Origin of the sequence: Arenibacter troitsensis (genome assembly GCF_900177645.1) — a bacterium.
Lineage (GTDB): Bacteria > Bacteroidota > Bacteroidia > Flavobacteriales > Flavobacteriaceae > Arenibacter > Arenibacter troitsensis.
This window is the reverse complement of sequence record NZ_FXAO01000001.1, coordinates 642,383-700,053: the sequence shown is the minus strand read 5'-3', so window position 1 is coordinate 700,053 and position 57,671 is coordinate 642,383. Positions and strand designations below refer to the sequence as shown.

Below are 57,671 nucleotides of genomic sequence, written 5' to 3'. Positions count from 1 at the left end.
GCTTTTCCCCAATAACTGGATACGTTCCTTTATTTCATTGGTAATATGGGGTACTACCTGAACCGTTTTTCCCAAAAATTCACCTCTGCGTTCTTTTTCTATTACGCTTTGATAAATTCGTCCAGTGGTAACATTATTGGCCTGTGAGGTCCTAACATTTAAAAAACGCTCATAATGGCCTAAATCCAAGTCGGTCTCGGCACCATCATCGGTAACATAACATTCACCATGTTCATAGGGATTTAAAGTTCCCGGATCAACATTGATATAAGGATCTAATTTTTGGATGGTAGTTCTGTAACCTCGAGCCTGTAATAATTTGGCAAGAGAGGCTGCTATTATCCCTTTTCCGAGGGATGAAGTAACCCCACCGGTTACAAAAATATATTTAGTCTGCGACATGAAGCGTTAGGTTGAATTCGTAACGCGAGCAAAAATACGAATTGCTATCACAATTCACGGGTATTATTGGGGAAAATCTTTTTGAATTTTTCGAATTAACCCCTCAAGTCCATTAATTTTAATTTCAAGCATGGCCCTTAACAAATTTCCCAGCTTTCCCTCAGGAAAACCGCTTTGTTGAAACCATACCAAATATGGTTCGGGCAGTTCCACCAAATATCTTCCCTTAAATTTACCAAACGGCATCCTATAATGTGCCAATTCTATTAATTGTCTCTTGTCCGGAACTACATTCATATTAAAGAATCTTCCCAAAGATACCATCTTCAAAAATGCCTCCCAAGGATTTAATTGAAATCTATTTCCAAAAATACACCTATCACCTTTTGAACATTCCAAATCTAAATTTCGTATTTTTAAGACAAATCCACTATCTTTATACGCGTACAATTTACATTTAAAACGGATTGCCGCTACATATCTTGCCATTGCGATATTCTGGGCATTAAAAAGGGTAGATTTTGGCTAATTTCAGGCCAGGTAAATATTCCTGGTGAATATGAAAGCAACCCACCTAGTACCATCAATAATAAACTAAAGTAGAACAGATGAAACGAAGAACATTTATAGGAACCTCAGCAGCGGCGTCGGTTGGCATGCTGGCTTACAAAACTGGAAATGCAATGGAGCCAAACAAAAAAGAAGAATCTAAATTAAAAAACAACATTAATCACAGTGTTTGCTATTGGTGCTATGGAAGCATTCCACTTGAAGATTTTTTAAAGTCGCTTAACGAACTTGGCATAAAAAGCGTTGACCTAATTGGACCTAAGGATTGGCCATTACTTAAAAAATACAATATCAATTCCTCCATGTGCAACGGGGCCGAAATAAGCCTTACCGAAGGATGGAACGACCCCAAATACCATGAAACTTTGATCAAAAATTATACGGAAATGATTCCAAAAGTGGCAGCAGCCGGCTATACCAATCTTATTTGTTTTAGCGGCAATCGCAGGGGAATGGATGACGCTGTTGGACTGCAGAACTGTGTGGACGGATTAAAGAAGATTATGCCACTGGCAGAAAAACACGGAGTGATCATACAAATGGAGTTATTGAACTCTAAAGTGAACCACGAAGATTATATGTGCGACCACACCGAATGGGGCGTGGAATTGTGCAAAAAATTGGGATCCAACAATTTTAAACTGCTGTATGACATTTACCATATGCAGATAATGGAGGGCGATATTATACGCAACATACAAGACTACCATTCGTACTTTGGACATTACCATACGGGCGGAAATCCTGGACGAAATGAAATAAACGAAACTCAGGAATTGTATTATCCTGCAATAATGAAGGCTATTTTGGCCACAGGCTTTAAAGGACATGTGGCGCAAGAATTTATACCTACTTGGAACGATAAAATAGCCGCCCTTAAAGAAGGGGTTACTATCTGCGACGTATAAATTATAAATTAAGTGATAGATCCATTTAAAAGGAGATTTTAAAAAAGTCTCCTTTTAATTGTTTAAGGCCTTTTTAATCTTCTTATTCCAGATGAACTGCTGAACGGTATCCCTAGAAAAATTAGTTTCGGAATCATATTGGTTCTGATAGTCGTTAAGCTCACGGAGTATATTCCTATATATCGCCTTTACCTCAGACTTTGCATTGCTAGTAAATTTAGTCTTGGCCAAAATTCGTCTCATTTTTTGGGCATACACTTCGGATATATCAAAATGCAATTGCTCATGGCTCAATATGATGGGGTTTGCCAACTTAGGCTTGTACCACGATTTATCCGGATAAAAATGGGTCTCCACCTTAAAATCAAGCTCCATTCTATCCTTGGTTCCCTGAGCAGAAAAATTGTAGGTTATACCGCTAGCCGTGATAGCCGCCGCACCGGAAATATTGGATGGTTTGCCCTTGAAATCGGACCACGATAGTTTTCTTGCAGGGGTCCATTTAATCACCTCATCCTCCTGGCCATAGCCCCATTGGAACATAAGCCAAATAAAAAGCCAACCTATTTTCACTATAGATCCCACTGGAAAGTGATATTCCTTATTATGTCCGGGTGCAAACTAAGATGGACGGGGCAGGTACGTGCCGTATGCTCCAAAATTATTCTGTGTTTATCAGAATTTTTCTTAGGCATATTAAATGTAACATCAATTCTGCTAATCCGCCTCGAATCGGTCTCCATATGTTTTATGACTTCGGCAGTGGATTTCTCCAGATCCAATTCCAATCCCCTGGCCATTATTCCCATAACGGAAAACACACAACTGGCCAAACCTGTGACAACCGTATCGTTAGGGAAACAGGCCTGTCCCAAGCCATGATTATCCAATAGTGCATCTCTCATAAACGAATTGCCCGATCTTACATGATCACAATTTGTCCCAAGTCCACCGGTAGAGGTAACTATCGCAGTCATGGGATTTAGTCTTTAAGTTCTACAATATTCATATTCTCATATCCCAGAATATAGGAGGCCCTATTGAAATATCCGGAGGAAATGTCTTTATTGAAATTGAATTTATTCCCCACATATTCGGTCTCCCCAACTAGCTTGGAAGCACTGACCAAATCATTTTTATAGGCCAATTTTAGAAGTAGATCATAAGTAAGATCAAAACCACGCACCGCATAAGTATCCGGATCCGCCCCATATTTCTTTCTATATAATTTCGTAAAACTGTTCTCTCCTACTTCTCTGGAAGCTGAAGGATAGGTAAACCTTAAGTTGGAAAGATGGGAATAGGAAACGACTTCACTATCGAAAGCCTTGTTCTTATCCGTTGTAAAAAGACGTATGCTAATTTCCTTACTAATCAATGAATTCAATAACGAACCTACATGATACACCACATTGGCCTGATCAGTCTCCAAAAATACCCAGTTCTCGGTATCCTGGGACAGTATCTTGGAGATTTTATCTATATCCACCGTTCTATCCTCCTTTAAAGCCACTATTTTGGCACCGGGAAACTTCATTAACAAAGTAGATTCCGTAGGCTTGTTCTTTTGATCCGCTATGATGATTACATTTTCCTTTGTCCTCAATCCTTCAACATAGGTCATCATATGTTCTTCCATCACCTTTTCTGAAGGAAGGGCAAAAAATACATTGTTCAAACTTAAATCGCTTTTATCCGTTAAGGGTGCCACCACGGGTACTCCATACTCCGAGGCTTGCAACGCTACCTCTTTTAGGGATTGGGCCTCCAAAGGACCAAAAATTGCCGATACTCCGATTAAATTTTCCTTTTGCAATATCCCCTTGGTGCGATTCATATCCAATTGGGTATCATATGTTTTAACATCTACGGAAATCCCCAGTTTGGCTATGGAATCCAAGGCAACCATTGCCCCCGAATAGAGTCCCAGACTGTATTTCACGTCCTTTCTATTCTCAATGGCACTCTTGGTGGCAGCGTTATCGTTTAAATCCAATCTATCCAATCTAAACGGCAAGAGAAAAACCAACTTTGGGCGGTTCAAGGTATTGATACTGTCCCTTAGATTGATCTTATCTAGGATCAGGGCATTTTTTACGTCAAAATTTCCTGTCTGGGCCTTGGGTAGTTTAAGTACCATTCCCGCCTTTAAGCCATCTTTTAATTCCGGATTCAGCTCCAATAATTCCTTATAGGTAACACCAAATTTACGCGTAAGTGAAAACTCGGTCTGTTTTGGTTTCACCTCGTAAAAATTGTAATTCTCAATATTGACCTCGCCGGTCTCCACCTTCTTGGCCGGAATCCTTAATACCATACCTTCCTTTAATCCTCCCCTTTCCTTTATTTCAGGATTCAAGGCTATGATTTCGTTGGCCGTTAGTCCAAATTTTTTCTCCAAACTATAAAATGTCTGCTTGGCCGGAACGGTATATGAATTGTACAATTGAGTTTCCTGATCCTCAATGGAACTCCCCAACATCTTTGGCAATAGTAGCTCCTGTCCAGAGGAAAGATAATCGGTTATTTTGGACAAATTAGGGTTTAACACCAATAAACTATCTATAGTTATCCCATATTTATTGGCAATACTCCAACGTGTTTCCTTGGGCTGTACCGTGTAGATTTCATAATTTTCTTCAATGTATTCCTTTTCGGACGGGTCTACCCTTTTATATTTAGGTATCTTAAGAATCATGCCCTTTTTCAATTGAACGGAGTACAACTCTTTGTTGTACCGTTTAATTTCATCCTCCGAGATATTGTATTGTTTGGAAATACCAAACAAGGTTTCCTTTCTTTTTGTCTTGTGTGAGGTATAGCCTATTGGCTCCCGAGGCTGAGGCCCAGACCCGTCACCTTGTAACGACTGCAATAATGCATCTACTTTTGAAACACTATCACTTTTTACAGTCGCGCCATTGGTAGATGGTATCACCAAGATAGTATTGGCCCTTAAGGCCTGGCCATTTTTTAGCTCCTTGTTGTAATTTAATATCGCTTGCTCTGATACCTGATATCTTTTTGCGATACTTTCCAAACTTTCCCCTGCCTTAACGGAATGTGTTGTGAATTTTTGTGCTATTGCATTGATGCTCACCAACATTAATAATAATGTTGTCAATATTACTTTTCTATATATTTTCACAAGTATAGATTTTATTTGTTCTATTTAGATTAAGCCAAGTACAAAATTGAGAACGAACATAAACACAACAATGTTATAATAAAAATTAAAAAATAATGCGCAGTTGGAAATTTAAAATTCCGTCGCGGATGTTTATAACCTACTCCCATTCGATCGTTGCAGGTGGCTTGGAACTTATATCATAAACCACTCTATTTACTCCCCTAACCTTGTTTATAATGTCGTTGGAAGTTTTTTGCAAAAACTCATAGGGTAAATTTACCCAATCCGCCGTCATACCATCCGTACTTTCCACAGCTCTCAATGCTACACATTTCTCATATGTCCGTTCATCCCCCATCACACCTACACTATTGACGGGCAAAAGCATAGCTCCCGCTTGCCAAACCTTATCATATAGGCCCCATTCCTTTAATCCGTTGATAAAAATGGCATCTACTTCCTGTAAAATAGCCACTTTCTCCCTAGTAATATCGCCTAGGATGCGGATGGCCAAACCTGGTCCAGGGAAAGGATGTCTACCCAACAATTCCTTATCTATACCCAAACTGGCACCTACACGCCTAACCTCATCCTTAAACAACATTCGCAAGGGCTCTACAACCTTCAATTTCATATAATCCGGCAATCCACCTACATTATGATGACTCTTAATGGTTGCTGAGGGACCTCCAGTGGCAGAGACAGACTCTATAACATCTGGATATATCGTTCCCTGCGCCAACCATTTTGCATCTTCCACCAAGTGTGATTCATCATCAAAGACCTCTACAAATACCCGTCCTATGGCTTTTCTTTTCTTTTCTGGATCGCTTTCTCCTTCCAAGCTATCCAAAAAACGTGCCGAAGCGTCAACTCCCTTCACATTTAGGCCCATTCCTTCATATTGGTCCAATACGGATTGGAACTCATTTTTCCGCAAAAGTCCATTATTTACGAAAATACAGTGTAAATGCTTTCCAATTGCTTTGTGCAATAAGACCGCTGCCACTGTAGAATCCACCCCCCCAGATAAGCCAAGTATCACCTTTTCATCACCAATTTTCGCCTTTAATTCCGCTACGGTGGTTTCCACAAAAGAATCCGGAGTCCATGTTTGGGCCACCCCTGCTATATGGACCAAAAAGTTTTCCAACAGTTTTTTCCCATCGGTAGTATGATATACTTCTGGGTGAAACTGTATGGCATAGGTATCTTCGTCTTTCAGCTTATAAGCCGCATTTTCCACATCATGGGTGCTTGCCAATTTAATAGCTCCTTCGGGCAATTTTTTTATAGTATCACTATGGCTCATCCAAACTTGGCTCCCTTCAGAGATCCCTTCGAAAAAGGATTCGCTGTGATCTATAAAGGATAATTTTGCCCTTCCGTATTCACGGGTGCTGGATGGAGCTACATTGCCACCGTTAAAATGCGCCAAATATTGGGCTCCGTAACAAACGGCCAATAGCGGTTTTTTTCCTTTTATTTGTGATAAATCAGGATGTGGCGCATCATCTCCCCTTACCGAAAATGGCGATCCAGAAAGAATCACTGCCTTGTATTCCGATAAATCTTCGGGCAAATGGTTGTACGGTTTAATTTCGCAGAAAATATTAAGTTCCCTGACCCTTCTAGCGATGAGCTGCGTATACTGGGAACCAAAATCTAATATGAGGACGTTATTTTGCATGGGCAAAAATAGTAATTTGAAATTTTTGAAAAAGTATCTTTAGGGGATAATAATCACAAAACTTATAAACAGAAAGATATTACCCAAGTTTTTTGCCGATATGGCCTTTTAAACAAGGGCTTCCTTACACTCGTAAAAAACACAATAATTATTAAAAATACACAGCAGTCAAAATCGAACAGGGTGAAAATTTGGCTCCATTGTTAAGATTTTTTCATTTTATGCACAAAAAAAGCCCGGCAACCAACCGGGCTTACTAATCAAAACCAACCTAAACCAATTAACTAATTATAACTACTCATAATTTCATTGGAAATTATTTTCAAGTTCATAGCAATTTATATCTATAACACCTGAGAAAAGAAATACCCTACTCCAACATTTATTTTTATCTTTAAAAAACTAAAATTAAGATTATCATGGCCACCGTTTATTTAGAGGAAATAAGGGAAGAGCTACAAAAAGTCCCCAAGGAAAAAGACCATCCTTTCAGATTTTTTACGCTTGCAACTGTAGGTCTGGATCAGGTTGCACGTTTGCGCACCGTTGTTTTAAGGGATGTTTCCGATAGTCTGAAACTAACTTTCTACACCGATAGGCGCTCAAAAAAAATCACACATATCAAAGAAAACAAAAGGGTTAGCCTACTCCTATACCACCCTGCCAAATTGCTTCAATTAAAGATTGAAGGTACGGCAATCTACAAAGATGATGACGCCACTAAAGAGAAATATTGGAGTAAACTGGACAGCTACGCAAAAAAGCAATATACTACAAGCAGGTCTCCTGGAAGTAATTTAATAAACCCCCAAAATCTTGAATATTTAAACGAAGAAAATCATTTCTGTCTTGTGGAGATTACGCCCTACAAAATTGAATATCTAAAATTAAGTCAACCCAATCATATAAGGGTCCGGTTCTCCAAAGTTGGTGTACAATGGGAAAGTGAATATCTGGTACCCTAAGACTGTTTTGGAAATTGCGATCACATTATACTAGGCCATGGAATCCAATATCATTGAAATATCCTTTTCCTTTGTATCCGGATTAATAAAACAGAAACGCGCTACAGTTTCATAAACGCCCTTTTGCTTATACTTGGTAGGAGTCACCAAGGCAAAACCCTCCCTGTGATTTTTATAGGTCCAGTGGGTATAATCTTGCGGCAACCACCCTTTTCTCCTAAACAGGACACATGAAAGACTGGGCTCCCTTACCAATTCTACCAAGGGATGCTTGTTTATAAGTTCCCCTGCCAAATTGGCCAACCCAATACCCTGATCAACGGCCCAAGAATATTTATCGGTCCCGTGCATGGCCAGTGAAAACCAAAGCGGCAACCCCCTTACCCTACGCGTTAATTGTATTTGATAGTCCGAAGGGTTAAAGCCATGAGCACCTTCGTCCTTAAATATTTCCAAATAGGAGCCTTCCTGAGAATGTGCTTCCTTGGCCAACTCCGGATTTTTATAAATTATGGCCCCGCAATCATAGGGAGAGAACAGCCATTTATGCGGATCAATGGTTATACTATCCGCTTTCTCTATACCATGAAAAAGCGGACGGGCCGATTTTGATGCCAACGCACCGCCACCGTAGGCAGCATCTACATGGAACCAAAGATTTTCTGCTTCACAAATTTCCGCAATGCCGAACAAATCATCTATTATACCGGCATTCGTGGTACCGCCCGTTGCCACCACCGCGAATAACCTATCCCTTTGTTGGGCATCCAAGGAATTTATGGTTTCACATAGGGCCTCTGCAGTCATCTGTTCCTCGGTTTCCACCAAAAGCACATCACAATCTATCACCTTGGCCATAGATTTTACCGATGAGTGGGCCCCTGAAGAGGTTATGATCAATCCTTTTCTATTAACATTTCCCGGATTCTTCCGCCAATTCTCCCTGGCAGTTACCATGGCCGATAAATTGGCAGCCGTTCCTCCACTGGTAAAAACCCCAAAAGACCCCTTTGGCAGGCCAGTTAAGGACACCAACCATTTCATGGCCTCGTTCTCGCAAAATATTCCGCCGGCTCCCTCCATCCAATACGCTCCGTGAATACTGGATGCCGAAGTTACCAGATCGAACATCACTGCAGCCCTTGTGGGCGAGGCAGGCACAAAAGCCAAATGTCTGGGATGATCAATAGGTATTGTAGCTTTTATTAGAACTTCTTTAAACAATTGAAAAGCCCTTTCCCCTCCAATTCCGTCTGGCGTTATTGTTTCCCCTACCAAGGCCTTTAGCTCTTCCTCCTTTTTGGGCTTGCCTAGTTCCGGGGCCGGATGGGTAATTCGACCAATGGCGTATTTCATGACATCCAATGTCATTTCCACCATTTCAAAGTCTACTTTGTGCATGGACATAGTCTGTTTTTAACAAATATAACCTTTTTGACTGTCTACAAACCCGTCAGGGATTGTACTAAATCGGTAGGGATCATTCCATTTTTACAATAGAAAACTCTCCGGAAAGTGGTTTGAGCGCTTTCATCAAATGTGGAATCAGCCGCTCTCCGTACTCTAGATAAAGCTCCGAAAAATTAAGGTTGCGCTCTTGAAGCGACTTATTGGGAAAAAGTTGATTCTGAATCTCCGTCATACGCACCACATGATCCTGCAACTTCCTTTTTTGGGCCTTCAGCAACCGCCCCTGTAAATTATCCAATCCCTTTAACTGTTTAACCTCTTGGGCCTTAACAGCCCCCAAAAAGGAGGCATCCGTTTTGGCGGCCAGTTCGTAAAGGTCCTTGAACTGCTCTTGTAAATGTTTCCTTTGTGGTGTAAAATCGATATCAATATTGGATATCTCCCGGATTTTCTTATTGATAAAACTACTTTGATTTAAAAATATATCGGCAAGCGAAATATTCATTCGTTTTAATTTTTCCATCTGCTTCCCGGTAATGACCAAAGCGGAATTACGGAGCAATAATATAGGAAATGGCACCTTCATTTCCATAAACATGGCTCTCAATTGCAACCAATATGCCAGTTCGCCTCCTCCTCCTATATAGCATAGATTGGGCAATATCACCTCTTGGTAGAGAGGTCTAGTAATTACGTTGGGCGAAAAACGTTCAGGGTAATTCTCCAGTTCTTTTAGAATTTCCTCCTGGCTAAATTCAATTTTGGTATCATTCACATAAAATCTGCCATCCTGCTCCACAATTCTTTCCCGGAAACCATCCAACAAATAAAAATAATTGATTTCCCTTGGATTGACCTGTATACCGTAATTTTCCGGTAGCTGTTGTAGTTGTTCTATAGTTTCAACAACCTTATTGTACGAAGCATTTTCCAATAAATCGCGCTTAACATAAGGCGCCAATAAACGCTTCAATGAGGAATCGTTCCCATCCAAAATAACCAAACCATGTTCACCAAAAAGTTGATTGGCCAAAAAACGGGTCGCATCGGTAAGGTTATCATGCTCCAAATACGCCTTAGCAAACCATTCCTTAAGTTTACTGGCATTTATACTATTGCCCATTTCATTGGAAAAAGCCTCCAGGATAGATTCCAGTCCATCCGTTGCCAATGGCCCCACCGCACCGGAGACATTTTTATTCCACTGTAATTTTTTACCTTTAAAATTGAAGTAATTTATTTCATCAAAATCATGATCCTCTGTGGCCATCCAATATATTGGCACAAAGTTGTTTTCCGGATTGGCCAGCTTCAGTTCCTTGGTCAAATTGATGGTAGAAATGATCTTGTACAAAAAATACAAAGGCCCTGTAAATAAATTTAATTGATGACCGGTTACAACTGTATAGGTTGAGGCTTCTTTAAGAAGCGATATATTTACCTTGGTATCCTCCGAAGTATCAACATCCCTATATTGATTTTTCAAAACCGAATACAGAACTTCACGATGGGAGCTGGGAAAATTTTGCTTCGCCTTTATCTGTTCGGCAAACTGATCTATTTGCGGAGGCCTGTCATAGAAAGGAGACAAAGTTTCCTTCCCATCCAGATAATCACATATTAAATTGGAAAAATAGCCAGTTTTTTTAAAGGGTATGCATTCGACTTCCATAGAAATGTTGGTAATAGCTGGTAAAGATAAAATTATCCCTTTTTTCAGTTCCTAAAAATACGTTAAGAAGTTGAATATTCACTTTTTTGATAATTTTTTGACACACTATTTGCCCAACCCAAATAATGGCAAGTATTTATGAAAGGCAACTAATATCGCGAATATTCCTTAGATTTGATTCTTAGCAAATCAATGGATTTAAATGAAAAAACTTCTACTAACCTTTTTTCTCCTTTCAACCACCTATGGCATTTCCCAAACATTGCTATCTCCTTCCGATTTTTTAGGTTATGAATTGGGATCCGAATTCACACGGCACCATCAGGTGGTAGACTACTATAAATATCTGGCCGAAAATGCTTCAGATCGCATTAAATTGATAGAATATGGAAAAACCAATGAGCGCAGGCCGCTGATCGTGGCTTATGTTTCCACCCAGGAAAACATAGTTGACTTGGAATCCATCAGATTGGAGCACCTTAAAAATACTACCGGCCAGGGGTCACCCACCAAGGCCATAGTCTGGCTAAGTTACAATGTTCACGGGAATGAAAGCGTCAGTACCGAGGCCTCCATGCAGACCATATATGAACTTTTGACTAGCAAATCCAGTTACCTGGAAAACACGGTGGTAATCATGGATCCGTGCATTAATCCGGATGGTCGCGATAGATATGTCAATTGGTACAACCAATTTAAGAACACCCCTAATAACATAGATCCCAATAGCAAGGAACACCATGAAGGATGGCTTAGTGGGCGCTCCAACCATTATATGTTCGACCTTAATCGGGATTGGGCATGGCTTACGCAGGTAGAGAGTCAACAACGGATAAAAGTTTTCAACCAGTGGTTGCCCCATGTACATGTTGATTTTCATGAACAAGGCGTAAATAACCCCTATTATTTTGCCCCGGCGGCAGAACCCTTTCATGAGGTGGTAACCGATTTTCAGCGCGATTTTCAAATTACCATAGGAAAGAACCACGCCAAGTACTTTGACGCCAATGGCTGGTTTTATTTTACAAAAGAAGTTTTCGACCTATTATATCCTAGTTATGGCGATACCTACCCCACATATAATGGCGGCATAGGTATGACCTATGAGCAGGGCGGTAGTGGGCGTGCCGGCCTGGGTGTTAGAACATTTATAGGCGATACCCTTACCCTAAACGATCGTATTGCCCATCATCTTACAACAGGCCTGTCTACTGTAGAAGTAGCTTCCAAAAACACGGAAAAATTAAACAGGGAATTCAAGAAGTTTTATCAGAATAAAAATTTCAAATACAAAAGTTATGTTTTGAATGGTGATCCCGATAAAATTGATGCCATTGCGACACTACTCAATGCCCATGAGATTAAATATGGTTGGGCCAAGGAAGGTACTGCCAAAGGCCATCTTTATAGTTCAGGAAAATTGGGCACCTTGAAGACCACTCCTGCCAATCTGGTAGTATCCACCAACCAGGCCAAAGGAACCTTGGCCCAAGTACTTATGGAGCCCAATACTAAGCTAAGTGATTCATTGACCTATGACATAACTGCATGGTCCTTACCCTACGCATATGGTTTGGAGGCTATTGCTTCCCAAGCGCTGGTAGAGTCCGACCCATCGGGGGGGCGTGAGGTTCAAACGTCCAAGGGCGCCAACATTGGCCTGGAAACCTATGCTTACATAAGTGATTGGTCCAGCATGAAGGATGCCCGTTTTTTAACGGCATTGGTTAAAGAAAACATTAGGGTGCGTTTTGCGAAAAATCCCTTTTGGGCAGAAGGCAAAAAATTTGATAGGGGCAGCCTCATCATTACCAAAGGGGACAATAGAAACCACAAGGACTTTGTAGAGACACTAAGCCGGATTGCACAACACAATAAAACTATTTTAACACCGACCAATACAGGATTTGTTGAGAAAGGAAATGATTTTGGTTCCAGTTATGTGCCTATGATTACGGACACCAAAATAGCCATGCTGTCTGGAGAACCTACCAGCACCCTCGAATTTGGAGAAATTTGGCACTTTTTTGAACAACAACTTCATTATCCACTGACTATTTTGGATACTGAATATTATGACGAGGTGGATTTATCCGAATACGATGTCCTTATTCTGCCCAACGGATGGTACAGCAAATTCTTCACGGAAAATAAACTGCAAGAACTGAAGGATTTTGTATCCAATGGAGGTAAGTTGATTGCCATGGAAGGAGCAATAAGAGCAATAAATGGCGAACATGGGTTTGCCATTAAGGAAAAGGAAATAAAAAAAGACAGCACAGAGAATATACTCCCATATGAAGAAGCGGAACGGGAAGACATTAAAAACGCCATTACCGGTGCCATTTTTAAAACCAAAGTCGACCAAACACATCCATTGGCCTACGGCTACGGAGATCATTATTTCACTCTTAAATTGAGCGACGACGCCTTTGAAAACTTAGAGACGGGGACCGTGGTCTATTTGGAAAATACCAATTCACCAATTGCGGGTTTTGCAGGAAGTGAAGCAAAGAAAAAAATTGCCAATACATTGGTATTCGGTGTGGAGGAAGTGGGCAAGGGACAGGTTATTTATATGGTAGACAACCCATTGTTTAGGGGATTTTGGGAAAATGGAAAGCTCTTCTTCGTCAATGCCCTGTTTATGGTAAAATAATTCCTATAGGATCCATTTAACAGATTTGCCGGCCAAGGTTTATGTATATAGGTATAGCTATGAAATTATGCCCAAACCCAAGGAAAAAATGGAAACCGAAAATCATTGTAGTGTTCAGATTTTAATTTCACCCAGATATCAAATAATATATGGTTATAGTTAAGCCAACCTATAGGCATAATTGATCCAAACCCGCAAACCATGCCATTCTTGGGTTTATTTAACAACAAAACCATACCTCCTGAACAGGAAACAGTAACACCCAAAAATACCAGAAGATGAAAAACATTTTTGAAAAAAAAGTAGTAGACGAGCTAATAGAAAGAATCAATAAATTAACCCCAAAAAGTACCGGAATCTGGGGTAAAATGAATGTTGCCCAAATGTTGGCCCATTGCAATGTTTCCTATGAAATGGTGTATACGGATAAGCACCCTAAACCCAAGGGTCCCATGAAACTTATGCTTAAACTTTTTGTAAAACCAACAGTGGTCAATGAAAAACCATACAAAAAAAATAGTCGCACCGCACCTGCTTTCCTTATCGTGGACAACAGGGATTTTGATAAAGAAAAGAAGCGATTGATAGACCATTTGATAAAAACCCAAGAACTTGGGGAGGATCATTTTCACAATAAGGAATCAAATTCTTTTGGCCCTTTGACCATAACGGAATGGAACAATTTGTTTTACAAACACCTCAACCATCATCTGGAACAATTTGGGGTATAAAGTACAATGTAAGAAAACTATTGAATCCATGATATTGGCTTTCCAATACTGCTTTGGTCCAATTTCCGAAAAATATTCTGTATTTGAATATTATTCAATATTTTTACCCATTAATCAAAATACTACGTCCAATATTAACTACCAATTACAAATTTCATGAGAAAAATTACCGGCATTTACCTATTGATAATATTCGTTCTACTCTTTTCTTGTTCCCCTAAGGAGAATAAGATGGGCGACTTTAAATTATTACCTCAACCACAAGAATTTGAAATCACCGGGGTTAGTTCAATTGCGCACGATGGAACCCTAAAAGCAGAAGCAAAAAACGGGGAAGTACTGCCAATAATAAATAAGGATATTTTAGCACTTGGAGATGAAGGCAAATATACTTTGGCCTACCAAATGGATGGCAATCTGAATACTCCTGCCGAAGGTTACACCCTATCTATTACCAACGACCAGGTTCTAATTACAGGCAAGGATGAAGCCGGTTTGTTTTATGGGTTCAAAACCTTGGAACAATTGATGGAAGATGCGAAGGATCAAAGGGTAAACCTACCATTGTGCCAGTTAAAGGATTACCCTTCATTGGCTTATCGCTCCGTCCACTTGGATATAAAACACCATTTGGAAAAAACAGCATACTATTATGAACTACTGGATAAGTTGGCCAGTTACAAAATCAACGGCATTATTTTGGAAGTTGAAGACAAATTAAAATTTAAACGTCAACCCACTGTTGCCTCCGCCGATGCCTTGAGTATTGAAGAATGGAAAAAAATCAGCGATTATGCCAAAGAGCGACATATAGAAATTAGTCCGTTGGTACAAGGTTTGGGCCATGCCTCGTTTATTCTAAAACATCCCGAATACATGGAGCTTAGGGACAGTCCTGAGAGCGATTGGGCTTTTAACCCCCTTGACCCCAAGACTTATGAAGTACAATTTGACCTTTATTTGGACGCCATGGAAGCTTTTCCTTATGGAAAATACCTGCATGTTGGAGGCGACGAAGTACACACTACTGGACGAGGAAGCAAGGAGTCGCCTTTAAAATTACAGCTAATGTGGTTGGACAAAGTGGCCAAATTTGCTGAAGAACATGGAAAGACCCCAATTTTTTGGGATGATATGCCCCTAAAACAGGCAGACGTTTACGACCCTATGTTCAAAAAAGATATGACACAGGAAGAAGTGGACCAGGTTTGGAAGGATAACGAGCACAAATTACTGGAGTTTCTGGATATCTTCCCGAAAAATTGCATTTATATGCGATGGAACTATAGTTCGCCACAAGCCTTAGGAAACATCAAGGCCATGCAATGGTTTACGGACCATGGCATGGAGGTTATGGGTGCCACGGCGGGGCAAACTAGATGGGTATTAATGCCACAGGAAGAAAGCAATATGGAAAACATACGCTCTTTTGCCGTAAGCTCCATAGACAGTGGTCTTAAAGGGTTATTATTGACATTATGGGACGATGATTCTCCACATTTTGAACTGTACATGAGGGGTATCTTGGCCTTTGCCGAATATTCCTGGATTGGTGATAAACGCAGTAAGGAGGAAATAAAGTCGGCCTTTAGGCAAAGGGAATATGGGTATACCTTGGCCGATGGCAATAAGGCTTTTATTACCGATCTTGAATCCCCTGTGGCCTTTTGGAAAAATGCCCTGCTTAAAAAGAACCAACGCAACTTCTTGCATCAGATGAAAGATCCACTGGAAGAAGCTGTTATTGAGTTTCCGAACAAAGAAAATATTGGAGCCTGGAGCCTGGCCAACGAAGAGCGTTTAAAGACAGCGGCCCAAACCCTATCGCATACCGATAGTATTGTAAAGAAAATAGAGAATGCCCGTTCTCTCGCCCTGCGCAACGACCACAACTTACAAGTATATGAACAGGTAAACAAACTGGCGGGTTATAGTCCAAAAATGTTACTGGCCCTTCGCGACTATGATATGGCGGAAAGCAGGGAAGACATCAAGGCCACGGCTTCCAAACTAAAGGAGTTGGAGTCTGAATTTGGAAGCCTAAGAAAGGAATTGGAAATGGTTTATGGTAAAACCCGTATATTGAACAAACCGGACAATTACATTCTGGATCAGGACCATCATGTGCATTTGGCCAATCAAACCATAAATTTCGATTGGCAATTCTATGCAGAAATATTGTTCTTTAAAAAGTTGAACCAAGAACTTGGAAAGGAAATTTACATGGAGAATGCAGATCCGATAAAAAAATAATTATCTGCAAAAATTTATTATAGGTAAAATAGGGGTGAAATATCTTATACCAATGTTAACAATAATAAGCGTTTAATTAAGTATATTTCGCCCCTAAATCCGATGTGGAAATCGGGCTTAAGGAGCGTATATGAAAGAGAAGGAAGCCACCCGAATCAACAAATTTTTAAGTGAAATGGGCTATTGTTCGCGCAGGGCCGCAGACAAACTTATTGAGCAAGGTAGGGTAACCATTAACGGAAAGGTTCCAGAAATGGGTACCAAAATTACCATGGCCGATGAGGTACGCGTGGATGGGGAGCTTATTTCCGAACCCCAAGAAAAGCCTGTATATATTGCCTTCAACAAACCCATTGGCATTGTTTGCACAACCGATACCAGGGTGGAAAAGGACAATATTATCGATTTCATAAATTACCCAACCAGAATATTCCCAATTGGAAGATTGGACAAACCCAGTGAAGGATTAATACTATTGACCAATGACGGAGATATCGTTAACAAAATATTAAGGGCCCGAAATAAGCATCAGAAAGAATATATTGTTACCGTAGATAGGCCTATTACCAAAGTTTTCCTCGAAAAAATGGCCAATGGGGTCCCCATCTTGGATAGGGTAACGCGTAAGTGCGAAATTGAGGAAATAAGCAAGTTCCAATTTCGGATTATTCTAACACAAGGGCTTAACCGTCAGATAAGGCGAATGTGCGAGTATTTGGGTTACAATGTAACCGCCCTAAAGCGTATTAGGATCATGAATATTCAATTGGACGTCCCAGTAGGGAAATGGCGCTATTTATCCGAAAACGAATTGGGTGAAATCAATGAGATGATTTCCGATTCTACCAAGACCCATCACAAGTAAAAAGAACAAACACCCCTAATCAAATTTTAAAAGTATGGCCATGAAGATGGAAGAAATAGAAAATATTGAATTATTGTATTTAAGCGTTGATGACTATCAAGAGCTTAAAACGGCCATGATAGAATCTTACACCACCATGCCTGAATCTTACTGGCGGGAACATCAAATAGATAATTTAATATCCAAATTTCCGGAGGGACAGGTAGTCATAAAAGTGAATGGCCATATTGCAGGCTGCGCCTTGTCCATTATTCTGGATTATGATAAATTTGAAAACAAACACACCTACCAACACATAACCGGAAATTACACTTTTAACACCCATTCTCCGGATGGCGACGTACTTTATGGCATTGATGTTTTTATTAAACCCGAATACAGGGGAATGCGGTTGGGTCGCAGGTTATATGATTACCGAAAAGACCTATGCGAGCGCTTAAATTTAAAGGGGGTTGCTTTTGGAGGCAGAATCCCCAACTATCATAAGTACAAAGACACCTTATCCCCCAAGGAATATATTGAAAAAGTAAAACGCAAGGAAATAAACGACCCAGTACTTAACTTCCAAATTTCCAACGACTTCCATCCCAGTAAAATTTTAAAAAACTATTTGGAAGGTGATTCTGCTTCCAATGATTACGCAGTACTTTTGAAATGGGACAACATTTACTATGAGAAGAAGAACATAGAGGCCAGCGTGGTAAAAAAGGTAGTAAGGGTCGGACTCATCCAATGGCAAATGAGACCCTACAAAAATCTTGATGACGTACTTCAACAAGCAGAATATTTTGTAGATGCCGTTTCCGGTTATCGCTCGGACTTTGCACTTTTCCCAGAATTCTTTAACGCACCCTTAATGGCGGAGAACAATCATTTATCAGAGTCTGCGGCCATAAGGGAATTGGCACAGCATACAGCCACCATTGTTCAACGGTTTTCCGAGTTGGCAATTTCCTATAATATCAATATAATAACAGGGAGTATGCCAGAAATAAAAGATGAAAGTCTTTACAACGTTGGGTATATCTGTAAAAGGGATGGCACCAAGGAACGATATGAAAAACTCCATGTAACTCCAGATGAAGCAAAGGTTTGGGGCATGCAAGGGGGCAATGAACTAAAGGTATTTGACACAGATTGCGGAAAGATAGGTGTCCTGATCTGCTACGATTCCGAATTTCCGGAGCTGAGTAGATTACTGGCAGACGAAGGTATGGATATTTTATTTGTCCCCTACCTCACCGATACCCAAAATGGCTTTTCCAGGGTCAGGAACTGTGCACAGGCAAGGGCCATCGAAAATGAATGTTATGTGGCCATTGCAGGAAGCGTAGGGAACCTGCCCAAGGTACATAATATGGATATACAATATGCACAATCCATGGTATTTACACCCTGTGATTTTGCTTTTCCCGCCAATGGGATAAAGGCCGAAGCCACACCAAATACCGAAATGATTCTGATAGTTGACCTGGATATTGATCTATTGCGGGAACTGAACCAATTTGGCAGCGTTAGAAACCTAAAAGACAGAAGAACGGATATATTTGAGATACGCAGAAAGAACTGACCAAACTGCTATAGTAGACTTTTTAAACGACATTGCCCGTTAAAGTATGCCCCACTTAATTACAAAGGTGTATCCAATAAAAATAGCAGTATAAATAAGTCTATACGTGTTGTCTTAAATTGTTATGATGTTTCTCCAAAAGCAACATTGCAATTAATTCTGGTCGTAACACTTCCCAATTGCCCATATCAAAAAATGAGTTCCCTACACAAGCCTGTTTAATTCCCCAGTAGGAAAGCCAACCTCCAATAGCGAGCGCTTTACCGTCCTAACCAACCTAAAAATTAAACAAAATTTTAATAGGGTATTTCATTAAAAATCATTAACTTAGGAAGACAATCGTTCATTGATATAAGCACTAAATGCTTAATCCAATTCACCTTTACCAACCTGCACCAACTACCTTTAAATTTATTGCGAATACCACTGGACGATTGGAACAATAAAATTTAAACAGATGAAACCCAAAAAAACTCCTTTTAGTAAATTCCCCCTTATAGCTGCAATATCTTTTTTATTGTTTTTAGGGGCAACGCCCTCCGTTTCGGCGGCCCTCCTGTATCAAGACATGCAGGAACAGGAAAATTCATTTAACCAATATCAAGGTAAAATTATTGATAGTGAAACCAAAAACCCATTGGTCTTCGCCACCCTTTCCATTGATAACACCAATATTAGCACCGTTAGTAATACCGAGGGCTACTTTTCATTGAAAGTCCCCAAGGATATTAGCGAGGGACAGGTCAGTGTTTCCTTTTTGGGATACGAGACCAGAACGATCCCTTTAAGCCAGTTGAAGGAAAATAAAAACGAAATTGAACTGATGGTAAGTTTTATGGAATTATCCGAGGTGAGCCTTGCCGTTCCTAAAGATGCTAAAGCCCTGGTCAAGGAAACACTGCTTAGAAAAGGTGAAAATTATTTTGACGACCCCACCTTAATGACCGCCTTTTACCGGGAAACCATAAAAAAAAGAAGGAAAAACGTTTCTTTATCCGAGGCTGTGGTAAATATTTACAAATCTCCCTACAATTCCGATCGTAGGGACGCATTACAGCTGTATAAGGCAAGGAAGAGCACCGATTATGACAAACTGGACACCTTGGCCATTAAACTGCAAGGAGGACCTTTTAACACCCTATTTGTGGACATGATCAAATACCCACAATACATCTTTACGGAAGAAACGTTTGATGATTATAACTTTAGTTTCGAAAATTCCACCAAAGTTAACGACAAACTTATTTTCGTTATCAATTTCATACAAAAGGAGTCCATAACAGACCCCTTGTACCAAGGTAAACTGTATATTGATGCCGATAAAAAAATTCTGACCAGTGCCATTTATTCCCTGAACATTACGGACAGGGAAAAGGCAGCCAAAATGTTCGTACGTAAAAAACCTGCCCATGCCAATGTATGGCCTACAGATATTGCGTACCGTGTGGATTACAGGGAAAAGAATGGAAAATGGTATTACGGGTACAGCAATGTTCTATTGGAATTCAAAATAAATTGGGACGATCGACTTTTCAATTCGGTATATAGCATGACTTGCGAAATGGCCATTACCGACTGGGAGAAGAACACTACAGGTGAATCGCCCAAATTTAAGGACCGTATTAAATCTTCCATAATTCTTGAAGATGAGGCCATAGGGTTTTCAGACCCGGATTTCTGGGGCGAGTACAATATCATAGAACCGGAAAAATCTATAGAATCTGCTATTAAAAAAATTCAAAGACAGTTAAGAAGATCCAAATCCAAAGAGGACTCCTCCTCACTGGGAATGTAGAGCTATTATATATGAACTATGAAGTCCGTCATTAACATGTCGGACTTTTTTTATACTAATTTTTATATATTTAGATGATACAAATTAAGCTCAATGAAAAAAAGGAGACAGTTCTTTAAAACAGCCCTTGGGGCAGGGGTAGCCGCACTAGTGCCGTCAACAATTTTTGCGAATCCACAGCAAATAAAAATGCCCCTCATACCCCTAAAGCCCAAAGCCTTAAAAAAAGGAGATACTATTGGTCTCATTGCACCCGGTTACGCCATAAAACCGGAGGTTCTTGTAAAGGCCAAAGAGACCTTGGAAAAAATGGGATTCACACCTTACCATACAGATCGCATACACGGGAACTATGGTTACTTCAGTAATACGGATGCGGAAAGGGTTGCGGATCTGAACGAAATGTTCGCCAATAAAAAGGTAGACGGCATCCTATGCGCACGTGGGGGATATGGATGTACTAGGATTATGCATTTAATAGATTTTGAGCTTATTAGAAAAAACCCCAAAGCCTTAATTGGTTTTAGCGACATTACGGCACTTTTAAATGGGATACATCAAGAAACGGGCCTTATTACGTTTCACGGACCAGTAGGGAGCACCATTAATGATCCTTACAGTATTGAGCAACTGCAAAATGTGGTGATGAAATCCAAAGAATTGCCTCCCATTATCAATAATGTAGAAATTACAGACCTAGAAGAATACAGCAAGCCTGAATATGATAGATATTGTATTAAACCAGGAATTGTTACGGGAAAGTTGGTAGGTGGCAGTTTAACTTTGGTAAATGCCCTAATTGGAACTCCCCATGAAATTGATTTTACGGATGCCATCGTATTTCTTGAAGATATTGAAGAAGCCCCCTATCGCATAGACAGAATGCTGACCCAGTTAATGCAGGGCATGACCTTTAATAAGGCGGCAGGAATAGCTCTAGGTGTTTTTAAAGGATGTGATAGTGTCCCTGACCCCAAATCTTTTACGCTCAAGGAAGTGATACTGGATAGAATTAAACCCCTGAATATACCAGCGGTTTACGGGATGACCTTTGGCCATATAGAAAACAACTTTACACTCCCAATAGGAATCAATGCCAAATTGGATACCCAGAAAATGACACTACAGTTATTGGAAAAGGCGGTACGATAAATATATCACCATACTTTTAGACCGGTAATTATTATTTAAAGCAAAATACTACAAAACACAATGCAGCCATGCTAAAGATGGCTGCATTTGCTTAAAGTCAATCGATTACCCGTTAGTTGGCCACTTCACTAATAAATTTCAGTCTGTATAGCCGGAGCTCTTCATCCTCATATTCCCCATCAAATTCCTTTAAGGCCACTTCAAGATCGTCCGTGTTGGCTTCCAAGAAGTAATCATGGATTTCTTCTTGCTGATCCTCATCCAAAATCTCATCGATCCAATAGGCGATATTCAATTTGGTACCGCTAAAGACAATTTGCTCCATCTCCTTGATCAACTCGTTCAATTCCAACCCCTTTGCCGAAGCAATATCATCCAATGGCAATTTTCTATCTACGTTTTGAATGATATAGAGCTTAAGGGAGGAATTGGCACCTGTACTTTTTACGATCAGGTCATCGGGTCTTAAAATGTTGTTATCCTCAACATAGGATGCAATCTGGTCTACGAATGGCTTGCCGTATTTTTTAGCCTTACCTTCCCCAACTCCATAGATATTGACAAGTTCATCCAAGGATATTGGATATTTAAGGGCCATGTCTTCCAAGGAGGGATCCTGAAACACAACAAAAGGCGGAACGCCCAATTTATGGGCCTCTTTTTTTCTTAAATCTTTTAGGATCTTTAATAAATTATCATCCGCCACACCTCCGGAAGATTTGGCGGCGCTCACAATAGCATCATCAGTCTCCTTATTGTAAACATGATCCATAGTCATCATAAAGGATGTTGGATTTTTAACAAATTCCTTCCCTTGTGGGGTTACATGTAGAATACCGTATTGTTCAATTTCCTTTCTAAGCAAACCGGCAACCAAGGTTTGCCGAATCAAAGCCATCCAATAACCCTTATCCTTATCATTTCCTATACCAAAAAATTCCTTTTCATCGGTCTTATGGGAGGAAATCAGGGCATTTACTTTCCCTACCAAGGTCCTGACCACCTCTTTGGATTTGAATTTTTCGCTAGTACCCGTTACCACATTGATCAGCTTAACCACATCGTCCTTAGCCTCCTGCTTTTCCTTGGGATTCCGGGTATTGTCATCCATATCGGCACCTTCACCGTTAATTTCGTCGAATTCCTCCCCAAAATAATGAAGTATAAATTTTCTTCGGGACATTGAAGTTTCGGCGTAACCTACAATTTCCTGTAGCAGGGCATTTCCAATCTCCTGTTCGGCCACGGGTTTTCCAGACATAAATTTCTCCAGTTTTTCCACATCCTTATAGGAGTAGAATGCAAGGCAATGTCCTTCTCCCCCATCCCTTCCAGCCCTACCAGTTTCCTGATAATAGCTTTCTATGCTCTTGGGAATATCGTGATGAATTACAAAACGCACGTCCGGTTTATCTATGCCCATCCCAAATGCAATGGTGGCAACCACCACATCCACATCCTCCATAAGGAACATGTCTTGGTGCTTGGACCTGGTTTTACCATCCAATCCCGCATGATATGGTACCGCACTAACACCGTTCACTTGTAACACCTGCGCCAGTTCCTCTACCCGTTTCCTACTAAGACAATAAATAATGCCCGATTTACCGGAATTTTGTTTTATAAAACGAATGATGTCACCATCAACATTTTGGGTTTTAGGCCTAACTTCGTAATATAGATTTGGTCTATTAAAACTTGCCTTGAACACTTTGGCATCCGTTATTCCCAAATTTTTGATAATATCTTCCTGTACCTTGGGGGTTGCGGTGGCCGTTAGGGCAATTAAAGGAATATTATCTCCCAACCTACCAACAATAGATTTAAGATTGCGATACTCAGGCCTAAAATCGTGTCCCCATTCCGAAATACAGTGGGCCTCATCAACGGCCACAAAGGATATTTTCTCTCCCTGCAAAAAATCCACATATTCCTCCTTGGTCAAAGACTCGGGAGCTACATACAAAAGCTTGGTTACCCCATTGCTTACATCATTCTTCACCTGTTTAATCTCCGTCTTTGTCAACGAAGAGTTCAAAACATGGGCCACCCCTATATCACTGGATACGTCCCTTATTGCATCTACTTGATTTTTCATCAAGGCGATCAAGGGCGATACCACAATTGCAGTACCTTCCTGCATAAGCGCAGGCAATTGATAACAAAGGGATTTCCCACCACCTGTAGGCATTATTACAAAGGTATTCTTACCTTGTACAATATTCTTAACAACATTTTCCTGTAAACCTTTGAATTGGGAGAATCCAAAATACTTTTTTAGAGAGGCATGTAAATCAATCTCATTTATACCCATACCGTACTTCACCTTTATTAATATTATATATTGACGCCATCGCCAAAAATCAAATTCCTTAAGTTAAGGAATTTTTGTATTGTAACTAAGCATTTATTTGAAAAAAATTGTTCAAATTTAAAATATTCTATAAACTTAAGTTTATGTAATTTTGTAAAATAAAGATAAGACTTTCTTTTAGGAAAATCATCACATAACTTTAATTTACTTTGAGCGATACCGAAGCTATATTGGCCATAGCAAAGAAAACCATTGAGAATGAGGCCGAGGCAATTTCCTTTTTAGCGACTCTCTTAAACAAAGATTTCTCCAATGCGGTGGAATGTATTAGACATTCCAAAGGTAGGGTCATTATTTCCGGTATCGGAAAAAGCGCCCTTATCGCTTCCAAAATCGTTGCCACTTTAAATTCTACAGGCACCCCATCCATATTTATGCACGCCGCCGACGCCATACACGGTGATCTGGGAACCGTACAGAAAGACGATGTGGTTATCTGCATATCCAAAAGTGGCAATACCGCCGAAATAAAGATGCTTGTACCCCTAATAAAACGGGGCAAAAACAAGTTAATAGGAATGACCGGGAACCCCGACTCCTTTTTGGCTGCACAGGCAGACTATATTTTAAACACTTATGTTGAAAAGGAGGCCTGCCCAAACAATCTTGCGCCAACTACCAGTACAACGGCCCAATTGGTTATAGGGGATGCCCTGGCCATTTGCCTTCTGGAACTTAAGGGGTTTAGCAGCAAGGACTTTGCAAAATACCACCCGGGAGGTGCGCTGGGAAAGAAGTTATACTTAAGGGTAGGCGATATTGCCAGTAATAACCAGATTCCACAAGTCAGCACCAACAGCGATGTAAAATCTGTGATCATAGAGATCTCTGAAAAAATGTTGGGCGCTGCGGCGGTAATGGAAGACCAAAAAATTGTTGGAATCATAACTGATGGCGATATTAGGCGTATGCTCAATAAGTATGACAATATTTATGGCCTAACTGCCAAAGACATCATGAGCATTACCCCCAAGACCATAGCTTCGGACGTCCTTGCCGTAAAGGCCTTGGAAATAATGCAGGCCAATAATATATCACAAATATTGGTTGTTGACGGAGAGAATTACAAAGGAATAGTACATTTACACAATTTAATTAAAGAAGGCATACTGTAATGGCAAAAATGAAAAAGACCCCAAATGAAATGTCGTTCCTGGACCATTTGGAAGAACTAAGATGGCATTTAATAAGATCAACCTTGGCCGTAGTTATTATCGGGGGGGTAGCTTTTTTAATGAAGGGATTCATTTTTGATACAGTTATTTTTGGCCCGATGATGCCAGATTTCCCCACTTATCACGTTTTCTGCGACTTTTCCAAGTTATTGGGTTTTAGTGAGGCATTTTGTAATACTGAACCGGAATTTACGGTACAGAGTAGGCAAATGTCCGAACAATTCTCCGCACATATCTGGACTTCCATTTGGGCAGGTTTCATTATCGGATTTCCTTATGTACTTTATGAAATGTGGAAATTCATTGCCCCAGGACTGTATGACAACGAGCGCCAGAACGCAAGGGGATTTATCTTTATTGCTTCCTTTCTTTTCTTTACGGGCGTATTGTTCGGATATTACGTAGTAGCTCCATTGTCCATTAACTTTTTAGGTGGCTATTCCATTAGTGATTCAGTGGTACGGGAAATAGATTTGGTTTCTTATATTTCTACCGTAAGGGCGGCCGTAATTGCCTGCGGTCTAATATTCGAATTGCCCATCATCATTTTTTTCTTGACCAAAATAGGTTTGGTAACCCCGGAAATACTCCGAAAATATAGAAAAATAGCCCTAGTAGTGGTACTTATCATATCCGCAGTAATCACCCCTCCGGATGTAGCCAGTCAGATCATTGTGGCGGTTCCCATTTTAATTCTATACCAAATAAGCATTTATATTTCCAAGGTGGTATTAAGAAGGGAGGCCAAAAAAAATCAGAAGAAAAATGTCAAATCAAGTTAAGGAATTTAATGACTATCGTTCCAAAATGAACGAAAAGCTCTTGGCGGACAACAACAAGATCATAAAAAGAATCTTCAACCTGGACACCAATGCCTATGCCGCCGGTGCTCTGGATGTAAAGACCAAAGAGTTATTGGGATTGGTAGCCTCTGCTGTTCTGCGCTGCGACGATTGTGTAAAATACCATTTGGAAAGCTCCTATAATGAAGGCGCTAGCAAGGAGGAAGTCATGGAAACTTTGGGAATTGCCACCCTCGTTGGCGGCACTATAGTAGTCCCCCACTTGAGAAGGGCTTATGAATATTGGGAGGAATTGGAAAAACAAGAAGGTTAAAAAATCTACAATATCTTTTCCCAAACTAATATAAGGCTTAGTTTTGGGGAATAGAAAGGTACTATGAAGCTAAGAGCAGATAACATAATGAAGTCCTATCGAGGGCGTCAAGTAGTTAAAGGAATTTCATTGGAAGTAAACCAAGGAGAGATCGTTGGTTTATTAGGGCCCAATGGCGCCGGAAAAACAACATCTTTCTATATGATAGTGGGGTTGATAAAACCCAATGGAGGAAATATATATCTGGATAAAATGGAAATTACGCGCTTCCCTATGTACAAGAGAGCGCAAAATGGTATTGGATATTTGGCCCAGGAAGCCTCTGTATTTAGAAAATTGAGTATAGAACAAAACATTCTGAGCGTGCTTCAGTTGACCAAATTGAGCAAGAAGGAGCAGCTAATGAAAATGGAATCGCTCATTGAAGAATTTGGCCTGGGACATATTCGCAAGAACCGTGGCGATCTTTTGTCGGGTGGCGAAAGAAGGCGTACGGAAATTGCAAGGGCCTTGGCAACGGATCCGAAATTTATCTTGTTGGACGAACCTTTCGCTGGAGTAGACCCCGTGGCCGTTGAAGATATTCAGAGAATAGTGGCCCAACTTAAAAATAAGAATATCGGTATTCTAATTACAGACCACAACGTTCAGGAAACTTTGGCAATTACGGAGCGCTCCTACCTTATGTTTGAAGGGGGCATCCTTAAATCCGGGATTCCCGAAGACTTGGCTGCGGATGAAATGGTAAGAAAGGTTTATTTAGGTCAGAATTTTGAGCTTCGTAGAAAGAAATTGGATTTTTAAATACAGCAAATCCCCGTGACCATAAATTGTCACAAGCAACAATACTTCCCAAGTTGAACCCATTTTTTTTAGTCCGTAATTGATGGGGCACACCACTTTGAGGTCGATCCAAATGCATAAGTAATCAATCCTATTTTGGTGTTTTTAAGTTATTCACCATAGAACTTATAATATAAAAAGCTATTATGCCCGGAATAGCCATAAATTTCATGGTGAGGATCAGCACAAAACTCACTACGATAAAAATATAGCGCAGGGCATTATCCCTAAAACTCCAATTTTTAAATTTCAGGGCAAATAAACCAATATTGGCATTTAACAGATACGAACTCAATAGCGTTGTCCCTATCAAGAACCATTTATTCAGGATTATGGTATTTAAAAAATCATTGTTGTGATAAAGCAATATTAAGGGAAAGGAAAGTATCAGCAAGGCATTGGCAGGGGTAGGGAGTCCCACAAAAGAGGAAACCTGATTTTCATCCAGATTAAATTTTGCCAAGCGATAGGCGGAGGCCAGGGTAATCAAAAACCCAAAAAAAGGAATCAAGGGAATGTCGAATGCCCCCCAATGCATGGTCTCGGGCGAATCTGGTTGAAGACCAATGTTCCATCCTCCGCTATAGGACATACTCAACAGCTGAAACATTACTATACCGGGCACCAACCCACTAGTAATTACATCGGCAAGGGAGTCCAATTGCAGCCCCAACTCACTTCTCACGTTCAAGGCCCTTGCAGCCAATCCATCAAAAAAATCAAAAAAAATTCCCAAAAAGACAAAGAAGGCAGCCACCTCCAACTTGTTCAAAACCGCAAACACGGTGGCGATACAACCACAAAAAACATTTAACAAGGTTATAATATTAGGAATATGGCGCTTCATAGGTCTTATTTTACTTGGTTTTTCACCATCAATTGCACATTGCAAATTAGGTGCCATCATGTAAAAATACCATTTATTAAAAAATGCTGTTAAAATATATCCCGTTTTTTATAATAGCTTGTACTATCATACTTAAATCCTATAAATTATTCGATATTTGCGTTGGTAATTTCAAAAAATAGTGGCTCCCAATAGAATATGAGCATAAGAATTCTTTTTATTGCATTTTTTTTGGGCCTGATGTTCCACGGAACCGCACAGGTTAGGGAATTATCTCCCGAATCACAAATAAGCGTTTTAACCTGTGGCTCTGGCAGCGACCTATACACCACTTTTGGCCATAGCGCTTTTAGAATCCAAGATCCCTCCCAGGGAATAGACTGGGTGTACAATTATGGGACTTTTAATTTTGACCCGCCCATGTTTTACGTGGAATTTGCCATGGGTAAATTATACTATTCTTTAAGCAAGCAAAATATGCCCAATTTTTTGTATGCCTATGAAATGGAAAATAGATGGGTAAAAGAACAACTCTTGCAACTTGCCCCTACAGCAAAGAATGAATTGTTCCAATTTTTGGAAAACAATTATCGCCCAGAAAATAGGGATTACAAATACGATTTCTTTTTCAACAATTGCGCCACCAAAATAGGGGATGTCCTGCAAGAGGCCTTAGGTAAAAACCTGCATTATAATGAGGGGCATTTGGAAAAAAACTACACCTTCAGGCAGCTTATACACCAAAACCTAATTACCAATTCTTGGTCCAGTTTCGGGATAGATTTGGCCTTGGGGTCTGTAATAGACAGAACAGCTACGGTTAAGGAACATATGTTTTTACCTATATATGTAATGGAACAATTAGGCAATACTACCCTATCCGAACATAATCTGGTAATAAGGGACAGAACCATTTTAACTTCCTTAAAAAAGGAGGATAAGGGATACTTTCTAGCCTCTCCCCTATTTTGGATATTGGCAATATTATTGTTTGTTCTTACCATTACCTATATCGACTATAAAAATCATACCAGAAGTAGGATCTTGGATTCCATACTATTTTTTGTTTCGGGGCTGGCCGGAGCGCTACTGGTTTTCCTATGGTTTTTTACAGACCATACCGCTACCGCAAACAACTTCAATATCCTTTGGGTATTTCCGTTGAATCTAATTATTGGCTTTATCATTGTTCAAAAGAAGAACATTCCGAGTTGGATGCCCACATACTTGTTAATTCTACTTGGATTATTGGGAGCAACCATTGTATTGGCCATATTTAATGTACAGGTGTTCTCCCCCTTGGCCGTTCCCCTCTGGATGATGCTTGGCGCAAGATATCTTTTTTTATGGAAGTATTTCCAACAACACATCAGTTTAAAATAATACCTTAGATGAACCTACTTACTGTAGAAAATATATCCAAATCATTTGGCGAGTTATCACTTTTTTCAAATATTTCCTTTGGCATCAACAAGGATCAAAAAATTGCGCTAATTGCAAAAAATGGTAGCGGAAAGACTTCCATCCTAAACATACTATCCGGCAAGGATTCGTCGGACAGTGGCCAAATAAATAGTCGTAAGGGAATTCGAATTTCATTTTTGGAACAAGAACCGGACCTAGATCCAAAATTAACCGTGGAGGAAACCATCTTTGCTTCGGACAACGAGGTTTTAAAGGTTATCCAAAACTACGAACATGCCCTTTTGGATCCAGAAGATGCAGATGCCTACCAAAAGGCCTTTGAAGCTATGGAACGCTATGACGCATGGGATTTTGAAACACAATACAAGCAGATCCTGTTCAAATTAAAATTGGAAGATCTAAATGTAAAGGTAGGTTTACTATCGGGGGGACAAAAGAAACGATTGGCATTGGCCAATGCCTTGATCAATAGGCCGGACCTGCTTATTTTGGATGAACCTACCAACCATTTGGACCTTGAAATGATAGAGTGGCTGGAACAGTATTTCGCCAAGGAGAATATGACCCTCTTCATGGTTACCCACGATAGATATTTTCTGGAACGAGTCTGCAATGAAATCATTGAACTGGATAATGGGCAGTTGTATTCCTATAAGGGCAACTATTCCTATTATCTGGAAAAGAAAGAAGCCCGTTTGGAACAGGAGGCCGTAGAACAGCACAAATCCAAAATACTGTTCAAGAAAGAACTGGACTGGATGCGCAGACAGCCCAAAGCACGGACTACCAAATCAAAATCCAGAATCGACGATTTTCACACCATAAAGGAAAAGGCAAGCCAACGTAGAAAGGAACACGAGGTGCAGCTGGAAATTAATATGGAACGTATGGGGAGCAAAATTGTAGAGCTCCATAAAATATCCAAATCCTTCCCCAACAAACCCATTCTGGACAAATTTGAATATAATTTTCTAAAGGGGGAACGTATTGGCATCATAGGAAAAAACGGCACAGGAAAATCTACCTTTTTAAATATTCTGAGCGGTACCGTGCAACCGGACAGCGGCAAGGTAGTGATTGGAGAAACCATTAAGTTTGGTTATTACACCCAAAAGGGAATTACCATTAAGGAAGGTCAGAAAGTAATAGATGTTATCCGGGAATTTGGGGATTACATTCCTTTGATGAAGGGAAAACAAATTTCCGCCCAACAACTTTTGGAACGTTTTCTTTTCGACCGTAAGAAGCAATATGATTTTGTGGAAAAATTAAGTGGAGGGGAACGCAAACGCCTTTATCTATGCACCGTTTTAATACAAAATCCAAATTTTTTGATCCTGGATGAACCTACCAACGATCTGGACATTGTAACACTGAACGTGTTGGAAAGTTTTCTGCTCGACTTCCCGGGCTGTCTTTTGGTAGTTTCCCACGACCGTTATTTTATGGACAAGATCGTGGATCACCTCTTTGTTTTTAGGGGAAATGCGGAAATTGAGGACTTCCCAGGCAACTATTCCGATTTCAGAACTTATGAGGACAGTAATATACAAGAAAACAAGGCATCCAAGGAAAAAGCCAATGAAGTAAAAAATACCAAGAATTCTTGGAAAGAAGAAGAAACGGGAAAAAAGCTTTCGTTTTTGGAACAAAAAGAGTACCGACAATTGGAAAAGGAAATCCAAAAACTAGAATCCCAAAAGCTTGAAATCCAGAATAAATTCGCGGACAGTACACTTTCCGGTGATGAGATTTCCAAATTGTCCATCCAACTCAAGGAAATTACGGAGGCTATTGAAGAAAAAACGGAAAGGTGGTTCGAGCTTTCCATGTCCATGGATGAATAAATCCTGTCCAACAAAGTATAAGATGTTATCTAGGTTATTTGCATTTATAAAGTTCCAGCTGTTATCAAACAACCAGCATGGGGTACATTCCCCCTTCGTCTACCGGTTTATAACCAAATGTCTATACGCATCCCCTCATTTTAAAACATCCAAATCCCAAAATATTCTATTAAAAACAATTGCCTATTTTGAAATAGCCGAAGTACAATTGATCCCTTCCAATATTGCTTTGGAAAAAGAAATAACGAAAAACATTAAAGGCGTATCCTTCACCAACACTTCCAATCAATTAATTTATATTGATAAATTTCAAAGGGAAACCATTGAGAAGTTTATTGTTGACAATAATAGTATTACCAACGACACCGTGGTTTTGGTAAATGGGATATACCAAACGGAGAACACCCACAAATTATGGGAAAGTATAAAAGAATTGAATCGGGTAAAGGTCACCATGGACCTATTTTATTGTGGACTGGTATTTTTTAGAAGGGAACAAGCCAAGGAGCATTTTAAGATTCGGATTTAAACCCGTATTTTTAAGGGAGATAAAGAAATTCATAAAAACACGACCGATGGACTACATCATTTACATAGTACTTGCCGTTCTTGGAGTTATTTTCTTTGTTGCCCAAGGATTTACCAAAAGAAGAACCAGAGACAGAAAATCCAGGAAATTTATGGAAGATTATAAGCGGGAGGATAGAAGCAAGTCCAACGATCAAGGATAAAACTATAAAAGACTTGCACCAAAACAAAACTTAGTCTCGACCTTTCCTAGTACCCATATAATTATTAATAGCACCCAATAATACACATAGACCGGCATGAAAATATACACCAAGACTGGGGATGATGGCACAACAGGTCTTTTTGGAGGTACCCGGGTACCGAAACATCACATCCGAATTGAAAGTTACGGCACCTTGGACGAACTCAATTCTTGGGTTGGTTTAATAAGGGACCAGCCAATAGGGGAATCCTCTAAGAAGATATTGATTAAAATTCAAGAAAAACTATTTACAATTGGAGCCTTATTGGCAATCGACCCCAAGAAGGAAAAACTAAAAAGTGGAAAGGACCGTTTAAATATTCCTAAGATTGATACCGATGATATAGACCTTCTAGAGAAGGAAATAGACCTGATGGAACAGCAGCTGCCCCCTATGACCCATTTTATTTTGCCAGGAGGGCATACAACAGTGTCATATTGTCATATTGGAAGGACTATATGCCGTAGGGCGGAGCGTCTAGTGTCGCAATTAAACGATTTTGAGCCTGTAGACCCCATTCTATTAACCTACATAAACAGACTTTCCGATTTTCTCTTTGTATTGGCACGAAAATTGTCCTATGATGTTGAAGCCGAGGAAATAAAGTGGATTCCGGAGAAGAAGTACTAATAAATTCGTTAATTCTTCGTTATCAAATTATTAAAGCGTTAAAAGTAATTGAGATTTGGTTGAATTTTTCGCAAAAAAACTTGGCAGTTTCAGTTTAAAAATTACTTTTGCAAAATATTAAAAAATAAATAATTACGATGTATTGGACATTAGAATTAGCATCCTATCTAAGCGATGCGCCCTGGCCCGCAACAAAAGACGAATTGATAGATTACTCAATTAGAACCGGTGCACCTTTGGAGGTTGTAGAAAACCTACAGTCCATGGAGGAAGAAGGAGGGGAAATTTATGAATCAATCGAAGAGATTTGGCCAGACTATCCCACGGAAGAAGACTATCTTTGGAACGAGGACGAGTATTAAAATATTAACGGAATTTCAACAAAAAAGTCTCTTATGAGGCTTTTTTTTTACGTAATTTTGATGTTGGAAATCTAATCTCCAAAAGATGGCATTGCACGTGCCAACCAGAATATTTTGTGCACATACATTGGAAAAGGCTTTTACCAAGTCTTTCATTAATAACGAAAATCATTATGAGTTTTTTAAATTCAGTATTAAAGGTATTTGTAGGGGACAAATCAAAGAAAGATGTCAAGGACCTACAACCTTTGGTCAATCAAATAAAATCGTTCGAAGCGGCTTTGGAAAAATTAAGCCACGATGAACTTAGGGCAAAGACTGCTTTTTTTAAAAATAAAATAAAAGACGATTGCAAAGAGATCAATGAGCAAATAGACAAGTTGCTAAAAGAGGTAAAGGAGTCTGCAGACATAGACAAGAACGAAGATATTTATGCGGATATAGACAAACTTAAAGGGGAAATATATACCATTTCCGAAAAGGCCCTGTCAGATATGTTGCCCGAAGCCTTTGCCGTTGTCAAGGAAACAGCAAAACGCTTTGCCAATAATGAAACCATTACCGTAAAGGCTTCCGAATACGACAGGCTACTTTCCGGTTCAAAGGATTATGTTACTTTGGATGGCGACAATGCCATTTGGAAAAACTCCTGGGATGCCGCCGGCAAACAAGTTACTTGGGACATGGTACATTATGACGTTCAGTTAATTGGGGGAATTGCCCTTCACCAAGGAAAGATTGCAGAAATGCAAACTGGGGAAGGTAAGACCTTAGTAGCTACCCTGCCCCTCTATTTAAACGCGTTAACCGGAAACGGAGCCCATCTGGTTACCGTAAACGATTATCTGGCCAAAAGGGATAGCGCCTGGATGGCACCAATATTCGAATTCCACGGACTTTCAGTGGATTGTATAGACAAACACCAACCCAATTCTGACGGACGTAGGGCTGCCTATAACGCGGATATTACCTATGGCACCAACAATGAATTCGGCTTTGATTATCTTAGGGACAATATGGCCCATACCCCCAGTGACCTGGTTCAAAGACCCCATAATTACGCCATTGTGGATGAGGTGGATTCCGTTCTAGTAGACGACGCCCGTACCCCATTGATCATTTCAGGTCCGGTACCGGAAGGGGATCGACATGAATTTAATGAACTGAAACCCAAAGTAGGTGACATTGTCAACAAACAAAGAGCCTATTTGACGGGAGTTTTGGCCGAGGCCAAAAAATTGATTGCCGAAGGAGATACCAAAGAAGGTGGTTTCCTTTTGTTACGTGTACACAGAGGTCTTCCTAAAAACAAAGCCTTAATAAAGTTCTTGAGTGAAGAAGGGGTAAAACAGTTACTTCAAAAGACCGAGAACTTTTATATGCAAGATAACAACCGTGAAATGCCGAAGGTAGATGAAGAACTTTGGTTTGTTATCGATGAAAAAAACAACCAGATAGAGCTTACCGAAAAAGGAGTTGAATATTTATCAGGGGATGGCGACAAGGACTTTTTTGTAATGCCCGATATTGGCCATGAAATAGCCAAAATTGAAAGTCAGGATCTTGAAATCAACAAGGAAGCCGAATTAAAGGAGGAATTGTTCAAGGACTTTGCCATAAAAAGTGAGCGTATCCATACCATGAACCAACTTTTAAAGGCATATACACTTTTTGAGAAGGATGTGGAGTATGTAGTTATGGAGAACAAGGTAATGATCGTAGATGAGCAAACGGGCCGTATTATGGATGGCCGACGTTATTCTGACGGATTGCACCAAGCCATTGAAGCCAAGGAAAATGTAAAGATCGAGGCCATGACCCAAACCTTTGCCACCGTAACCTTACAGAACTATTTTAGGATGTACAGTAAACTGGCAGGGATGACCGGTACAGCCGTTACCGAAGCAGGGGAATTTTGGGAAATATACAAGTTGGACGTGATGGAAATCCCTACCAACAGACCTATTGCACGAGACGATAGACAAGACTTGATCTATAAGACCAAACGCGAAAAATACAATGCCATTATTGATGAGGTTACCAAAATATCACAATCGGGAAGACCGGTACTTATTGGTACTACCTCTGTTGAAATTTCCGAACTTCTTTCCCGTATGCTGACCATTAGGAAAGTACCTCACAATGTACTTAACGCCAAATTGCACAAAAAGGAAGCGGATATTGTAGCCGAGGCCGGAAATGCCGGTGTGGTGACCATAGCTACCAACATGGCTGGTCGTGGTACCGACATTAAATTAAGTGAAGAAGTAAAGAAAGCTGGTGGTTTGGCCATTGTAGGAACGGAACGCCATGATTCGAGAAGGGTAGACAGACAGCTTAGAGGTAGATCCGGACGTCAGGGAGATCCGGGAAGCTCCCAATTCTATGTTTCCTTGGAAGACAACCTTATGCGATTGTTCGGATCGGACAGGGTAGCCAAAATGATGGATAAAATGGGCTTGGAAGAAGGCGAGGTTATTCAACATTCCATGATGACGAAATCTATTGAGCGTGCCCAGAAGAAAGTGGAGGAAAACAATTTTGGTGTCCGTAAGCGATTGTTGGAATATGATGATGTTATGAACGCCCAAAGGGAAGTAGTCTACAAAAGAAGACGTCATGCCCTACAAGGGGAGCGACTGAAAGTAGATATTGCCAATATGATCTATGACACTTGCGAGGTAATTGTAGACACCAACAAGGCAGCCAGCGACTATAAGAACTTTGAATTTGAACTTATAAAATATTTCTCCATCACCTCCCCTATCAGCGAAAATGAATTTGGGAAAATGGGCGTACAGGAAATGGCCAATATTATATACAAAACGGCATATACCCATTACAAGGATAAAATGGAGCGAAATGCCGCCACGGCCTTCCCGGTCATAAAAAAGGTATATGAAGACAATGCCAATAAGTTCGAAAGAATTGTAGTACCCTTTACAGATGGGATTAAAACCTTGAATGTGGTTACCAATCTTCAGGAGGCCTACGAAAGTAACGGCAACCAATTGGTAACAGATTTTGAAAAGAACATTTCCCTCGCTATCATTGACGATTCCTGGAAAACACATCTACGAAAAATGGACGAATTAAAACAATCTGTCCAATTGGCCGTACATGAACAAAAAGACCCCTTATTGATTTACAAATTTGAGGCTTTTGAACTTTTCAAGGGAATGATTGAAAAGGTGAACAAAGAAATCGTTTCTTTCTTGTTTAAAGGAGAACTACCAACTCAGAGTCCGGAAATTCAAGAGGCTAGAAATATTCGTAGGCCAAAGGAAAATTTAAAGACCTCCAAGGAGGAAATTCCCAACAGTGATGAAATGTCGGCCCAAAGCCGGGCTGTAGGCCAGATTCAAGGTGGACGACCACAGGTAACCGAAACCATTGTAAGGGAAAAGGCCAAAATAGGGAGAAATGAAAGAGTCACTATAAAGAATGTAATGTCCGGCGAAAGCAAGACGGTCAAATACAAACAAGCTGAACCACTTTTGGACAAAGGCGAATGGGTAATTATAGAAGATTAGCCAAAATACCCAACAGCTTTATAGTTAAAGTTGTACACTAAAAAAAGCGACGCTCCTATAAGGCGTCGCTTTTTTATTGTCTAAATTTTAATATATTTATAATACATCTAAGGCTTTTCTGAAGGAAAATTAAAATTAAAATCGCATAAATAAAGGTGAATAATTGGGGCCAAAAATCAATAGAACCAAAATCCAACCTACGAGGTATAAGGGATTTCCATAAAATTATTGTTTTAACCTTAAAATTCATCGTGCTTTAATTCAAACGATTATCTTTACCCTCATAATACAACCATTAACCATTTTTTAATGCAAATACCCACTCTGGATAAGTACCGACTTAAGGACAAAGTCCGTTTAACGTTAAGGGTTAACTATATTTCCTCTGTTCTGTCCATAATATTTGGTCTAATCTGCATATTCCTACTTGATATTACTCGAATAATTCCAGCAACCTTTATTGTTTTTGGAGTTCTTAATTTGGCCAACACCCTTGCATTTCACAAACATAATTTACTTGGATTAACATACAATTTTACTTCAATACTGGCATTGGCTTCCTCTGTCATTATTACCATTTACAGTGGAGGTATTAATAGTCCCTTTATCTTTGTACTGGCTTTGGTAGTATTTGCAGGCTATATCAGCACTAAGGAATACGGTCGTATTTATTTAAATCTAAACCTATTGATCATTATTCTGATCTACTCCCAGAGTATTGCCGAATTTAATTTTACAGAAAATGTGGTCCCTGATGAAAGTAAGAATATTTTTGCCCTTTTTAGCATTCTGTTCTCCGTATACCTCTTGGGAGGTGTCATAGGAAAAAACCTTTTAAAAGCACATAACGAATTACATAAAATCCGAAACGAAAACGAGGCCCGCATCAGGGAGAAAGACACACTTTTAAAGGAAATTCACCATAGGGTTAAGAATAACCTTCAAACCGTATCAAGTTTACTCAGTCTTCAATCCAGAAGCATTGAAGAGCCAAGGATAAAAACTTTGATAAAAAGTAGTCAGAACAGGGTAATTTCAATGGCCATGGTACATGAGATGCTCTATATGCGGCATGATCTTTCCAAAATTGAATACAAGTCCTATGTAGAGGAATTAAGTGATTATCTTATTCGATCCTTTAAGGGCACTGAAAACAATATTACCCTTAACATCAAAATACCGGATATTAAACTTGGAATAGATACTGCCATACCGCTGGGTTTATTGATCAATGAAGTAATTACCAATGCCCTTAAATACGGTATTAAAGACAACGATCCAGGGAAAATACATATAGAACTTGTAAAATCCAATGCAAAGGACTATATACTTTATATTGGTGATGATGGCGTAGGCTTTCCCGAGGGCATCAGTCATAAGAATACAAAATCGCTGGGACTAAAACTTATCCACAACCTGTCCCGCCAATTAAAGGGGTCCATAAACAGGGATCCCTCCAAGAAAGGTACAAACTACATAGTTAAATTTTCGGATATTCAGCATCCTTTTAAGACCTAACCCATGGGTACTGCCAACACTTGTTAGTATCTATTTCCTTATTTTTCTTAAAATAAACTAAGGGTGTGCCCCAAAGATTCAAAGTATTGAAAAACATATAATGTTTTACTGCTTGTCCTGTTTCACCATCACTTTTAATGGCCTTAGAATACCCTTGGTTTTAGGAAAAATAATTATATGAATAAGGCCAAGGGATATAAGAATAATAAGCGCAAATACTATCATAATGGTCTATTTAGGGGCTGTCCGTTTAAGGGCAGCAGGTTAATGTATCGTATTATGCCAATTTGGCTTTGTTTAATTTGGTTGAAAAAGACAATGCTTTAGTAATCTTGGAATTTTTAAACATGTATAAACGTGCTACAGCATTTTCATTTTTAACGGTAACTTCCTGTTGTGCAGTAGCAGTTACTATAGACATGGCAACAGTTTCAACCTTTACTTCGCCAGCACCGTTTTGAGCTTGTGCAGCTACTCCTATAAAAAGAACAAAGATTAATGTTAAAATGGTTTTCATGACTTGCGTTTTGTTATTTATATAACTCGCGCAAGCGTACTTTTCCAAGTTCCAATTCGCTGAAAAGCACTGTTACTCGTTAAGGGGGAAAATCAAGGATAAAGTGCAAAATATTGCCGATAAACGTCGGAAGGCCCAATTTCACTTAAGCGATAAAAGAAGTATTTAACCGAGGTTCGCCATCTGCCATCAGGGACATATGTCCTTTTGTTACCTATAAGTATTGTTTTGCGTACAACAGTTATTTATCTGGAGAATATCAAACAATATGTTAATTGTTTTTTTATTACAAAGCAACTGCTTAGTTTTGTACCGTATTTATAAAATGGCAAGGAGCAAACAATATAACGAAGAGGAAGTAATAGAAAAAGCAATGGCCTTGTTCTGGCGCAATGGGTATGGGAATACCTCCGTTCGCATGTTGGAAAAGGAAATGGGAATAAACCAATTCTCTATTTATTCAAGTTTCGGAAGTAAGAACGGGGTTTTTCTGGAATGCATTAAATCATACAAAAAGAAGATGCATCGTATTACGGAAATTTTGGAGAAATCGAACAACGGGGTAATCGGCATTAAACAATACTTCTACGATTTCTTGGAATTCTCCAAGGATGACAATGGCAAAAAGGGGTGCTTGGTTACCAATACCGTAAATGAATTGGGAGCCCATGGGGACCCAATTATAATGACAGAACTGAAGAGCTTTTTTAATGAGATCAAAACCCTGTTTGCAAATAACTTAAGTCAAGACAAAAATAAAGACCTAGCCACCGTTGAAAAACAGGCAAATTACTTGGGAACCTCTATGTTGGGACTTACCCTGGCCTCTAAAATATTAAGTAGAATACAATTGGAGGATTATATAGAAACAGCATTTAAGAACCTTTGACATTTTTTTATTCCATTACTAAGCATTTGCTTAGTAATCAGTCTTAAATTAAAATTGAATTATGACTACATTAAAAGTACACAACATTGAATCAGCACCTGAAGAAAGTAAACCCTTTTTGCAAAAATCGGTTAAGGCTTTTGGTATGATTCCCGGTTTACATGGGGTATTGGCCAGTGCTCCAGGAATCCTAGAGGCATACCAGACACTGCATCAATTATTTGTTGATTCTTCCTTTAACAACGAAGAATTAACCGTAGTGTGGCAGACCATTAACGTAGAACACGAATGTCACTACTGTATGCCGGCACATACCGGTATTGCCCATATGATGAAAGTAGATCCGGCCTTAAGCGAAGCGTTAAGAAATAGGACCAACATGCCCACGGAAAAACTACAGGTATTGCACGAGACCACTTTATCCATTGTTCGGAACCGTGGAAATATTTCGAAGGACGAATTGAACAGATTCTACGCCGTTGGTTACGGGGAAAGACAAATTTTGGAAATCATCCTCGGTCTATCCCAAAAGGTAATAAGCAACTATTCCAATCATATTGCCAACACTCCCGTTGATACCGCATTTAAAAAGTTTGCTTGGATACCCGAAACTATAACCACTTAAACAAAAGAAAGGCTAACAACGGAATAGGACGCCAACGGCTTACATTTCATAAGCTTCCGTCAAGTTCCTATTGCAGCAATACAGGAAAAGCTTGTATGCAACCAGCTTCATATTCACTAACTTTGAACTTTTTAATACTTTCAATCTTTGGAACATTCGATTGATTTAAATGCGGAAGCAATTTTGGCAGAACTTCCTAATTTTACCTATGTGCAACTACAAATTCAAATTAGCCAAGTTATATAAAGTCTAACACGCACTAAATACATTTTTAAATGACAGATAAAATTAAAATAGATATTGTATCCGATGTAGTGTGCCCTTGGTGCACCATAGGTTACAAACGCTTGGATAAAGCCATCTCGGAAATGGGTATTCAAGACCAAGTAGAAATAGAGTGGCAACCTTTTGAACTAAATCCCCATATGCCAAAAGAAGGCCAGAACTTACAGGAACATATTACCGAAAAATATGGCTCAAGTTTGGAAGACCAAAAACGTTCACAGGAATATATGGCCGAGGCGGGGGCAGAATTGGGATTTACCTTCGATTATTTTGATGAAATGAGAATGGCCAATACTTTTGAAGCACATATCTTATTGGAGTATGCCAAGGCATTTGGTAAGCAAACCGATTTAAAGATGCGTTTAACCACTGCCTTTTTTAGCGAAAGAAAAGATGTCTCGGACAGAGCTATTTTAAAGCAGGCCCTGTTGGATGTTGGCTTAAACGCTGAAGAAGCCTTAGCTAATTTAGATAATGATGAAGCCCGTTATGAATTAAGAAGTAAAGAGGATTATTGGAAAAACCTAGGAGTCAATTCTGTGCCAACCATAGTATTTAACAGAAAAAGTGCCGTTACTGGTGCTCAACCTGTGGAGGTATTTAAACGGATACTTACCGAAGTTATGGAACAATAAGGTTAGCGGGGTCCATATAATTAGACGCTCAATGCCCTATTCACGGGCATTCCGGTACCAGTAAAAAATTAATCTTATGAAAAGAGTAGTAATAACAGGCTTGGGAGCCTTGACTCCCATTGGAAATACGGTTAACGAATTTTGGGATAGTGCCATAAAAGGCAAAACTGGGGCAACAAGGATCACAAAATTTGACCCAACCCAATTTAAAACCACCTTCGCCAGTGAGGTAAAAAATTTCAATCCAGAAAATTACCTGGATCGTAATGAAATTAAAAGAAGTGATCCCTTTACACAATATGCACTTTACTCGGTTACCGAAGCCTTTGGCGATAGTGGATTAAATATGGAATCCCTATCCCCTTTTGATATAGGCGTCATCTGGGGTTCGGGCCAGGGAGGTATGCAAACCTTTGAGGACGAGGTAAAGAATTATACCACAGGGGGAATGAACCCGCGCTTCAACCCGTTTTTTATTCCAAAGATGTTGGTGAATATGGCTTCGGGAATGATCGCCATGAAATTTGGATTAATGGGTATCAACTACACGGCAGTGTCGGCGTGCGCCTCTTCCAACTCCGCTATAATGGATGCTTTCAATTATATAAGGTTGAACAAGGCCAAAGTTATGGTTACTGGAGGGTCTGAAGCTCCCATTACGGAAGCTTCCATTGGTGGATTTGGCTCCATGAAAGCCTTATCCAACCGCAACGATGATCCACAACACGCCTCCAGGCCATTCGATGTTGACAGGGACGGATTTGTTATGGGTGAGGGCGCCGGGGCACTAATATTGGAAGAATACGAACACGCCAAAAAACGTGGAGCAAAGATTTATGCAGAGATAGTGGGTGCCGCTATGACCGATGATGCCTACCATATTTCCGCCACCCATCCGGAAGGTATAGGGGCTATAAAAGCGATGCAGTTGGCCATGGAAGAAGCAAAACTAAATCCTGGGCAAATCAACTACTTAAATGCCCATGCCACTTCCACACCCGTTGGGGATATCAGCGAAATGAAGGCCGTGGCAAAAACCTTTAACAATGAATATAAAAACCTAAAAATTAGCGCCACCAAATCTATGACAGGGCATTTAATGGGGGCCGCAGGTGCCGTTGAGGCAATTTTAGCTATTAAGTCCATTCAATACAACATTATCCCCCCAACTATCAACACGGTCAATATTGATCCCCAGATTCCACAATCACTACCTATTGTAGCGGGAGATGCTTTGGATAGTAAAATAAATGTAGCCATGAGCAACACCTTTGGATTTGGCGGACATAATGGAACCGTAATTTTCAGAAGACTTTAAAGCCTAAATAATTTTCAACAAACCATAACTACAAGGTCTTGTTTTCCTAAGTCAATCAAAGCTATTTAGTTATCTTGTAACCTCAATAAAAATTTAAGCTACATCTTATGGCTTAAAAGAGTAAGTGTAACATATGAAAAACAGATAGAAATGAAAACAATGACCTGTAAGCAATTGGGAGGTGCCTGTGACATGCAATTTCACGCCAATAGCTTCGAAGAAATAGCAGAACAAAGCAAAAAACACGGTATGGCAATGTTCCAGGCCGGAAACACAGATCATATGGAGGCAATGAAAAAAATGCAGGAACTTATGTCAACTCCTGACGCCTTGGCCAAATGGTTTGAAAATAAAAGAAAGGTATTTGAAGCCTTGCCAACAAATAAATAAATGCGCTTGGGGACAATTACATTTACCCTAAATAAGAATCCTCAATTATTCCTCCTTTTCCACCCTACTCTTTAAGGGTTTAATATTGTCCTCTGATTTAGTAAAAACAACCAAATAATTAAGACAGATACAGAAGAAGGCAAGAAGGGTTATTATAATCAACATATTTCTTTGTTTGAAAGTGGAATGAATACTTTATTATCACAACCCCAGTTCTAAGCTAGTTTAGCCTTGTTCAACTTGGTAGAGAAAGACAATGCTTTGGTTATTTTAGAATTTTTGAACATGTACAAACGCGCTACAGCATTTTCATTTTTAACGGCAACTTCCTGTTTTGCAGTAGCAGTTACTATAGACATGGCAACAGTTTCAACCTTTACTTCGGCAGCACCTTTTTGAGCTTGTGCAGCTACTCCGATAAAAAGAACAAAGATTAAAGTTAAAATGGTTTTCATGACTTGCGTTTTGATATATATATATAACTCGCGCAAGCGTACTTTTCCAGGTTCCAATTCGCTGAAAAGCACTGTTACTCGTTAAGGGGAGAAATCACGGACAAAGTGCAAAAAATTGTCGATGAACGCCATGCACACCAAATTCACTTAAGCGGTAAAAAATGTCTTTGAACGGAAATGGAGAGTGACTTAGCTAGTCATAAAATTCAATATCCAATTAGTATTGTCCATTTTTTTTGTTAGCATATCTTATTATTGTCTCCATAGTATGCCAAACCTAAAGACCCTGTATTTATATTTGCAAACCAAAATGAACCCTTACTATATTTCTATGATAGGGAAAAAAATGCAAAATGGAAAGATTAGAACACATAGAAAATGAAATCTCCCATCTAAGGAGTGAATTACAGAATCACCTACTTTATAAAAACTTAAAATGTATTGGTGATATTAAAATTTTTATGGAAAATCATGTTTTTGCCGTATGGGATTTCATGTCCCTTTTAAAGGCTCTACAGATTGAACTCACGAGCATGCAGTTGCCATGGATTCCCAAAAAAAATCCAACCTTAGCGCGGTTTATCAATGAAATCGTCCATGGGGAGGAAAGCGATATCAATGAATTGGGAGAACCAAAAAGTCATTTTGAGATGTACCTTGATGCCATGGATCAAATTGGAGCTGATACCAATATGATAGATAAATTATTGTATTTGTTAGGTTCTGGGCATCATATTGAGGTTTCCTTAAAAAAAATAAGTGTTGATGAACGGGTAAAGGAATTTGTTAAGTTTTCTTTTGATCTTATCAAAACCCAAAAGCCGCATTTAATTGCTTCGGCCTTTACCTTTGGGCGTGAAGATGTTATTCCTGATATGTTCCTAGAAATACTGAATAGCGCCAAAGCCGACAATAAACAATACAATAAACTAATTTATTATTTGCAAAGGCATATAGAATTGGACGGGGAAGAACACGGTCCGTTATCACTTCGAATGATTTCGGAACTTTGTGGGGAGGATAATGTAAAATGGGACGAAGCATTAATAACTGCCAAACAGGCCCTTCAAAAAAGGATACAACTTTGGGACGCAATAAACGACTTAATTTTACAAGAAGAACAGACCCTTCAAGAAGTATAGTCCGTTAAATATACTACCGAATTCAGCAAACCTTGAACAACCATCAAAACAACTTTTTGAGAGTATCAATAAATTTCATGGCATAAATCAAAATCGTGTCAGCTCAAATTCCGTGGAAAGGGAAAAAATAATCACTAAAAAAAAGGATAAATTTTTTCTCAAAACAAATATTAATCGTAATATTGCGATATACAAATGAAATAATAATGGGATTAGCCAAAACAGAAATATTTTCGGACCAACAAAATGAAATTGCCAGTTTTGCGAAGGTGTTCGGACATCCGGCACGGGTGGCCATACTACAGCATCTTTTTAAATTGAATACCTGTGTTTGTGGTGATCTGGTAAGTGAAATAGGATTGGCACAGCCTACCATATCACAGCACCTAAAAGAATTGAAACTCCTAGGACTCATTAAAGGTAGTGTGGAAGGCACCAGTGTATGTTATTGTATCAATACTGAAAAATGGCTGGAAATGAAGGAGATTATTAACCAATTTCTAAATCAGGACATCTCCAAACAAGGGGATTGCTGCTAAAAAATTTAAACATATCAATCGTATAATCGCAATAAACAAATAACAAAATGAAACTATCGGAAATAAAAACAATTTTGGGAAAATTGGATACCATTGCCTTCCAATTGCCAAATGGCAAACTAGTACCCAGTCATTTTCACGTTACCGAAGTGGGCAAAATCTCCAAGAACTTCATAGACTGTGGCGGAACGGTCCGCAAGGAGGAAGTTGTAAATTTTCAGCTTTGGGATTCCAATGACTATGACCACCGCCTCCATCCTGAAAAATTGGTTCACATCATTGATCTATCGGAAAAGGTATTGGAGCTTGGGGATTTGGAAATTGAAGTGGAATATCAAGGAGAGACCATACAAAAATTTGGATTGGACTTTGACGGCACCAACTTTCTTTTGGCCACCAAGCATACAGATTGTTTAGCGAAGGACAACTGTGGAATTCCAACTGAAAAACCGAGAATTAAGTTATCCCAATTACAAGAGACTTCGGCAAATTGCTGTACTCCAAACTCAGGATGCTGTTAAACCTTTAACCATACTTTAAGCCATTTTCGATGATGCCCGTAAAAACGAAGGTCTTTGACCAAATAGATCAGGTTATCTCTACACTTAGTACCGATAATATTAGCGAGGAGCGAAAAGAAATTTTACAGCCCCTGGCCGACTATATACAGTCTAAAACAGATGCCCAAGAACCCATTAGAATTAATTTTATTTGCACCCACAATTCCAGAAGAAGTCACTTGTCCCAAGTATGGGCACAAACAATGGCATTCTACTTTAATGTTAAGAATGTACAGTGTTATTCGGGTGGAACAGAATCTACTGCCTTATTTCCAATGGTGGCAGAAACCTTAAAAAATACAGGATTCCAAATAGAAACCATTTCGGGAGGGAAAAATCCAATCTACAGCATTAAGTATGCCAAGAACGAACCTGCGGTAATAGGTTTTTCAAAGAAATTGGATGATGCCTTTAATCCCAAATCGGAATTTGCCGCAGTCATGACCTGTTCTCAGGCTGATGGAGGCTGTCCGTTCATCGCTGGGGCCGAAAAGCGTATCCCCATAACTTTTGAGGACCCAAAGGCGTTTGACAATACCCCGCAGCAGGCTGAAAAGTATCGGGAAAAAAGCTTTCAAATTGCAAGAGAATTAATGTACATATTTGCCCAAATAACCACTTAATTTATGGCTTCGGACAAGAAATTAAGCTTTCTGGACAGCTATCTTACATTATGGATTTTTTTGGCAATGGCATTGGGCGTAGGCATAGGCTTTTTTGTACCCACTTTTCCCAAAATCATCGATAGTTTTAGTAGTGGAGCAACAAATATCCCCATTGCTATTGGCCTTATTCTTATGATGTATCCGCCATTGGCAAAAGTAGATTACTCCCTATTGCCCAAGGTTTTTAAGAACACTAAGATTTTATCCATTTCTTTGATCCTTAATTGGATTGTTGGACCAATTTTGATGTTTACACTGGCGATAACCTTTTTAAGGGATTACCCGGATTATATGGTTGGGCTGATCCTTATTGGATTGGCGCGTTGTATAGCCATGGTACTTGTTTGGAACGATCTGGCGGAAGGAAGTAGTGAATACGGTGCCGGACTGGTAGCCCTTAATAGTATATTTCAGGTTTTTGCCTATAGTTTTTATGCCTGGATCTTTATTACAGTACTACCTCCCTACTTCGGATTTGAAGGGGCAATAGTAGACATTTCTATTGCTACCATAGCCGAAAGTGTAGCTATTTATTTGGGAATTCCGTTTGCAATGGGTTTTTTAAGTAGATTGATCCTGGTTAAGCTGAAAGGTGAGGAGTGGTACTCCGAAACATTTATTCCTACCATATCCCCCATGACCTTGATTGCCCTATTGTTTACCATAGTGGTCATGTTTTCATTAAAAGGTGAAATGATTGTAGAGATCCCCATGGACGTTCTTATCATAGCCGTTCCTTTACTGATCTATTTTACCCTGATGTTTATCATTGGTTTTTTCTTTACCAAGGCCATGGGTGCCGATTATGATAAAACGGCCTCGGTAGCTTTTACAGCGGCCGGGAACAATTTTGAATTGGCCATAGCCGTGGCAATAGCTGTCTTCGGATTAAATTCGGGACAGGCATTCGCTGGAGTCATTGGCCCCTTGGTGGAAGTTCCCGCATTAATTTTATTGGTCCGTGTTGCCTTTGGATTACGGAAAAGGTATTATCCCAAAGTTACCACATAGGACTTAGGAATTTTTGGGCTATTAAGAAGTTCGTATGCCGTAAAAATAAAATGTATTAAACCTCAGGACATGCCCTGAACCCAATATTGGAAATCGACCCAAGGGTCGAGGTATTGAACCTAAATCCCTCCGAAAAAGGCGTTATTAGTTCAACTTGCAATTTTCAGTGCGTCTTTCTGACTTCTCAAAATTCAGTTTCACTAATAAAATAGGTCTTAAGCCAATTTAGCTTTGTTCAATTTGGTAGAGAAAGACAATTCTTTGGTTACCTTGGAATTTTTGAACATATACAAACGGGCAACAGCGTTTACATTTTTTACGGCTACTTCTTGTTTGGCAGTAGCAGTAACGATACTCATGGCAACAGTTTCAACTTTAACTTCAGTAGTACCGTTCTGAGCTTGTGCGGCCATTGCGATAAAAAGAACAAAGATTAAAGTTAATATGGTTTTCATGACTTGCGTTTTATTATATCTATAACTTGGGCAAGTGTATTTTTCTAGGTTCTGTTTCGATAAAAAGCACTGTTTCTCGTTGAGCGGAAAAATTTCGGATGAAGTGCAAAATATTATCGATTAACGTACGGGCGCCAAAAATCATTTTAACGATAATTTTTTGCGTTTCAACGATAAGAGTAAGTATTTACTTACAGTTTGAACCCCTGCGATTTTAAGATTATGAGATCAAAAAGTCAGAAACCGTGGAATTACCTCGATTTAATATTAAATGAATTACAATAATATTCCTTGCTTCTTACTTTTGTAATATGAAAAAAGCTTTGGATCGTTTTTCCCAACAAGCAAAAACCTATAAAACTTATCGGCCTACCTATCCGGAGGAATTGTTTAAGTATATATACTCCTTTTGTAAAGCTAGGAATACCTGTTGGGACTGTGGAACAGGTAACGGTCAGGTGGCCGCCATCTTATCCCGTTCCTTCGATAGGGTATTTGCCACCGATATAAGCCAAGAACAAATTCATAATGCAATTCCCAAACCGAACATATACTATAGCGTTCAAAGAGCCGAAAGGACAACATTTCCGAACCATTACTTTGATTTGATTACAGCGGCCCAAGCCGTACATTGGTTTGACCTACCCAGCTTCAATATGGAAGTCAATAGAGTTCTAAAGCCCAATGGTGTTGTAGCTATTTGGGGCTATGGACTTCTAAAAGTAAATCCCGAAATAGATCTCATTATACATCATTTTTATAAAGATATCATAGGGAAATATAGGGATAAGGAAAGGGGGCACATAGATCAAAACTACAGCACCATTCCATTTAATTTTAATGAAGTGAAAATAAAGAAGACCTTTAAAATTGAAACCCAATGGACAATCGATCAATTAGAGGGTTATTTTAATTCCTGGTCCAGCGTACAACATTATAAAGCAAAGAACAAGGGCAACAATCCAGTGGAAAAACTTATATCGGCTATAGCCCCCAAATGGAATACAGGACCTCACCATATAACCTTCCCTATCTTTCTACGCATAGGCACCCCATTTAGGTAAGCAGAATAATTTTGCTATTAAATAGTTGTCCATTTAACCAACAGTACTCCGTTTATACCATTAAATGCTATGCAGCAGCCAATATGGAACGCCTCCTCATCATCATAAAAATCCCCAAGGAAATGGACCCGCATACCAAAAATCCAACAAATAGAGGAAGAATGGTATCCTGTATATAACTACCAACATAGGTTGCTATGGGAATGGCGATCATAGTAGATATAAATCCGGTGATGGCAGCCCCTATTCCAGCAATATGGCCAATAGGCTCCATAGCTATGGCCCTAAGGTTTCCGAACAAAAAGCCCAGGGTAAAAAATTGCATGGCCAAAAAGGTAATCAATATCCATAAACTTGGATTTTGGGAATTCCAGAACAAGCCCACATAAACTATGGAAACAGTACAAAATAAGGTCAAAGCAATCAATGCCAATCTTCTCATCCCTAATTTCACCACCATGGTACCGTTCAAAAGAGTAGATAAGCCAACGGATATTGCCAAACCAGCAAAAACAAAGGGGAAATTATCGGCCAAGCCGTACTGCACCTCAAAAACTTCCTGAGCAGAACTCAAATAAACCATAAAGGCACCGGTGATGAGGCCAGAAACGATAGTAAAAGCCATTGTTTCCCTGTGTCTTAGCAATTCTTTAAAACCGTCCACAAACACATGACTGGAAAATTTAATCTTATATTCTGGCTTTAAGGTTTCAGGTTGTCTTCTCCAAAACCAAACACCCACTCCTAAAGTGGCCACCAATTGCATATAAAAAATGGATTCCCAACCATAATGGTCCAAAAAGAACTTTCCCATGGCCGGGGCAACTATAGGTACCAAAATAAAAAATGCCGTAACGAAAGACATAATCTTGGCCATATAATCTCCCTTATAGGAATCCCTAATCATGGATATGCTTATTGTTCTTGGAGCAGAAAGCCCTATACCCTGTAGAATTCTACCTACTATCATCCACTCCAAATTGGGAGCCAAAACACAGATAACACTGGCTACACAAAATAAGGCAAAACCAATATACACTATAGGTTTCCTACCAAAACTATCCGATAATGGTCCAAAAATCAATTGTCCCACTCCCAATCCCAAAAAAATCATTGTTATAAACTTTTGATTTTCAGTAGGGTCCAAGCTATTAATATCTATCCCTATAGTAGACATTGCCGGTAAGAGAGCATCAATGGCCAGTGCTACAATAGACATTAAGGAAGCCATTATGGCAACAAATTCGAATTGTGGTCGCTGCTGACTTTTTTGCATCCGGCAAAATTAAACATATGGAATAAGATTCACCCATATATTGCAGGAAATAACAAAACCCTAACATTTATAAAGATCATACAAAGTACTGACTTTACACAATTTACATAAAAAACTTCCCCGTTTCAAGAACTGAATAGACGAAAATTTAATAATGGAAAAGTTTTCCCAAAATTTAATTCCCATACATTTGAAGTCATAAACACTAATTATTTATTATGAAAATCAATTTTATCATTGCACTGGTATGTCTGTCCAACTTATTTGGATACAGCCAAAAGTTAAAAGTAGAACAGGGAGATTTTAATTTTATCAAAGGTCAGAAGGAAATAAATGTAGAATTTGTTTATGACAATATGAAACTATTGAAAAAGAATCTCACAAATGACGAATACGTAAAAGAGCATTCCGCAGAATTGGAAGAAAAAACACGGGGAAAAGGTACATCTTGGGAAAAAAGCTGGTACGCAAGTAGGGAATTGATCTACGCCCCAAAATTTTTGGAATTAATGAATAGATATCTTTATGAGGACCACAATGTTTTCTTTAGTGAAAATTTAGCTGAGGCCAAATACACCCTTATTGTGGAGACGGTATGGGTTTATCCCGGCTGGGATGCTGGTGTCATGAAGCAACCTGCAAAAGTTAGCACCTTATTAAAATTTGTTGAAACCAATAATAGAGATAATATACTGTTGGAAGTTTCTAGTGAAAACGCCCCTGGAGACCAATGGGGAAGCTCGTTTAGCAATGAAGATAGATTAGGGGAAGGATATGCCAAAACTGGAAAATCCTTTGCCAAGCTAATTCTAAAAAAAGGCTTCTAAACCAAGATCATTTGGTTGGTTACAAAAAAGTGAATGATGACATCATTCACTTTTTTGCTTTTCAAGATCTATTATATGGGCCACGGTTCTAATAAGTCTGTTATGCTTTGTTACAAAGGGGTTGGTCTTATCCCAAACATAGCCCGCCAAAACCGAACAAATTTGTCTTTTTACCTCAGGGTTTTCCGGTTGATGGAAAAACAGGGTCTGTAGATTACCACTGTACCACTCATTAACATAGGAAGAAAACACACTTACTCCCTCCCTAATATATTCGGAGTATTCCTTCTCCCAATCCACTGCCTGTCCGTTCAAGACTTTGGTAATAAGTTTGGCCCCCAACAAAGCCGATTCCGTAGCAAAAGTAACCCCCGATGAAAAAACAGGATCCAAAAATTCAGCGCTATTGCCCGTTAAGACAAATCCATTCCCATATAGTTGCTTAACCGATTTGGAATAATTCTTTATCAACACTGGTTCAAATAAAAAATCAACCCCTCTAAAGCGTTCATAATAATAATCCGACAGCTTTAATAATTGGCTCAATTTTTCGCTGTTACTACCTTCAAAAGACTCCAAAAATTCTGTAGGGCCTACGTAACCAATACTGGTTCTTCCATTGGAAAATGGAATTACCCATAGCCATACCTCGGTCTCTATAACATCAAACGTAATTAGGGTCCCTTCCCTACCCTCTGGGCGATTTACATCCACAACATGTGTAAAAATGGAAGAGTGATTGGGCAATACCGAAGGTTTGTCCAAATCCAGCAATCTGGGCAAAACCCTCCCATAACCACTGGAATCTATAATGTATTTGGCCTTAACCTGGTATGGTATTCCGTTTTCGTCCTTTATGGTAGTTATCGATTCCCCATTTTCCCCTATAACAACATCTACCACCTCATGTCCAAAAGAGACATCCACTCCCTTCTTGGTAAGCTCCTCAACCAATACCTGGTCAAAATCCGCTCTTGGAACCTGCCAGGTCCAATCCCAACCCTTGGTGTGTTTCTTACTAAAATCGAACTCGCAGATTTTCTCCCCTTTTATAAATCGGGCTCCAAATTTCTTTTCAAAACCAAAGGCATTCAAACCGTCCAACAGACCTACTTCCTCAAAATGATCCATACATCTGGGCAAAAGACTTTCCCCTATAACAAACCTGGGAAAAATACTTTTTTCAACCACTTGAACTTTAATTCCCTGACCTTGCAAATAAGCTGCCGAGACACAACCAGAAGGCCCTGCGCCAATTACCAAGACTTCCACTAAACGTTGATTCATTATTTTTAAAATATTGATTGGTTAAATATCATACATTTGCAATCCAAAATAACTATTTTTATTAATTGTTATTCAATTTACTTTTTAAATATTGAATTTATATACATGTTGACTATTAAAGGAAAGTTGGGAATAGAGGATTTCTATCGCATAATTTTTAAGGAAGAAGCTATTTTAATAAATAAAGACGTTTTAACCACCGTTGAAAATAGTTTTAATTTTTTAAGCCAATTCTCCCAAAACAAAATTATTTACGGTGTAAATACAGGTTTTGGCCCAATGGCCCAATACAAAATAAACGACTCCGACCGAATTCAATTACAATATAACCTAATCAGGAGCCACGCTTCCGGAACGGGCAATTTAATCCCAGAACAATATGTTAAGGCCGCCATGTTGGCCAGATTGAACACTTTGAGCCTTGGGCATTCGGGTGTACATATTTCGGTTATAGAATTAATGACTTCCCTTATCAATAAAAACATTACCCCTGTAATTTTTGAGCACGGTGGTGTTGGAGCCAGTGGCGATTTAGTACAACTGGCACATATTGCCCTAGTACTTATAGGCGAAGGTGAAGTATTTTACAAGGGCGAGAGAAGACCAACGGAAGAAGTTTTTAAACTTGAAAACCTAAAGCCAATTACCATTACCCTAAGAGAGGGCTTGGCACTTATAAATGGAACTTCCGTTATGACCGGTATAGGTCTGATCAATACCATAAATACTAGAAAGTTATTGGATTGGATGATATGCTGTTCTTCCGCCATCAATGAAATAGTGCAGGCCTATGATGACCATTTGTCCCTAGAACTAAATCAGTCCAAAAAGCACAAGGGCCAGCAGCAGATTGCCAAATCGATGAGACATCATTTGAAGGATAGTACACTTACCCGTAAAAGGGAACACCATTTGTACAATGGCAATAATGAAGTTACAATTTTCGAGGAAAAGGTTCAGGAATACTATTCCTTGAGATGCGTACCCCAAATTTTAGGCCCGGTCCTAGATACTTTGAACAACGTGGAAAAAATTCTTATTGAAGAAGTTAATTCGGCCAATGACAACCCTATCGTGGATGTTGAAAAAGAGCATGTTTACCATGGCGGAAATTTTCACGGCGATTATGTTTCCCTTGAAATGGACAAGCTTAAATTAATTGTGACCAAAATGAGCATGCTCGCCGAAAGACAATTAAATTACCTTTTAAATCCAAATCTAAATAATATACTTCCCCCATTTGTCAATCTTGGTACACTTGGTTTAAATTTTGGGATGCAGGGTGTACAGTTTACTGCCACCTCCACCACTGCAGAGAACCAAATGTTGTCCAATCCCATGTACGTGCATAGTATCCCCAACAACAACGACAATCAGGATATTGTTAGCATGGGAACCAACGCAGCCAATATTACCAAAAAAGTAATCGAAAATACTTTCGAGGTCCTAGCAATAGAAACAATAACTATTGTCCAGGCCATTGAATATTTGAAAGTACAGGATAAAATATCATCAAAAACAAAAAAAATGTATGATGATATTAGAAATTTGGTCCCCCCTATCTCCGACAAGGACGTACCCATGTATCCTTATGTAAATAAAGTGAAGAATTTTATTCTAAATTTTGAAGAAGAAATTTACGCGTGTAAGGAGCTTAATTAAAAATTTTAGTTAGATAAGTTATTGAAATAAAATAATCCATAATTTAATAGTGGCTTAGTTTAATCTTAAACCTATACCAAGTCCTTACTTGGTAAGTATTGAATATGAACATTTTAATTTTAAAAAATATCAGATGAAAACAAAGATTGGATTTTCGGTTGCACTTTTTTTAGTTTTTGGTCATTTTTATTCTCAAGAGTATGCCTTGGTAAGGGAAAATGGCCTTTTTGGGTATATTAATACCTCAGGGGAATATGCGATAAAGCCGCAGTTCAAGAAAGCGGACAACTTTACCAACGAACGCGCCGCCGCCTCAATGGGCGACAAATGGGGTTACATAAATACTTCCGGAGAGTGGGCAATTCAACCGGAATATGAGCATGTAAAAGAATTTAATTCCGGGCTGGCATTGGTAAACAAAGGTGACCAATGGCACTATATCAATGTTTCCGGTGAAACCTTGGAAACACCTGTTTCGGATAAATATTATGATTTTGACAATGGGGTGGCGTTTTTCAAAAGGGGCGAAAAAATTGGTCTTTTAGGAACCGACGGAAAATTAATCGTGGAACCGGATTTTGATGAAATAAAACCCTTTATAGACGGATATGCCAAGGCAAGAAAAGGTGAGCTATGGGGAATGATCAACAAAAAGGGAGAAATCTACATCCCCATTGAGAATCAAGAAATTGGAGATTATAACAGCAAAGGTGTTTGGGTAAAAAAACAGGATACCTTTGGTATTGTTGCCAATGGCAACTTTTACCAGGTAAAGAATGCCGATAAGATCTGGGAATTCACAGACAAATCGGACTTAACATATGCCCGAAGCAATAAATTGATGGGTTTTATCAATAACAAAGGAGAGTGGGTCATACCCCCTACCTATGATAAGGCAAGGGATTTTAGTCAAGGATTGGCCCCGGTATTCATGAACAAAAATTGGGGATATATTAATGAGAAGGGCGAAAAGGTCATAGATTTCAAGTTTAAGGATGCCGAGGTGTTCTCAGCAAACGGTCTTGCCCCTGCAAAAGAAAAAAAATGGGGCTTTATAGATAAGACCGGCAATTGGGCAATACAACCCGAATATGATATTACCGCAGGATTATCGTTCTCTATCTTTCAAAAGAATTTGGAAAAAGGGTTCATCAATGGTCTTGCCCGAGTAAAATATAACAAAGAATGGGGCTTTCTAAATGCGAAGGGAGAGGTTTTGGGCAATAAATGGTACGAAAATGCGGAGGTATTCGACGACGTAAAAAATTAAATCACACTAACTAAATAAATGAGCGAAAAAAAGAAATTTGCACTGGTAACCGGAGGGTCTAGAGGAATCGGAAAAGCTATATGCCTTCAGCTCGCACTGGATACCGAGTATAAGATTCTAATAAATTATATAAACAACGAATCAGCTGCACGGGAAACCTTAAATGAAATAGAAAAAATTGGTGGAAGTGCCGAGCTTATACAGTTTAATGTAGCTGACAATAAGGATGTACAAAATAAATTGGATCTTTGGCATGAGACCAACAAAGACGCTATTATAGAGGTAATTGTAAACAATGCCGGCATCACCAAGGACGGACTTTTTATGTGGATGAAACCTGAGGATTGGAACAATGTCATCAACACCAGTTTAAATGGTTTTTTCAATGTTACCAATCACCTGATCCAAAAATTATTGGTTCATAAATATGGCAGGATCATAAATATGGTTTCGGTATCCGGTCTTAAGGGAACACCGGGTCAGGTTAATTATTCTGCCGCAAAAGGGGGAATAATAGCAGGCACAAAGGCGTTGGCCCAAGAAATAGCAAAAAGGAACATCACCGTTAATGCAGTGGCACCAGGTTTTATAAAAACAGATATGACCGGTGATCTTGATGAAAAAGAGCTTAAAAAAATGATTCCCATGAACCGTTTTGGGGAAGCTGGGGAGGTTGCCCATTTGGTTTCCTTTTTGGCATCCAAAAAGTCGTCGTATATTACGGGTGAGGTCATAAATATTAACGGAGGAATATATTCTTAAAAATATTACAAGGAAAAATGAAGAGGGTCGTAATTACAGGTATGGGAATATACTCTTGCTTAGGAAAAAACTTGGACGAAGTAAAAGAATCTCTATACAATGGAACTTCAGGTATTGTTTATGACGAAAAACGCAAGGAATTTGGATATCGCTCCTGTTTAACGGGTATGGTAGAGGAACCAGACCTAAAAGATTTACTCACAAGAAGGCAACGACTAAGTCTGGGCGAGGAAGGAGCCTATGCATATATTGCCACCTTGGAGGCCTTAAAAAATGCAGGTATCTCCCAAGAGTATATAGACAATAATGAAGTAGGCGTACTGTACGGAAATGATAGCACTGCCAAATCCGTAATAGAATCTATAGACAAACTAAGGGAAAAGAAAGATACTACTTTAGTAGGTTCCGGTGCCATTTTTAAGGCCATGAACTCCTCTGTAACCATGAACCTCTCTACCATTTTTAAATTGAGGGGAATCAACTTCACGGTAAGTGCGGCATGTGCAAGCGGATCGCATGCCATTGGAATCGCCTATCAATTAATTAAAAGTGGGCTTCAAGATTGTATCATTTGTGGAGGAACCCAAGAAATCAATGAATTGGCCATGGGAAGTTTTGATGGCCTTGGGGTATTTTCTGTCAACGATGCAGCACCTGGGGCCGCCTCCCGCCCATTCGACAAAAGTAGGGACGGATTGGTGCCTAGCGGAGGTGCAGCATCCCTTATAGTTGAAAGTTATGAATCCGCTAAAAAAAGAAATGCTCTTATTTTAGGTGAAATTATTGGCTATGGGTTTTCCTCCAATGGGGATCATATCTCTACTCCAAACGTTGATGGCCCCACATTGGCCATGAAAAAGGCTATAGACCAAGCCCAGATAAAGCCTAATGAAATAGATTACGTAAATGCCCATGCCACCTCCACTCCCGTAGGGGATTCCAATGAAGCCAAGGCCATATTTGCCGTTTTTGGGGATAACGGCCCCTACGTTAGTTCTACAAAATCCATGACAGGTCATGAATGTTGGATGGCAGGTGCCAGTGAAATCGTATATTCCATGCTCATGATGGAACATTCGTTTATTGCGCCTAATATAAATCTCGAAAATCCTGACGAAGATGCGGCCAAATTAAATCTGGTAAGAAAAACACTGGATAAAAAAATTGATGTATTTTTGTCGAATTCTTTTGGATTTGGAGGTACAAATTCAGCATTGCTAATAAAAAAAGTGAAAGATTAAAAATGAATAAAGAAGTAATTATTGATAAAATAAACAACTTTCTTATAGATGAATTTGAAGTTGATGCCGATGATATTTCTCCAATGGCCAATTTAAAGAAAACCCTTGAATTGGACAGTTTGGATTTTGTTGATTTAGTAGTGGCCATCGAATCTAACTTTAGTGTTAAATTGGTGGGGGAAGATTTCATTAATGTTATTACATTACAAGACTTTTATGACCTTATAGAGCAGAAATTAAACTAAAATATTAATCGCAAAAAATGCCAAATCAATGGAAAGGAAAGTCCAGAGGTTCCGTTTTAGGTTATAAGATTTTTGTTTTCTCCATTAGAAGGCTTGGATTGGGATCGGCCTATTTTATCCTATATTTTGTTGCCTTTTATTTTTGCTTTTTTGCCCCTGCAAGTACTAAGTCCAGTTATTATTACTTTCGTAAAAGACTCAAATACGGCACCCTAAAAAGTATTGTATCCATTTACAAAAGCTATTATGTCTTTGGACAGACCATTTTGGACAAAGTAGCCATTTCCTCCGGCCTAAGAAATAGATTCACCTACCATTTTGACGGAATAGAGCATC

General features: G+C 39.3%; 54 protein-coding genes (2 of these 54 running past the window's edge). 39 read left to right on the top strand and 15 right to left on the bottom strand.

The genetic code is table 11. The annotated features are described in order from the left end of the window. Window positions 1–402 carry the beginning of a CTP synthase gene (locus B9Y87_RS02815; RefSeq protein WP_085495942.1) on the bottom strand. The gene continues 1,224 nt to the left of window position 1, outside the view, so the window shows 402 of its 1,626 coding nt (coding positions 1–402); it begins with the start codon at window positions 400–402; the stop codon falls past the left edge of the window. Window positions 403–465: 63 nt separating this feature from the next. Continuing rightward, window positions 466–699, bottom strand: a complete 234-nt coding sequence (locus B9Y87_RS02810) for a DUF3820 family protein (protein WP_072862729.1) — start codon at window positions 697–699, stop codon at window positions 466–468. A gap of 311 nt (window positions 700–1,010) precedes the next feature. Between B9Y87_RS02810 and B9Y87_RS02805 the strand changes: the two genes are divergently transcribed. After that, window positions 1,011–1,880, top strand: coding sequence for a hydroxypyruvate isomerase family protein (locus B9Y87_RS02805; protein WP_085495940.1), 870 nt, complete (start codon window positions 1,011–1,013; stop codon window positions 1,878–1,880). A gap of 54 nt (window positions 1,881–1,934) precedes the next feature. On the opposite strand, the gene B9Y87_RS02800 is transcribed toward B9Y87_RS02805, so the two are convergent. The 4 genes from B9Y87_RS02800 to guaA all read right to left on the bottom strand — a co-directional run bounded on the left by B9Y87_RS02800 (window position 1,935) and on the right by guaA (window position 6,700). Further along, window positions 1,935–2,465 carry a DUF922 domain-containing protein gene (locus B9Y87_RS02800; RefSeq protein WP_245808628.1) on the bottom strand — a complete coding sequence of 177 codons (531 nt, stop codon included), beginning with the start codon at window positions 2,463–2,465 and terminating at the stop codon, window positions 1,935–1,937. Further along, window positions 2,453–2,857, bottom strand: coding sequence for an OsmC family protein (locus tag B9Y87_RS02795; protein ID WP_085495937.1), 405 nt, complete (start codon window positions 2,855–2,857; stop codon window positions 2,453–2,455). The genes B9Y87_RS02800 and B9Y87_RS02795 overlap by 13 nt, the downstream gene beginning before the upstream one ends. 5 nt (window positions 2,858–2,862) lie before the next feature. Then, entirely contained in the window at window positions 2,863–5,028 is a 2,166-nt protein-coding gene (locus tag B9Y87_RS02790; RefSeq protein WP_245808627.1) for a LysM peptidoglycan-binding domain-containing protein, read from the bottom strand. 139 nt (window positions 5,029–5,167) lie between these two features. Continuing rightward, window positions 5,168–6,700 (bottom strand): glutamine-hydrolyzing GMP synthase, encoded by a 1,533-nt coding sequence (gene guaA, locus B9Y87_RS02785; protein WP_085495932.1) that lies wholly within the window; start codon window positions 6,698–6,700, stop codon window positions 5,168–5,170. Window positions 6,701–7,119: 419 nt separating this feature from the next. On the opposite strand from guaA, the gene B9Y87_RS02780 reads away from it, so the two are divergent. Beyond that, window positions 7,120–7,665, top strand: coding sequence for a pyridoxamine 5'-phosphate oxidase family protein (locus tag B9Y87_RS02780; protein ID WP_085495930.1), 546 nt, complete (start codon window positions 7,120–7,122; stop codon window positions 7,663–7,665). Window positions 7,666–7,695: 30 nt separating this feature from the next. On the opposite strand, the gene B9Y87_RS02775 is transcribed toward B9Y87_RS02780, so the two are convergent. Together B9Y87_RS02775 and bshC are read right to left on the bottom strand one after the other, a co-directional pair. Then, on the bottom strand, window positions 7,696–9,066 hold the full coding sequence (locus B9Y87_RS02775; protein WP_085496637.1) for a pyridoxal phosphate-dependent decarboxylase family protein: 1,371 nt from the start codon (window positions 9,064–9,066) through the stop codon (window positions 7,696–7,698). Between the two features lie 79 nt (window positions 9,067–9,145). Continuing rightward, window positions 9,146–10,747: a bacillithiol biosynthesis cysteine-adding enzyme BshC gene (gene bshC, locus B9Y87_RS02770; RefSeq protein WP_085495928.1), complete on the bottom strand. Its 1,602-nt coding sequence runs from the start codon at window positions 10,745–10,747 to the stop codon at window positions 9,146–9,148. A 202-nt stretch (window positions 10,748–10,949) separates the two neighbouring features. Here bshC and B9Y87_RS02765 point away from each other — a divergent pair, with 202 nt between their 5' ends. The 7 genes from B9Y87_RS02765 (at window position 10,950) to B9Y87_RS02735 (ending at window position 21,772) form a co-directional block, all read left to right on the top strand. Next, window positions 10,950–13,406, top strand: a complete 2,457-nt coding sequence (locus B9Y87_RS02765) for a M14 family metallopeptidase (protein ID WP_085495926.1) — start codon at window positions 10,950–10,952, stop codon at window positions 13,404–13,406. A 278-nt stretch (window positions 13,407–13,684) separates the two neighbouring features. Continuing rightward, a complete protein-coding gene (locus B9Y87_RS02760; protein ID WP_085495924.1) occupies window positions 13,685–14,137 on the top strand; it encodes a DUF1569 domain-containing protein in 453 nt (150 codons plus the stop codon). A gap of 156 nt (window positions 14,138–14,293) precedes the next feature. Continuing rightward, complete coding sequence (locus B9Y87_RS02755) at window positions 14,294–16,390, top strand: beta-N-acetylhexosaminidase (RefSeq protein ID WP_085495922.1); 2,097 nt, start codon at window positions 14,294–14,296, stop codon at window positions 16,388–16,390. A gap of 130 nt (window positions 16,391–16,520) precedes the next feature. Beyond that, complete coding sequence (rluF, locus tag B9Y87_RS02750; protein ID WP_085495921.1) at window positions 16,521–17,255, top strand: 23S rRNA pseudouridine(2604) synthase RluF; 735 nt, start codon at window positions 16,521–16,523, stop codon at window positions 17,253–17,255. A 40-nt stretch (window positions 17,256–17,295) separates the two neighbouring features. After that, window positions 17,296–18,825, top strand: coding sequence for a bifunctional GNAT family N-acetyltransferase/carbon-nitrogen hydrolase family protein (locus tag B9Y87_RS02745; protein WP_085496635.1), 1,530 nt, complete (start codon window positions 17,296–17,298; stop codon window positions 18,823–18,825). A gap of 457 nt (window positions 18,826–19,282) precedes the next feature. Beyond that, window positions 19,283–20,620 carry a carboxypeptidase-like regulatory domain-containing protein gene (locus B9Y87_RS02740; protein ID WP_085495919.1) on the top strand — a complete coding sequence of 446 codons (1,338 nt, stop codon included), beginning with the start codon at window positions 19,283–19,285 and terminating at the stop codon, window positions 20,618–20,620. Window positions 20,621–20,713: 93 nt separating this feature from the next. Continuing rightward, the gene (locus B9Y87_RS02735; protein WP_085495917.1) at window positions 20,714–21,772 is read left to right on the top strand and encodes a S66 peptidase family protein; all 1,059 of its coding nucleotides are present in this window, start codon (window positions 20,714–20,716) and stop codon (window positions 21,770–21,772) included. Between the two features lie 112 nt (window positions 21,773–21,884). Here the strand turns inward: B9Y87_RS02735 and recQ are convergent, their stop codons facing one another. After that, complete coding sequence (gene recQ / locus B9Y87_RS02730; protein ID WP_085495915.1) at window positions 21,885–24,086, bottom strand: DNA helicase RecQ; 2,202 nt, start codon at window positions 24,084–24,086, stop codon at window positions 21,885–21,887. 209 nt (window positions 24,087–24,295) lie between these two features. On the opposite strand from recQ, the gene B9Y87_RS02725 reads away from it, so the two are divergent. The 4 genes from B9Y87_RS02725 to lptB all read left to right on the top strand — a co-directional run bounded on the left by B9Y87_RS02725 (window position 24,296) and on the right by lptB (window position 27,241). Next, window positions 24,296–25,261, top strand: a complete 966-nt coding sequence (locus tag B9Y87_RS02725) for a KpsF/GutQ family sugar-phosphate isomerase (protein WP_085495913.1) — start codon at window positions 24,296–24,298, stop codon at window positions 25,259–25,261. Next, window positions 25,261–26,103, top strand: coding sequence for a twin-arginine translocase subunit TatC (tatC, locus tag B9Y87_RS02720; protein WP_085495911.1), 843 nt, complete (start codon window positions 25,261–25,263; stop codon window positions 26,101–26,103). Before B9Y87_RS02725 ends, tatC begins: the two co-directional genes overlap by 1 nt. Then, complete coding sequence (locus B9Y87_RS02715; protein WP_031442895.1) at window positions 26,087–26,437, top strand: carboxymuconolactone decarboxylase family protein; 351 nt, start codon at window positions 26,087–26,089, stop codon at window positions 26,435–26,437. Before tatC ends, B9Y87_RS02715 begins: the two co-directional genes overlap by 17 nt. Window positions 26,438–26,500: 63 nt before the next feature. Continuing rightward, a complete protein-coding gene (gene lptB, locus B9Y87_RS02710) occupies window positions 26,501–27,241 on the top strand; it encodes an LPS export ABC transporter ATP-binding protein (RefSeq protein WP_072862320.1) in 741 nt (246 codons plus the stop codon). A gap of 130 nt (window positions 27,242–27,371) precedes the next feature. Here lptB and B9Y87_RS02705 read toward each other — a convergent pair whose 3' ends face one another. Next, window positions 27,372–28,127, bottom strand: a complete 756-nt coding sequence (locus B9Y87_RS02705) for a CDP-alcohol phosphatidyltransferase family protein (RefSeq protein WP_085496633.1) — start codon at window positions 28,125–28,127, stop codon at window positions 27,372–27,374. A gap of 198 nt (window positions 28,128–28,325) precedes the next feature. Between B9Y87_RS02705 and B9Y87_RS02700 the strand changes: the two genes are divergently transcribed. From B9Y87_RS02700 to B9Y87_RS02670, 8 genes are all read left to right on the top strand, one after another. After that, entirely contained in the window at window positions 28,326–29,510 is a 1,185-nt protein-coding gene (locus B9Y87_RS02700; RefSeq protein WP_085495908.1) for a lipoprotein N-acyltransferase Lnb domain-containing protein, read from the top strand. An 8-nt stretch (window positions 29,511–29,518) separates the two neighbouring features. Then, on the top strand, window positions 29,519–31,399 hold the full coding sequence (locus B9Y87_RS02695) for an ABC-F family ATP-binding cassette domain-containing protein (protein ID WP_085495905.1): 1,881 nt from the start codon (window positions 29,519–29,521) through the stop codon (window positions 31,397–31,399). Window positions 31,400–31,421: 22 nt separating this feature from the next. After that, on the top strand, window positions 31,422–31,928 hold the full coding sequence (locus B9Y87_RS02690; RefSeq protein WP_139827125.1) for a hypothetical protein: 507 nt from the start codon (window positions 31,422–31,424) through the stop codon (window positions 31,926–31,928). Between the two features lie 46 nt (window positions 31,929–31,974). Continuing rightward, complete coding sequence (locus B9Y87_RS21885) at window positions 31,975–32,130, top strand: hypothetical protein (RefSeq protein WP_176225577.1); 156 nt, start codon at window positions 31,975–31,977, stop codon at window positions 32,128–32,130. 96 nt (window positions 32,131–32,226) lie between these two features. Next, window positions 32,227–32,802 carry a cob(I)yrinic acid a,c-diamide adenosyltransferase gene (locus B9Y87_RS02685; protein ID WP_085495901.1) on the top strand — a complete coding sequence of 192 codons (576 nt, stop codon included), beginning with the start codon at window positions 32,227–32,229 and terminating at the stop codon, window positions 32,800–32,802. Between the two features lie 137 nt (window positions 32,803–32,939). Further along, a complete protein-coding gene (locus B9Y87_RS02680) occupies window positions 32,940–33,164 on the top strand; it encodes a DUF2795 domain-containing protein (RefSeq protein WP_013994285.1) in 225 nt (74 codons plus the stop codon). A 173-nt stretch (window positions 33,165–33,337) separates the two neighbouring features. Then, complete coding sequence (gene secA, locus B9Y87_RS02675; RefSeq protein WP_085495899.1) at window positions 33,338–36,697, top strand: preprotein translocase subunit SecA; 3,360 nt, start codon at window positions 33,338–33,340, stop codon at window positions 36,695–36,697. Between the two features lie 309 nt (window positions 36,698–37,006). Then, a complete protein-coding gene (locus B9Y87_RS02670) occupies window positions 37,007–38,215 on the top strand; it encodes a sensor histidine kinase (protein WP_085495897.1) in 1,209 nt (402 codons plus the stop codon). Window positions 38,216–38,492: 277 nt separating this feature from the next. Here the strand turns inward: B9Y87_RS02670 and B9Y87_RS02665 are convergent, their stop codons facing one another. Beyond that, complete coding sequence (locus tag B9Y87_RS02665) at window positions 38,493–38,732, bottom strand: hypothetical protein (protein WP_085495895.1); 240 nt, start codon at window positions 38,730–38,732, stop codon at window positions 38,493–38,495. Between the two features lie 325 nt (window positions 38,733–39,057). On the opposite strand from B9Y87_RS02665, the gene B9Y87_RS02660 reads away from it, so the two are divergent. The 5 genes from B9Y87_RS02660 (at window position 39,058) to B9Y87_RS02640 (ending at window position 42,874) form a co-directional block, all read left to right on the top strand. Next, window positions 39,058–39,621 carry a TetR/AcrR family transcriptional regulator gene (locus B9Y87_RS02660; RefSeq protein ID WP_085495893.1) on the top strand — a complete coding sequence of 188 codons (564 nt, stop codon included), beginning with the start codon at window positions 39,058–39,060 and terminating at the stop codon, window positions 39,619–39,621. 61 nt (window positions 39,622–39,682) lie between these two features. Further along, window positions 39,683–40,246, top strand: coding sequence for a carboxymuconolactone decarboxylase family protein (locus B9Y87_RS02655; protein WP_085495890.1), 564 nt, complete (start codon window positions 39,683–39,685; stop codon window positions 40,244–40,246). Window positions 40,247–40,521: 275 nt separating this feature from the next. Further along, window positions 40,522–41,166: a DsbA family oxidoreductase gene (locus B9Y87_RS02650; RefSeq protein WP_085495887.1), complete on the top strand. Its 645-nt coding sequence runs from the start codon at window positions 40,522–40,524 to the stop codon at window positions 41,164–41,166. A 76-nt stretch (window positions 41,167–41,242) separates the two neighbouring features. Next, the gene (fabF, locus tag B9Y87_RS02645) at window positions 41,243–42,484 is read left to right on the top strand and encodes a beta-ketoacyl-ACP synthase II (RefSeq protein WP_085495885.1); all 1,242 of its coding nucleotides are present in this window, start codon (window positions 41,243–41,245) and stop codon (window positions 42,482–42,484) included. 150 nt (window positions 42,485–42,634) lie between these two features. Continuing rightward, window positions 42,635–42,874 carry a DUF1059 domain-containing protein gene (locus B9Y87_RS02640; protein WP_085495883.1) on the top strand — a complete coding sequence of 80 codons (240 nt, stop codon included), beginning with the start codon at window positions 42,635–42,637 and terminating at the stop codon, window positions 42,872–42,874. 215 nt (window positions 42,875–43,089) lie between these two features. Here B9Y87_RS02640 and B9Y87_RS02635 read toward each other — a convergent pair whose 3' ends face one another. Further along, entirely contained in the window at window positions 43,090–43,329 is a 240-nt protein-coding gene (locus B9Y87_RS02635) for a hypothetical protein (protein ID WP_085496632.1), read from the bottom strand. Between the two features lie 353 nt (window positions 43,330–43,682). Between B9Y87_RS02635 and B9Y87_RS02630 the strand changes: the two genes are divergently transcribed. From B9Y87_RS02630 to arsB, 5 genes are all read left to right on the top strand, one after another. Further along, window positions 43,683–44,471, top strand: a complete 789-nt coding sequence (locus B9Y87_RS02630; protein ID WP_085495882.1) for a DUF3050 domain-containing protein — start codon at window positions 43,683–43,685, stop codon at window positions 44,469–44,471. Window positions 44,472–44,677: 206 nt separating this feature from the next. Next, window positions 44,678–45,010 (top strand): ArsR/SmtB family transcription factor, encoded by a 333-nt coding sequence (locus B9Y87_RS02625; protein ID WP_085495880.1) that lies wholly within the window; start codon window positions 44,678–44,680, stop codon window positions 45,008–45,010. A 47-nt stretch (window positions 45,011–45,057) separates the two neighbouring features. Continuing rightward, window positions 45,058–45,531, top strand: a complete 474-nt coding sequence (locus tag B9Y87_RS02620; protein ID WP_085495877.1) for a DUF6428 family protein — start codon at window positions 45,058–45,060, stop codon at window positions 45,529–45,531. Between the two features lie 29 nt (window positions 45,532–45,560). Beyond that, window positions 45,561–46,193: an arsenate-mycothiol transferase ArsC gene (locus B9Y87_RS02615; RefSeq protein WP_085495875.1), complete on the top strand. Its 633-nt coding sequence runs from the start codon at window positions 45,561–45,563 to the stop codon at window positions 46,191–46,193. A 3-nt stretch (window positions 46,194–46,196) separates the two neighbouring features. Then, on the top strand, window positions 46,197–47,246 hold the full coding sequence (arsB, locus tag B9Y87_RS02610; RefSeq protein WP_085495874.1) for an ACR3 family arsenite efflux transporter: 1,050 nt from the start codon (window positions 46,197–46,199) through the stop codon (window positions 47,244–47,246). Window positions 47,247–47,461: 215 nt separating this feature from the next. Here arsB and B9Y87_RS02605 read toward each other — a convergent pair whose 3' ends face one another. Beyond that, window positions 47,462–47,701: a hypothetical protein gene (locus B9Y87_RS02605; protein ID WP_085495872.1), complete on the bottom strand. Its 240-nt coding sequence runs from the start codon at window positions 47,699–47,701 to the stop codon at window positions 47,462–47,464. A gap of 311 nt (window positions 47,702–48,012) precedes the next feature. Here B9Y87_RS02605 and B9Y87_RS02600 point away from each other — a divergent pair, with 311 nt between their 5' ends. Continuing rightward, complete coding sequence (locus tag B9Y87_RS02600) at window positions 48,013–48,765, top strand: class I SAM-dependent methyltransferase (RefSeq protein ID WP_085495871.1); 753 nt, start codon at window positions 48,013–48,015, stop codon at window positions 48,763–48,765. 67 nt (window positions 48,766–48,832) lie between these two features. Here the strand turns inward: B9Y87_RS02600 and B9Y87_RS02595 are convergent, their stop codons facing one another. Further along, window positions 48,833–50,041, bottom strand: a complete 1,209-nt coding sequence (locus B9Y87_RS02595) for a multidrug effflux MFS transporter (RefSeq protein ID WP_085495869.1) — start codon at window positions 50,039–50,041, stop codon at window positions 48,833–48,835. A gap of 218 nt (window positions 50,042–50,259) precedes the next feature. Between B9Y87_RS02595 and B9Y87_RS02590 the strand changes: the two genes are divergently transcribed. Next, window positions 50,260–50,868, top strand: a complete 609-nt coding sequence (locus B9Y87_RS02590) for a hypothetical protein (RefSeq protein ID WP_085495868.1) — start codon at window positions 50,260–50,262, stop codon at window positions 50,866–50,868. Window positions 50,869–50,910: 42 nt separating this feature from the next. Here B9Y87_RS02590 and B9Y87_RS02585 read toward each other — a convergent pair whose 3' ends face one another. Further along, the gene (locus B9Y87_RS02585; RefSeq protein ID WP_085495866.1) at window positions 50,911–52,155 is read right to left on the bottom strand and encodes an NAD(P)/FAD-dependent oxidoreductase; all 1,245 of its coding nucleotides are present in this window, start codon (window positions 52,153–52,155) and stop codon (window positions 50,911–50,913) included. Between the two features lie 105 nt (window positions 52,156–52,260). Between B9Y87_RS02585 and B9Y87_RS02580 the strand changes: the two genes are divergently transcribed. The 6 genes from B9Y87_RS02580 to B9Y87_RS02555 all read left to right on the top strand — a co-directional run. Further along, window positions 52,261–53,817 carry a flexirubin biosynthesis tyrosine ammonia-lyase FlxA gene (locus B9Y87_RS02580; protein WP_085495864.1) on the top strand — a complete coding sequence of 519 codons (1,557 nt, stop codon included), beginning with the start codon at window positions 52,261–52,263 and terminating at the stop codon, window positions 53,815–53,817. Between the two features lie 133 nt (window positions 53,818–53,950). After that, window positions 53,951–55,087 carry a WG repeat-containing protein gene (locus B9Y87_RS02575; RefSeq protein WP_085495862.1) on the top strand — a complete coding sequence of 379 codons (1,137 nt, stop codon included), beginning with the start codon at window positions 53,951–53,953 and terminating at the stop codon, window positions 55,085–55,087. A gap of 18 nt (window positions 55,088–55,105) precedes the next feature. Further along, the gene (gene fabG, locus B9Y87_RS02570) at window positions 55,106–55,849 is read left to right on the top strand and encodes a flexirubin biosynthesis SDR family reductase FlxB (RefSeq protein ID WP_085495859.1); all 744 of its coding nucleotides are present in this window, start codon (window positions 55,106–55,108) and stop codon (window positions 55,847–55,849) included. Window positions 55,850–55,866: 17 nt separating this feature from the next. Next, window positions 55,867–57,090 (top strand): beta-ketoacyl-[acyl-carrier-protein] synthase family protein, encoded by a 1,224-nt coding sequence (locus tag B9Y87_RS02565; protein WP_085495857.1) that lies wholly within the window; start codon window positions 55,867–55,869, stop codon window positions 57,088–57,090. Between the two features lie 2 nt (window positions 57,091–57,092). Beyond that, window positions 57,093–57,335 (top strand): phosphopantetheine-binding protein, encoded by a 243-nt coding sequence (locus B9Y87_RS02560; RefSeq protein ID WP_085495855.1) that lies wholly within the window; start codon window positions 57,093–57,095, stop codon window positions 57,333–57,335. Window positions 57,336–57,352: 17 nt separating this feature from the next. Then, window positions 57,353–57,671 carry the start of an LpxL/LpxP family acyltransferase gene (locus B9Y87_RS02555; RefSeq protein ID WP_072862273.1) on the top strand. 563 nt of this gene lie beyond the right edge of the window, so 319 of the gene's 882 nt are visible here — the first part of the coding sequence; it begins with the start codon at window positions 57,353–57,355; its stop codon lies off the right edge, out of view.

Bases quoted from the DNA above. Each gene is read 5' to 3' on its own strand.
- B9Y87_RS02805 (WP_085495940.1), top strand. From the start codon at position 1,011: ATGAAACGAAGAACATTTATAGGAACCTCAGCAGCGGCGTCGGTTGGC.
- B9Y87_RS02615 (WP_085495875.1), top strand. From the start codon at position 45,561: ATGATGCCCGTAAAAACGAAGGTCTTTGACCAAATAGATCAGGTTATC.
- tatC (WP_085495911.1), top strand. From the start codon at position 25,261: ATGGCAAAAATGAAAAAGACCCCAAATGAAATGTCGTTCCTGGACCAT.
- fabF (WP_085495885.1), top strand. From the start codon at position 41,243: ATGAAAAGAGTAGTAATAACAGGCTTGGGAGCCTTGACTCCCATTGGA.
- B9Y87_RS02620 (WP_085495877.1), top strand. From the start codon at position 45,058: ATGAAACTATCGGAAATAAAAACAATTTTGGGAAAATTGGATACCATT.
- B9Y87_RS02760 (WP_085495924.1), top strand. From the start codon at position 13,685: ATGAAAAACATTTTTGAAAAAAAAGTAGTAGACGAGCTAATAGAAAGA.
- B9Y87_RS02690 (WP_139827125.1), top strand. From the start codon at position 31,422: ATGTTATCTAGGTTATTTGCATTTATAAAGTTCCAGCTGTTATCAAAC.
- B9Y87_RS02685 (WP_085495901.1), top strand. From the start codon at position 32,227: ATGAAAATATACACCAAGACTGGGGATGATGGCACAACAGGTCTTTTT.
- B9Y87_RS02580 (WP_085495864.1), top strand. From the start codon at position 52,261: ATGTTGACTATTAAAGGAAAGTTGGGAATAGAGGATTTCTATCGCATA.
- arsB (WP_085495874.1), top strand. From the start codon at position 46,197: ATGGCTTCGGACAAGAAATTAAGCTTTCTGGACAGCTATCTTACATTA.
- B9Y87_RS02740 (WP_085495919.1), top strand. From the start codon at position 19,283: ATGAAACCCAAAAAAACTCCTTTTAGTAAATTCCCCCTTATAGCTGCA.
- B9Y87_RS02595 (WP_085495869.1), bottom strand. From the start codon at position 50,041: ATGCAAAAAAGTCAGCAGCGACCACAATTCGAATTTGTTGCCATAATG.
- B9Y87_RS02630 (WP_085495882.1), top strand. From the start codon at position 43,683: ATGGAAAGATTAGAACACATAGAAAATGAAATCTCCCATCTAAGGAGT.
- B9Y87_RS02600 (WP_085495871.1), top strand. From the start codon at position 48,013: ATGAAAAAAGCTTTGGATCGTTTTTCCCAACAAGCAAAAACCTATAAA.
- guaA (WP_085495932.1), bottom strand. From the start codon at position 6,700: ATGCAAAATAACGTCCTCATATTAGATTTTGGTTCCCAGTATACGCAG.
- B9Y87_RS02660 (WP_085495893.1), top strand. From the start codon at position 39,058: ATGGCAAGGAGCAAACAATATAACGAAGAGGAAGTAATAGAAAAAGCA.
- fabG (WP_085495859.1), top strand. From the start codon at position 55,106: ATGAGCGAAAAAAAGAAATTTGCACTGGTAACCGGAGGGTCTAGAGGA.
- B9Y87_RS02705 (WP_085496633.1), bottom strand. From the start codon at position 28,127: ATGAAGCGCCATATTCCTAATATTATAACCTTGTTAAATGTTTTTTGT.
- B9Y87_RS02670 (WP_085495897.1), top strand. From the start codon at position 37,007: ATGCAAATACCCACTCTGGATAAGTACCGACTTAAGGACAAAGTCCGT.
- B9Y87_RS02625 (WP_085495880.1), top strand. From the start codon at position 44,678: ATGGGATTAGCCAAAACAGAAATATTTTCGGACCAACAAAATGAAATT.
- B9Y87_RS02640 (WP_085495883.1), top strand. From the start codon at position 42,635: ATGAAAACAATGACCTGTAAGCAATTGGGAGGTGCCTGTGACATGCAA.
- B9Y87_RS02755 (WP_085495922.1), top strand. From the start codon at position 14,294: ATGAGAAAAATTACCGGCATTTACCTATTGATAATATTCGTTCTACTC.
- B9Y87_RS21885 (WP_176225577.1), top strand. From the start codon at position 31,975: ATGGACTACATCATTTACATAGTACTTGCCGTTCTTGGAGTTATTTTC.
- B9Y87_RS02565 (WP_085495857.1), top strand. From the start codon at position 55,867: ATGAAGAGGGTCGTAATTACAGGTATGGGAATATACTCTTGCTTAGGA.
- B9Y87_RS02650 (WP_085495887.1), top strand. From the start codon at position 40,522: ATGACAGATAAAATTAAAATAGATATTGTATCCGATGTAGTGTGCCCT.
- B9Y87_RS02765 (WP_085495926.1), top strand. From the start codon at position 10,950: ATGAAAAAACTTCTACTAACCTTTTTTCTCCTTTCAACCACCTATGGC.
- B9Y87_RS02745 (WP_085496635.1), top strand. From the start codon at position 17,296: ATGAAGATGGAAGAAATAGAAAATATTGAATTATTGTATTTAAGCGTT.
- B9Y87_RS02635 (WP_085496632.1), bottom strand. From the start codon at position 43,329: ATGAAAACCATTTTAACTTTAATCTTTGTTCTTTTTATCGGAGTAGCT.
- lptB (WP_072862320.1), top strand. From the start codon at position 26,501: ATGAAGCTAAGAGCAGATAACATAATGAAGTCCTATCGAGGGCGTCAA.
- recQ (WP_085495915.1), bottom strand. From the start codon at position 24,086: ATGGGTATAAATGAGATTGATTTACATGCCTCTCTAAAAAAGTATTTT.
- bshC (WP_085495928.1), bottom strand. From the start codon at position 10,747: ATGGAAGTCGAATGCATACCCTTTAAAAAAACTGGCTATTTTTCCAAT.
- B9Y87_RS02700 (WP_085495908.1), top strand. From the start codon at position 28,326: ATGAGCATAAGAATTCTTTTTATTGCATTTTTTTTGGGCCTGATGTTC.
- rluF (WP_085495921.1), top strand. From the start codon at position 16,521: ATGAAAGAGAAGGAAGCCACCCGAATCAACAAATTTTTAAGTGAAATG.
- B9Y87_RS02560 (WP_085495855.1), top strand. From the start codon at position 57,093: ATGAATAAAGAAGTAATTATTGATAAAATAAACAACTTTCTTATAGAT.
- B9Y87_RS02585 (WP_085495866.1), bottom strand. From the start codon at position 52,155: ATGAATCAACGTTTAGTGGAAGTCTTGGTAATTGGCGCAGGGCCTTCT.
- B9Y87_RS02680 (WP_013994285.1), top strand. From the start codon at position 32,940: ATGTATTGGACATTAGAATTAGCATCCTATCTAAGCGATGCGCCCTGG.
- B9Y87_RS02575 (WP_085495862.1), top strand. From the start codon at position 53,951: ATGAAAACAAAGATTGGATTTTCGGTTGCACTTTTTTTAGTTTTTGGT.
- B9Y87_RS02605 (WP_085495872.1), bottom strand. From the start codon at position 47,701: ATGAAAACCATATTAACTTTAATCTTTGTTCTTTTTATCGCAATGGCC.
- B9Y87_RS02735 (WP_085495917.1), top strand. From the start codon at position 20,714: ATGAAAAAAAGGAGACAGTTCTTTAAAACAGCCCTTGGGGCAGGGGTA.
- B9Y87_RS02655 (WP_085495890.1), top strand. From the start codon at position 39,683: ATGACTACATTAAAAGTACACAACATTGAATCAGCACCTGAAGAAAGT.
- B9Y87_RS02590 (WP_085495868.1), top strand. From the start codon at position 50,260: ATGAAAATCAATTTTATCATTGCACTGGTATGTCTGTCCAACTTATTT.
- B9Y87_RS02665 (WP_085495895.1), bottom strand. From the start codon at position 38,732: ATGAAAACCATTTTAACATTAATCTTTGTTCTTTTTATAGGAGTAGCT.
- secA (WP_085495899.1), top strand. From the start codon at position 33,338: ATGAGTTTTTTAAATTCAGTATTAAAGGTATTTGTAGGGGACAAATCA.
- B9Y87_RS02810 (WP_072862729.1), bottom strand. From the start codon at position 699: ATGAATGTAGTTCCGGACAAGAGACAATTAATAGAATTGGCACATTAT.
- B9Y87_RS02780 (WP_085495930.1), top strand. From the start codon at position 7,120: ATGGCCACCGTTTATTTAGAGGAAATAAGGGAAGAGCTACAAAAAGTC.
- B9Y87_RS02775 (WP_085496637.1), bottom strand. From the start codon at position 9,066: ATGCACAAAGTAGACTTTGAAATGGTGGAAATGACATTGGATGTCATG.
- B9Y87_RS02695 (WP_085495905.1), top strand. From the start codon at position 29,519: ATGAACCTACTTACTGTAGAAAATATATCCAAATCATTTGGCGAGTTA.
- B9Y87_RS02715 (WP_031442895.1), top strand. From the start codon at position 26,087: ATGTCAAATCAAGTTAAGGAATTTAATGACTATCGTTCCAAAATGAAC.
- B9Y87_RS02795 (WP_085495937.1), bottom strand. From the start codon at position 2,857: ATGACTGCGATAGTTACCTCTACCGGTGGACTTGGGACAAATTGTGAT.